We start from the raw sequence: 56,604 nt of genomic DNA, 5'->3' as shown, positions 1-56,604 counted from the left end.
CCAGCAGTTCGATGAAGCACCAGCGATAGAGAACCCGGCCGTGAAGCCCGCCGATCACTGCGTCGGTGGTTTCATCCCTGACAAAGAACGCGAACTTTTCCGACAGGCCATCCCCCGCTTTCGCCGCGTTGTAGGCCTTGAGGGGTTCGAGTATCTGCAGACGTTCGTCTTCGCTGGGGTTGCTCTTGAATTCGATTCGCACGCTCATGCGTCGCTTCCTGCTGACATGGAAAAGGAACGCAAGGGTGTTGGATTTGGCGGAATGAGTAAAGCGGCGGCAAACAGAGGGAGCCGCCGAATGGGGCTCCCGGGTGGACGGGATCAGTCTTTCTGATCGCGGAGGATGTTGCCGGAGGTGCCGTCGATGCGGAATTCGTACGTCAGGCTATCGGCCTTGCGGCCTTCACCTTCCCAGTACCCTTTGTCATCGGCCTCGATCTTGTAAATCTCCGTGTAACCGGACGACTTCGCCTTTTCGATGGCCTTCTCGATGGTGATCCAGCCTGGGCCAGGCTTGTCCGCGAGGGCGAACGGGGCAGTGGCCAGAGCGGCGGTGGCGAGGACGGCAGCGGTAAGTGTCTTGATCATTTTTGAACTCCATTTCCCTTTGCGGGCTATTGACGTGCAGGGGGTTGGAGTCGGTCGAAAGACGGATGGTTCAGGCGAGGTTTTGTAACGGGGTGCTGCACGGCGACCGGCGAACATCATCCTGGGATGACGACCGCCGGGAAGCCGGTGTTGCAGGAAGCCACATCAATCAGCGCTTGACCTTGCGACGCAGAATGCCGTTCAGCACCACGACCACCACGGCGACAAAAATGGCAATGTACTGGAATTTTTTCTCGTCGAGCACGCCAATGGTTTGCAGGTGCGACAGGCCGAGCATGATCACCAGCACACTCAAGGCGATGAGGATCGAATAAATCAGACGCTGTTTGTTGGTCATTACGGAGGTTCCTGAAAACGGGTCTAGATCGTTTGCACTGCCGCAAACGCGCCCGACATCTTACGCCGTCACAAAGGTGATAGCACCCTGGGCCTGCGCCTTTGATACTGCGGCGAAGCGTCTCGGTGACTGAACCCTGTCACTTTGCCGTGGTTTAATACCGGCAGTTTACGTTCCAGAGTGTGTAAAAACGTCACGAGCGAAGATGAGGCAAGGCAAAAACAGGCGAAAAAGCGGAGTCTAGGTGTTCTAAATGAGCATTTTTCGCCTGTTTTTAACGCAGCATCATCGAGCGCAGTAGTTTTTACACAGTCTGGTTCGCTGTTCGCATTTCCTCGTCGTTGAAAGGAGTCCCCAATGCCCCATGAAGGCAGCCTGTTGCAGGCCGCAGTCGTGTTTCTGCTCGCCGCCGTTCTGACCGTCCCCCTGGCCAAGCGCCTGCAACTGGGCGCGGTGATCGGTTACCTGATCGCTGGCGTGATCATCGGCCCGTCGGGTCTGGGCCTGATCGGCAACCCGCAGAGCGTGGCGCATATTTCCGAGCTGGGCGTGGTCCTGCTGCTGTTCATCATCGGCCTTGAGCTGTCGCCCAAACGGTTATGGGTGATGCGCAAATCAGTGTTCGGCGTGGGTCTGGCGCAAGTGCTGCTCACGGGTCTGGTGATCGGCACTGTGGCGCTGCTGGGATTCGGCCAGCCGCTGAACAGCGCCGTGGTCCTCGGCTTGGGTCTGGCCCTGTCGTCCACGGCCTTTGGCCTGCAGAGCCTGGCCGAACGCAAAGAGCTGAACGCGCCCCACGGCCGCCTGGCCTTCGCGATTCTGCTGTTCCAGGACATCGCGGCCATCCCGCTGATCGCATTGGTGCCGATGCTGGCGGGCGGCGATCACGAAGCGTCGTCCGGCGATTCCCTGCGTCATGGTTTGCAGGTGCTGGGCGGCATTGCCGTGGTCGTGGTCGGCGGGCGGTATTTGCTGCGGCCGGTGTTCCGCATTGTCGCCAAGACCAAGCTGCAGGAAGTGTCCACGGCCACCGCGTTGCTGGTGGTGATCGGCACGGCCTATTTGATGGACCTGGTCGGCGTCTCGATGGCGCTGGGCGCGTTTCTCGCCGGTCTGCTGCTGGCGGATTCGGAATACCGCCACGAGCTGGAATCGCAGATCGAGCCGTTCAAAGGCCTGTTGCTGGGCCTGTTCTTCATCAGCGTCGGCATGGGGGCCAACCTGGGTCTGTTGCTGAGTTCGCCAATCACCGTGCTGGCCCTGACCGTTCTGCTGATCGGGCTGAAGCTGCCGCTGCTGTTCTTCGTTGGCCGGTTCGCCGGGGGCCTCGGCAAACAGAGCGCCTTGCGCCTGGGGCTGGTGTTGGCGGCGGGCGGGGAATTCGCCTTCGTGGTGTTCAAGATTGGCCGCGACCAAGGCCTGTTCGATGCCACGCTGTACGACACGCTGGTGCTGACCATCACCCTCTCCATGGCCCTCACCCCGCCGCTATTGCTGGTGATGTCACGCTGGCTCAAACCCAAAGCGGTGGTCAAGGAAGTGCCTGATGAATACAGGGACATCGATTCGGACAACCCTCGCGTCGTGATCGCGGGCATGGGCCGGATGGGGCAGATCGTGGCGCGTATCCTGCGGGCGCAGAAAATCCCTTTCATTGCGCTGGACACTTCGGTGGAGACGATCGAGTTCACCCGCAGCTTCGGCAATGTCCCGGTGTTTTACGGCGACCCGCTGCGTCCGGAAATCCTCCGCGCGGCCAAAGTGGATCAGGCGGAATACTTCGTGATCGCCACCGACGACCCGGACACCAACATCAAGACCGCCGAGCTGGTGCGCAAGCTGTACCCGCACCTGAAAATCATCGCCCGGGCCCGTAACCGGCAGCACGTGCATCGCCTGTTGGACCTCGACGCGCAGGCGGTTCGGGAAACCTTCTATTCCAGTCTGGAGATGACTCGCCGCACCCTGATTGGCCTGGGCTTGACCGAGGCGCAGGCGGCGGCGCGCATCAATCGCTTCAAGCGTCATGACGAACAGGTGCTCAACCGTCAGCACCTGATCTACGACGATGCGGCGAAGGTCATGCAAAGCGCACTGGAAGCCCGAACCGAACTGGCCGAGCTGTTCGAGTCCGACCGCATGGACGAAGAAGCCGAACTGGCGGCCAGCAAACCCTGACTTCGTCCTGCGCTGAGTCGGCTAACGGCTCAGCGCGACGACGAACTCCAGAAAGGCGCGCACCTTGGCCGGTGGCAGATGGCGGGACGGGTACAACGCATACAGCGGGAAATACTCGTCCGGCCAGTCGGGAAACAGCTCCACCAGTCGCCCCTCCCGAAGCGCCGGTTCCACGCCCAACGCCAACACTTGCGCCACCGCCTGCCCTTCCTCGCAGATGCGATGCATCGTTCCCACGTCGTTGACCATCAACCGCCCACGCGTGTTGACGAACAATCGCTCATCACCCCGATGAAATTCCCACGGAAACGGACGCCCGGTGTGCGAGTCGCGAAAATCGATGCACACGTGTTCAGGGCTCTGCAGATCGATCGGGTGCTGCGGCGTGCCGTGCTTTTTCAGATACGCCGGGGAGGCGACGGTCAACACCCTCGTTTTCAGCAATTGGCGACCGATCAGCGATGACGAGGGCTGCTCCCCGAAACGCACGGCCAGGTCGACGCCGTCCGCGATCAGATCGCCCAGTTGCTCGCGGGTCACCAGGTCCAGTTCCAGCTCAGGATAGGTGGCCATGAAGTCGCCCAATGCCGGGGCCAGAATCAGCCGGGAGAAATACGGATCGACGTTGACCCGCAAACGCCCGCGCACGGCCGTGGCGCTCCCGGACGCCTGGGTGGCCGCCTCTTCGAGCCCGGCCAGCAGCGGCGCAATCTCTTCGTAAAGTCGGCGGCCCTCATCGGTCAGCTTGACCGAGCGCGTGGTGCGGTCGAACAGCCGAATCCCCAGCCGCGCTTCCAACCGGGCCACTGCGCGACTGACACCGGATTGGGTCATGTCCAGCGCTTCGGCGGCCTTGACGAAGCTGCCGCTGTCGACCACCGCCGACAGCACGCCCATGCCACCGGCCAAACGTCCGTCGAAACTCATTAATGATTCTCCAGCATGGATGCAATGACACCCATGCTATCGGAGAATCAAACCGCCCGACGCGATAATTCTCGCAACGGCGACATCAGGTCGCTCCGAATGAGGAAACAGATTCATGTACACGATCATGGGTGTGACCGGGCAAGTGGGCAGTGAAGTGGCGCGCAATCTCCTGGCAGCGGGCAAACCGGTGCGTGCGGTGGTGCGCAGCGCGGAGAAAGGTCAGGTGTGGGCGAATCAAGGATGCGAGGTTGCGGTCGCCGATGTGGACGACGTGTCGGCGTTGACCACTGCCTTTCAGAACAGCACCGCGGTGTTCATCCTGCTACCGCCGAACTTCTCGCCCACCGAAGGCTTTCCGGAAACCCGCAAGGTCATCGCCAACCTTCACGAAGCACTGACCATGGCGGCCCCCGGCAAAGTGGTGTGCATCTCCACCATCGGCGCTCAGGCGACGCAGCCCAATCTGCTGAATCAGCTGCAACTGCTGGAGAAAAGCCTGAGCACGCTCGAACTCCCGGTGACCTTCCTGCGTCCGGGCTGGTTCATGGAAAACTGCCTGTGGGACGTGGCGCCTGCGACAGAAACCGGTGTGATTCCCAGCTTTTTGCAGCCGCTGGACAAACCGGTGCCGATGATTGCCACGGCGGACGTCGGACGTGTTGCCGCCGAGCTGTTGCAGGAACAGTGGTTCGGCAAGCGCATCGTCGAGCTGGAAGCTGAAAGTCACGTCACGCCGAACCAGATCGCCGACACCTTTAGCGAACTGCTGGGCAAGCCGGTGTCGATGCAGGCGGTGCCCCGCGACACCTGGCATGACCTGTTTACCTCGCAAGGCATGAGCAATCCCCTGCCGCGCATGCAGATGCTCGACGGCTTCAACGAAGGCTGGATTCGCTTCGAAGGGCTGCCACGCAAGGGCCATGTGACGCTGAAAACCGTGCTGGCCGGGCTGTTGGCGCGCTAAGTGGCGATCAGGCCTCCCGCGAGTTTTTCACGTTTTCGATGAAGCGCGTGACCGCGGGTGCCTTTTCGTAGCGGCGGTGGATCAGCGACAGGTATGAGGTGGGCTGACAGTCTTCGATGCGTCGATACAGCACGTTCGGCAACTGGATGTGATCGACCACCGATTCCGGGACCACCGCCACGCCTTGCCCCAGGCTCACCAGCGCGACCACGGACACCAGACCGCCCGGTTGAGGCCCCAGGGTCGGCGCAAAGCCGCCTTGGGCCGCCACTTCCAATGTCCCGGAAATCTGCTCGGGCAGAATGAACGTCTCGTTTTGCAGGTGCATCGCGTTGATCAGCTTGAGCTTGCTGAGCCATGACCCGCTCGGCAGCGCCAGGGCAAACCCTTCGGTCAGAAGCTTCACAGCGCTGACCGACTCCGGCAGGTTCATGGGCGAACGAATGAAGCCCACGTCCAGCCGCCCTTCTTCAATCATCCTCGGCAACGCCGGCATCAGGTGTTCAGTGATCGCGAACTCGACGTCGGGATGCCCTTGGCGAAACGCCCCCACCTGACGCTGCAACACGCCCGAAAACACGGCCGAAGCGACGTACCCCAATTCGATCTTTCCCGCTTCGCCCCGTCCGGCCCGCTGCACGTTGTATTGCGCGGTCTCGAACTGACGCACTGCGAGTTCGGCCTCGATCTGCAAGGCGCGGCCTGCGTCGGTCAGACGAACCTCCCGCTGCTCGCGGACGAACAACCGTGTGCCCAAGGCGCTTTCGAGATCCTGAATCTGCCGCGTCAACGTCGGCGGCGCGATGCCCAGTTGCTCGGCGGCACGGGTGAAATGACGGTGCCGGGCAACAGCGAGGAAGTAGCGAAAATGACGGATTTCCATGGCACGTTACCTGGCAGGTAATTGATTCGTGGGAGGCAGGTAACGAAGCATACGCCTTTCGGCGATATTCTGAATGTCACCGCCCCCCGGCATCTGCGCTGCCGCTAGCAGGCCTCTCCGCTAGATGGGGGCGCGCTCAGTCAGAAACATACGGATCGTGCCCCGAATGTCGCTCACTGAGCATTAGTCAAAACCTAACACTGGAGCTGCCATGCCTCATCCCAGCCCCCGCATGACCCTGCTCACCGCTTCCGGCGTGTGCTCGCTGATCGTGCTCGATACCAACATCGTCGCCGTGACCCTGCCGAGCATCGCCCGAGACCTGGGCGCCGGGTTCGCCGACATTGAATGGGTGGTCAGCGCCTACATGCTGGCGTTCGCCGCGTTGCTGCTGCCTGCAGGCAGTCTGGCGGACCGCTTCGGACGCAAGAAAATGCTGCTCACCGGTTTGGTGCTGTTCATCCTCGCATCAGTCGGATGTGGCGCCGCGCCGAACATCGTCTTTCTCGACATCGCCCGGGCGGTCAAGGGCGTGGGGGCCGCGCTGCTGTTGACCTCGGCACTGGCCACCATCGGCCACGTGTTTCACGACGAAGTGGAACGGGCCAAGGCCTGGGCGTTCTGGGGCGCGTGCATGGGGGTGGCGATGACGGCTGCGCCCACCGTCGGCGGTTTGATCGCGGAGCTGGTGGGCTGGCGCTGGATTTTTTACCTCAACCTGCCGGTCGGTCTGCTGTTGCTGGCGATGGTGTTGCGCAACATCGGCGAGTCGCGTAATGAGCAGTCGGCCCGTCTGGACCCCATCGGCAGCCTGTTTTTCAGTGCCAGCCTGTTGAGCCTGATCTGGGGTTTGATCGAAGCCAACCGCATCGGTTGGGACAACCCGTTGACCTTCGCCCGCCTGACTGGGGGCGCATTGTTACTGGGCCTGTTTGTGGTCGCGGAGCGCTTGCAGCGTCGGCCCATGGTGGATTTGCAGTTGTTCAGACACCCGCGCTTCATCGGCGCGTTGCTGGGCATGTTCGCCTACGCCGGGTGCGCTCAGGTGATGATGACGCTGCTGCCGTTCTATCTGCAAAACGGCCTCGGTTTCAGCGCCATCAGCTCGGGCCTGGGCATGTTGCCGTTTGCGATCACCATGCTGCTGCTCCCTCGATTGGGGCCAAAACTGGCTCGGCACCTGTCGCCTGCCGCGATGATGGCGTTGGGGCTGACACTGGTCAGCACCGGCAACCTGCTGTGCGCCTGGGCCACCACGCTGGGGGGTTATCCGGCCTTCGCGCTGGCCATGGCGGTGACCGGCGCTGGCGCCGGACTGCTGAACGGTGACACCCAGAAAAACATCATGGCTTGCGTGCCTCGGGAGCGCACCGGCATGGCGTCGGGCATGAGCACCACCATGCGGTTCAGCGCGATCATGCTGGCGGTGGGCGTCTACGGCGCGCTGCTCGCCAGCCATACCTTGAAAACGTTGAACCCGAGCCTGCGCAACCTTGCGCCGGAATGGCTCGACCAGTCCGAATACATCGCGTCTCGCGTAGTGGCCGGTGACATGAGCGCCGCGTTGCAGGCTGTCGACACGGGCGCCCGCGCCGTGGTGCAACCCTTGGCGCAGCAGGCGTTCGTGACAGGCTTCGGCTCGGTGTTGTGGGTCGCCGGGTGCATCGGTCTGGTGGGCGCGGTGTTGGTGGGCACCCTGATGCGCAAACCCATCCCGGCCCTGCAACTCAATCCCGCCTGATCCGCTTCAGTCCTGCCGCTTGAGCCATTCACCAGGCGGCAGGCCCATTTCCTGAACGAACGCTTTGCTGAGCGCCGCTTGGGAGCTGTAGCCCACCGACGCGGCAATCACCTTGAGTTTCACGCCTTGCTTCATCAGGTCCCGCGCCAGCTTCATCCGCCACGCCGTGAGGTAGGCGATAGGTGACACGCCGACCACCTTGAGGAACTGCGCCGAGAATTTGCTGCGGGACATGCACGCCAGCTCGGCCAGTTGCTTGAGGTTCCAGTCCTGCTCCGGACTCAGGTGAATCGCGTTGATCGCAGCACCCAGATGCGGGTCAAGGATCGCGCTCAACCCGCCCCGCGCAATCATCCCGTCCTCCATCGCCCGCCGCACCAGCACGATGAAGATGTATTCGAAGAGCACGCTCAGGCCTTTCCGATGCCCTGCACCTTGGCCGCGAAATTCGGCCAACAGCGCCGTGATCACTGGCACCAGCGGCTCAATGTCCTTGAACGGAAACACCAGCGTGTCGGTGACGCCCAGCGGAAATGAGCGGCCCATGCTGACGCCGAACTCGAAGGTCGCGCAGAGGATATCGGCGCCCTGCTCGGTGGTCGGTTGTAGCGTGTAACGGCAGGTGCTGGGGCACAGGAGAACGGTGGGGCCGTCCAGCGCGATGCGCGGGTGGCCAGGACGAATCAACGCCAGGTCGCCGCGTTCGACGATGTGAATGAACGCCGTGCCGTCGGGCCTGTTGATGTCGAGGGTGTCGAACACCGTCCCGGCGTAGAACAGCCGTCCGTTCATGTGGATTCGGTCGAAAAACTCGGATAGCGCGTCCATTGAGTCACTTCAGGCAAAAAACGCGGACGTCGGGACAAAACCCCTCCGACGTAAAGAACGAGGATAACCCTCACTTGCGACGCCCCGGTCGGCGGCGACCGCAAGAGGTTATTCCAATCCGAGGAGCCTCACAATGAGCACTGATTCGAACGTCAATTCCCTCTACCGTGACCCCGAAAACGGTGTGTTGCCGAAGGTCGACTTTTCCCTGGACCTCACGCGTGCCGCGCTGGTGGTGATCGATCCGCAGGTGGATTTCTTGAGCGAAAAAGGCGTGACCTGGTCGTTGGTGGGCAACAGCGTCACCGAGAATGGCGTGGTTGGCCACCTGGAGCAGTTATTCGCGGCGTCCAAACAGGCCGGGATTGCGGTGGTCATTTCCCCTCATTATTACTACCCCTGTGACCACACTTGGGAGCATGGCGGACCGCTGGAAAAAATGATGCACGACGTTGGCATGTTCGACCGGACTTCGCCGCTGGACCTGACTGGCTTCGACGGCTCCGGCGCCGACTTCATGCCGCAGTACAAACCGTACATCCTCGACGGCAAAACCATCATCTGCTCGCCGCACAAAATCTACGGCCCGCAGACCAACGACCTGACCCTGCAACTGCGCAAACAAGGGGTCTCGCAGGTGATTCTGGCGGGGATGGCGGCCAATTTGTGCGTCGAATCGCACCTGCGTGATCTGGTGGAACAAGGGTTCGAAGTGGTCGTGGTGCGCGACGCGACGGCCGCGCCGCAGGTGCCGGAGGGTGACGGGTATCAGGCGGCGTTGATCAATTACCGGTTCATTGCGCATGGGTTGTGGACCACGGCGCAGGTGTTGGAGCAGTTGCAGGGTCGCTGATCGCACTGCGGCACGCTCCCACAGTTGAACAGCGTTTGGCCAATAACTTCGCAGCGACACTGGACTCCTGTAGGAGCGAATTTATTCGCGAAAAAGGTGCAGGCGACACATCGGCGTCGGTTGTCCCTACGTCTCGCGAATGAATTCGCTCCCACAGTTGAATCTGCGTCAAGCAAAGATATTTTCAAGCCTCCGGGAATAACCCTCCCCCGGCTTCGTCATACGGGCTCAAGAAGTTATTAACCCTGAAATGAGGAAGCCTCCCATGAAAACCACACTGATCGCCCTGACCCTGACCGTGTTGAGCAGCGTTGCCCTGACCGCCCACGCCGACATGAAGAACATGCCGCAGGTGCAGGAATACACCTACGGCACCAAGCTCGATATCGCCGAAGTCACCAAGACCCCGAACCTGAATTTCTGCGGCGTGCGCCCGGTGGACCTGGGCTACGTCGATCACATGGGCAAGGCCCACACCCTGCGTTATGAAACCAGCGGCAACACGTGCCTGGGCGACAACTGATCGCTCGATCACCGCGCGGCGAGGCGCCACATCCGCGCCAGATCTCGTGCCCGGTCGTGCAGCAGGGACGCGGCGTTGTCGCAGGCCTGCTCCAGCGTCATCGGCCCGCTGGCCAAGGCAAACGCCGCGCTGATGCCGTGTTCGTAAAGGTCCGCGTAGCCCTCGCCCAAGGTGCCCGCAAGCACGATCACCGGCACGCCATGACGCTGGGCGATTTTCGCGACACCGAACGGCGTCTTGCCGCGCAGGGTCTGGGCATCGAAGCGCCCTTCCCCGGTGATCACCAGATCGGCGCCCTGTAGAGCGGCGGCCAGACCGGTCAGGTCAGCGACCACTTCCACACCCGGACGGAACGAAGCATTGAGATAGGCTTTCGCAGCGAAACCCATTCCCCCTGCCGCGCCGGTGCCAGGGTACTCGCTGTCATCCTTGCCCAGCACGCGGGCAGAGACTTCGGCGAAGTGGCCCAACGCTGCGTCCAATGCCAGCACCTGCTCCGGCGAAGCGCCTTTCTGTGGCCCGAAAATATGTGAGGCGCCGTTGGGTCCGCAGAGTGGGTTGTTGACGTCGGCGGCGACTTCGAACTGCACGTCCTTGAGGCGGGCGTCCAGCCCATCCAGATCAATCTGTGCGACCTGGCTCAGTGCCAGGCCACCGGGGGGCAGCGGCTCGCCCTCTTGATCGAGAAAGCGCGCACCCAAGGCCGACAGCATGCCCGTGCCCGCATCATTGGTGGCACTGCCGCCGATGGCCAGAATGACCCGCTGCGCACCGGCGTCCAACGCGGCGGCGATCAATTCGCCGGTGCCGTACGTCGTCGTGACCGTGGCATCGCGCTGTTTCAGGGTCAGCATCTGCAAGCCGCTGGCCATCGCCATTTCGATGATCGCGGTACGGGTGTCAGGCAGCCATCCCCACTGCGCCTCGGTCGGCGCACCCAGGGGACCGGTCGCATCGGTGGTCATCCATTGGCCGCCACACGCCGCCAACACGGCTTCGATGGTGCCTTCGCCGCCATCGGCCATTGGGCATTCGACCAGCCGCGCGTCCGGCCACACCTCACGCAAGCCGCTGGCAATGGCCTGGGCGACACCTTGGGCGCTGAGGCTGTCCTTGAAGGAATCCGGGGCGATGACGATGTTCATGGTGTTCTCCTTATCGATGGTCGCGATCTTCGCACGGGTGCCGGGAAATTCCGCCTGCCCTTCGCACAACGCGGTCAGACGCTGTGTTGTTCATCTGAACAAAAGGCCCGGCGATATCGACGATAGGCGGGTCGTTCTCTATAACGTCTGCTGTATCGGAGACATTTCGGCCACACAAACCGGCGAATATGACACTATATAGCCACTATTTTTTTACGGGTTATCGCCACCTCATGGCCGATCTGCCCGTTTTGGTTTTTTCACGATGAAAGCCGCAGCCCTATGCTTCTGAACGATCCCGTCACCCTGCTGTTAATCATCATCCCGTTCGGACTCATGACCACGCTGATGCTGTGCCTGTCCTACGTCGGCACCAGCCGTCACCGCGCGCCGCTGCACTGGTGGATTGCCGGGGATCTGGTGCTGGCGGCCTATCGCGCGGTCGACCTGATGCAACCCGGCGTCATTCCCCAGAGCCCCGACTGGCTGGGCATTCTCACGCCCGAAACTGCCTTTATCGCCAACACTGCAGGGCTGTTGCTGGCCATCGGTTGCCACACCCTGGCGCTGCATCAACTGGCCGAACGTGCCCACGGTGTCGCGTGGCACCTGCGAATGCTGCTCACGCCCGTGTTGCTGTACGGCATCGGCGCCAGTGTGCTGCTGCACAACGATTACATGCTGTCGTGGTTTTTTCTGTTCTGCGTGCTGACCATCGCCGTGCAGTTCTGCGTGACTTGGCCGTTGAGAAAACGTTTTCGGGGTGCCTGGGCGTTGCTTGCCGGGCACGTCGCGCTGCTTATCTTTCATGCCCATTCCGCGATTACGCTGGCCGTCGATCCCCCGCCGCCCTTGGCCTTCGATGAACCGGATATGTTCTCGCTGCCTGCGCTGGCGATGGATTTCATGGTCTCGTTTCTGTTCACCCTCAGCTTCGCCCTGATGTTGCAGGAGCAATTGCGCCAGCAGGTCGTGCAATTGAGCATCACCGACACCCTGACCGGCGCCCTGAACCGACGCGGCGCGGTGGCGACGATTCTTCATCAGGAGCGTCGTCAGAACGGGCCGCAACGCTACCCGCTGGCCGTGGCGATGATCGACCTGGACAACTTCAAGCGCATCAACGACCAGTACGGGCATGCGATGGGGGATTCGGCCCTGCAACTGTTCGCCAACACTGTGACTCGGTTGATGCGCAAGGATGACGTGTTCGTGCGTTGGGGCGGCGAGGAATTTCTGTTGGTGTTCCCCGGCACCGACGTGCAACAGGCGCAGATGTTCATGAAACGCTTGTGCGAGGCGCTGGACCCGCCGAAGGCAGAAGCGAAGCTGCCGTTTCCGATTGGCTTCAGCGCCGGGCTGGCGCAAACCTCGACGTTGAACAGCCGGGAAGACTTCGAAGCCCTGTTGCGCTCGGTGGACAAGGCGCTGTATCGGGCCAAGCAGGTGCGCGGGCGGGTTGAGGTGGTCGAGGCGATGGATTTGTAAAGCGTGCCGGGTACCGGACTCGACCTGTGGGAGCGAATTCATTCGCGAGACATGGGCACTGCTCCTCATAGCCAGCGCCAGACACGCCGTCTCGCGAATGAATTCGCTCCTACAGAGGAGCCGGGATGCCATGGATTGCAGCGTCGGGGCCTGATGACTTAGCGCGGGATCATCTGCATTCCCAGGTACAACCTCAACAGCTCATCGGTCCGGTACGGGTCACACCCGCTCACCTCGGCAATTTTTTCCAGCCGATAGCGCAAGCTGTTGCGATGAATCCCCAAGGCATCGGCGCAGGCCTGGCTTTCGCCGCTGTAATCGAACCAGGCGCGCAGGGTGTCGAGCAGTTGGCCGTTACCCTGCAAACGCAGCACCGGTTCGGCGATTTCCTCAGCCAGCCAGTCATGGCGATTGCGCCAGAACAGCACCGACAGCCGATGACTCGCCAACCTCAACAGCCGGTGTTGCGGTTGAACGTGACGGGCGTAATCCAGCAGATCGCGGGCGGCCGTGCAGGCGTGGCGTAAAGAGGTCAGGTCTGACGACGGCTCGACCGTGGCCATGCGCGACACCGGCCAACCCTGCTCGTCGAACTGCTCCAGCAGCAAGGCATCATCGCGATCCTTGCCCGCCGCACGACACCAATACACCAGGCTCGGCTCGCACGACACACACCAACTGTTGGCGTAACGTCCGTTCAACCAGGCCGCCAACGGACCCGCATAGCCCGCACCGTCAGGCAGTTCGATCAACACCGCCTGACGCGGCAATTGCGGCTGCAAACCCAGCTGTTCGGCCTCATCGACCAGATGCTCGGCGCTGTCGCCCCACAACAGCCGCGCCAGCAAATCCTCACTGCGCTGATGCCGCCACTGCTGATCGGCCTGCTGACGACGGTGCTCCATGAGCATTTCCGCCGTCATCTTCACCAGCTCGGCATAGACCCGCACCTGATCCGGCTCCCCCGTGATGCCCAGCACCCCCACCAGCTTCTGGTCCAGCATCAACGGCAGGTTCACCCCCGGTCGCACCCCGTCCAGTTGCCTGGCCGTGTGCGCATCGATTTCCACCACCCGACGATTGGCCAGCACCAACTGCGCGCCCTCATGCCGCGTGTACAACCGCTCCGCCTCACCGCTGCCAATGATGATGCCGAGGTAATCCATCACATTGACGTTGCACGGCAAAATCGCCATCGCCCGATCAACAATGTCCTGGGCCAGCGCGTGATCAAGGGCGAACATGGGGCACTTCCGGGGAGCGGCGCGTTAAACGGGTCATACAGGTCACATCTTGTTTTTAGGGGTCTGCGGAGTCTGCCTGATTTTTGCCGCGAGTTCCCGCATGACAATCACCCGCCCCGGATACCCAAGGCATCGACAGCGTGTCAGAGTGCCAAGCATCGCCGATGCTTGTGAGGTCACACCACTTTGCCCCTATCCCGCCTCGCCCTGTTCTTTCTTCCCCTACTGACCCTCCCCGCCTGCGCGTCCACCGAGGTGCCGTTGGGTCAGTCGAGTTTTGCCGAGTATCGCCAACAGACCCTGGCCTGGCTTCAGCAGAACCGCACCTTTCAAACCGATGATCACGCTGCCGAGCTGGAGTGGAATGCGCCCCGCGAATGGCGGCCTGTGGGGGTGGCGAAGCGCGGGATTCTGTTGGTGCATGGGCTGGGGGATTCGCCGTGGTCGTTCAATGATGTGGGGCAGGCGCTGGCCGATCAGGGCTTTCTGGTGCGCACGGTGTTGTTGCCGGGGCATGGCAGCAAGCCCTCGGACATGCTTGATGTGACGCTCAAACAGTGGCAGCAGGTGGTGCGCGAACAGACGCTGATTCTGCGTCGCGAGGTGCCGACGGTGTATCTGGGGGGCTTTTCCACCGGGGCCAATCTCGTGCTGGATTATGCCTATGCGCATGCGGACGTTGCCGGACTGGTGCTGTTTTCTCCTGCGTTTCGCCCGGAAAATACTTACGCCTGGGTGACGCAGTACATCGGCTGGTTCCGGCCGTGGCTGGCGAAGCCCGACGATGGCGTCCGACCGATGCAGACCCCGGTTCGTTATCTGAATGTGCCCACCAATGGGTTCGCCCAGTTCTACCGCAGCGCTTTGCTGGCACAGGACCGTATTCAAGAGCGGCCTTACGACAAGCCGGTTTTCGTTGCGATCACGCAGCACGACTCGGTGCTCGACACGGCGTATGTGCTGGACACGTTCAGTGCGCGTTTCAGGCACCCGGGCAGCCGCCTGATCTGGTACGGGGATCAACCGGCGAACGCCGCCCAATCGCCGCGCGTGCTGGTGCGAACTGACTACCTGCCAGAGTTTCGCATTGCCCAGTTTTCCCATATGGGGCTGCTGTTCTCGCCGGAGAATCCGTTGTACGGGCAGGATGGGCGTCAGCGGATCTGCTGGAACGGGCAGGACGCGGCGGACATGCAGAAGTGTTTGAAGGGTGATGCGGTGTGGTACTCGGACTGGGGGCATCGTCAACCAGGCAAGGTGTTTGCGCGGTTGACGTTCAACCCGTATTTCCAGTGGCAGATGGGCGTGATGATGGGGGTGTTGGACTCAGCTCATTAGGGTCGGACGCGGCATTCCTGTGGGAGCGAATTCATTCGCGAAAGGGTTGGGCAGGCGACAGATACGTGTGGGATGTACCGACGTTTCGCGAATGAATTCGCTCCCACAGTTAAGCCTGCGTATTGCCGCACATTTCGTGGCGATATCGCTCCTACAGCCAAGTCCGCGTCAGACCGATTGCCTGACCAAGCCTTTCACTCCCCCGGCGCCAGCCGCTCTCGGCTGTTGCTCAAGTGGGTCAGCATCGCGGCGCGGGAGGCGTCGGGGTCTTGGCGGCGGATGGCGGCGAGGATGGCTTCGTGTTCGAGGTTCGCCAGATAGGCGTGGTTCGTCAGGCTGGTGCCAGCCCGTTCGCTGGTGGCGATGCGGCTGCGGGGGATGACGGCGTTGCCCAGGTTCTGCAGGATCTCGACGAAATACGGGTTACCCGTCGCTTCGGCAATCAGCAGGTGAAAGCGGCGGTCCGCCTCCACGCAGCTGTCTTCCTTGGCCAGCAGGTCCTGATAGTCATCCAGTGCCAAACGCATGGCCGACAGCTGTTCCTGGGATCGCCGCTGAGCCGCCAGCGCGACGGCCTGGGTTTCAAGGCCCAGCCGCAGTTCGATGATGTGGCGCACGCTGAACGCGGTTTCGACGTTCAAACGCATGCCGCTCTGCTCGGTGCGTTGCAGCACGAAGGTGCCTTTGCCTTGATGGGTTTCCACCAGCCCCGATGCCTGCAACTTGGAGATCGCCTCCCGCACCACGGTCCGGCTTACCCCGTGCTGACGCACGATTTCACTCTCGGACGGCAGCTTTTCCCCCGGCGCGATGCTGCCCATGAGAATCCGCTGACTGAGGTCTGTGACCAGGTCCGTGGCCAGGTTGTGCTGCCGCCGTTTGGGAAGCGTCCGAGAGGGTGTTTGCATGGAGGTTGTCCTGACAGTGGCCTCGAATGATGGAGTATCTGCCCTGATTGCACTTGTCTTTTTTCAACCCGACAGACCGAGACGAGTGATCGCCACGTACCTCGCACGCCTTGAGAAAATCCCGTGAGAATCCCCGTGGAACAGGCCACTCGACGGCTTGACCAGACTCGTCCAACTTGTCAGACAAGCAAGCCTATGACACCGAAATATTTCCCGCAAGCCCTTGGAAACCGCTTGCGGAGATAATGCGTACTTGTATGATGACTAACAACAGGGCGCACACACCTTGTCACACACATACGAAAGCCCCGCATAAAAATAATCAGTGGGAGTCAACAGAGTGAACACACCCTCATCACGAGTGGATGACGTCAATGATTCCGTCTTGCAATCGGCGGTTTCCAAAGTCAAACGTCATATCCTGCCGCTGTTCGTCATCATGTTCATCGTCAACTACATCGACCGGGTCAACATCGGTTTCGTCCGCAGTCACATGGAACACGACCTGGGCATCGGCGCAGCCGCCTACGGTTTTGGCGCTGGCCTGTTCTTCGTCGCCTACGCGCTGTTCGAAGTCCCCTCCAACATCCTCATGCAGAAAGTCGGCGCCCGCCTCTGGCTGACCCGCATCATGTTCACGTGGGGCCTGGTCGCGGCTGGCATGGCCTTCATTCAAAACGAAACCCACTTCTACATCCTGCGCTTCCTGCTGGGCGTGGCCGAAGCCGGTTTCTTTCCGGGGGTGATCTACTACTTCACCCGCTGGCTGCCGGGCGTCGAGCGCGGCAAGGCCATCGCCATCTTCCTCAGCGGCTCGGCGTTTGCCTCGCTGATCTCTGGCCCACTGTCCGGCATGCTCTTGCAAATCGAAGGCCTGGGCATGCACGGCTGGCAGTGGATGTACCTCATTGAAGGCCTGTTCTCGGTCGGTCTTTGCGTGTTCGTCTGGTTCTGGCTGGATTCGAAACCCCAGGACGCCAAGTGGATGACCCAAGCGGAAAAAGACGCGCTGACGGACACCATCGACGCTGAACAGCGCGCCCGTGAAGCCGCCAGCCCGGTGAAGCTGTCTATCGGCCAGTTGCTGAAAGACCCGCAAATCATCCTGTTCTGCCTGATGTACTTCTTCATTCAATTGACGATCTACGCAGCGACGTTTTGGCTGCCGAGCATCATCAAGAAGATGGGCAACATGAGCGACTTCCAGGTCGGTCTGTACAACTCGATCCCCTGGTTCATCGCCATCGTCTGCATGTACGGCTTCGCCAGCCTCTCGGCGAAGTGGAAGCACCAGCAGGCCTGGGTCGCCGCGGCGCTGCTGATCGCGGCTGCCGGGATGTTTATGTCCACCACGGGCGGTCCAGTGTTCGCCTTCGTTGCCATCTGCTTCGCGGCGATGGGTTTCAAATCGGCCTCGTCGCTGTTCTGGCCGATCCCGCAAGGCTATCTCGACGCCCGCATCGCCGCTGGCGTGATCGCCCTGATCAACTCCGTGGGCAACCTCGGCGGCTTCGTTGCACCGACCGCGTTCGGCATCCTCGAACAACAGACCGGCTCGATTCAGGGTGGGCTGTACGGCCTGACCGCCACGTCGATCATTGCCGCGATCCTGGTGTTCAGCGTGCGCACGACACCGAAACCCGGCGCGGCGCCCGTCACCGCAGGGTCAAAACCCGACGCCACGCCCAGCCATTCGTAACGACTTGAACCCCGATTCAACGGCGCCCGCGCGGCGCCCTGCACAACCAAGGATTTCGCCATGACGACACAGACTTCCGGCAGCACCCCCGTTATCACCGACATGCAGGTCATCCCGGTCGCGGGCCACGACGACATGCTGCTCAACCTGAGCGGCGCCCATGGTCCGTATTTCACGCGCAACATCGTGATCCTGAAAGACAACGCGGGTCACACCGGCGTCGGTGAAATCCCCGGCGGCGAGAAGATCCGTCAGACCCTGGAAGACGCTCGCGCCCTGGTCGTCGGCAGCACCATCGGTAACTACCAGAAGATTCTGAACGACGTGCGCCGCACCTTCGCCGAGCGCGATTCCGGCGGTCGTGGCCTGCAAACCTTCGACCTGCGCATCACCATTCACGCGGTCACCGGCATCGAAGCCGCTGTGCTCGACCTGCTCGGTCAACACCTGGAAGTGCCGGTCGCGGCCCTGCTCGGCGAAGGCCAGCAGCGTGACGAAGTGAAGATGCTTGGCTACCTGTTCTACGTCGGCGACCAGAAGAAAACCAACCTGCCCTACCGCACTGAAGAAGACGCCGACAACGACTGGTTCCGCGTGCGTCACGAAGAAGCCCTGACCCCGGAGCGCGTGGTGCGTCTGGCGGAAGCGGCGTTCGAGCGTTATGGCTTCGAAGACTTCAAACTCAAAGGCGGCGCGTTGAGCGGCGACGCGGAAATCGAGGCGGTCACTGCGCTGGCCGAGCGTTTCCCGAAAGCCCGCATCACCCTCGACCCGAACGGCGCCTGGTCGCTGAAAGAAGCCATCCGCCTGTGCCGCGATCAGCACAAGGTGCTGGCCTACGCCGAAGACCCGTGCGGTGCTGAAAATGGCTACTCGGGCCGTGAAGTGATGGCTGAGTTCCGCCGCGCCACCGGTCTGCGCACCGCCACCAACATGATCGCCACCGACTGGCGTGAAATGGGCCACGCGATCCAGCTGCAATCGGTGGACATCCCGCTGGCCGACCCGCACTTCTGGACCATGCAGGGTTCAGTGCGCGTGGCGCAGATGTGCAACGAGTGGGGCCTGACCTGGGGCTCGCATTCCAACAACCACTTCGACATTTCCCTGGCGATGTTCACCCACGCCGCCGCAGCGGCGCCGGGCAACATCACCGCCATTGACACCCACTGGATCTGGCAGGACGGCCAGCGCCTGACCAAAGCCCCGCTGCAGATCATCGGCGGCAACGTGCAGGTGCCGAAGAAACCGGGCCTCGGGGTCGAGATCGACATGGATCAGGTGGCCAAGGCCCACGAGCTGTACAAAGGCATGGGCCTCGGTGCGCGGGACGATAGCGTTGCGATGCAGTTCCTGATTCCGAACTGGACGTTCAACAATAAGCAGCCTTGCCTGGTCCGTTAACACGGGCTCGCAACGCTGCCTGAAACAGAACCACGTTAACTGCCATATGGCGACCGGCGCGTAACCCCTTGCGCGCCGTTTTTCTTCATCTGCTCCACTGTTCATGGCGTGCTAAGGTTCCAGCATCTCACTGCCGTGAAGCCGTCCATGTCCCATCTGACCCAGACCCACCCTCGCCTGACCATCGCCATCGCTTTCGGTGTCGTCGCGGGCATCGTTGCCGCCCTCGTCGCCCCCTCCATCACCCTCACCAGTAAATGCCTGATCGCCTGGAACGTCGCCGGTTGGGTGTACATGCTGCTGATCATGATCCGCACGTTTAAATCCAACGCCGAAGCCGTGCGACGCATCGCCGAAGTCGAGGATGAAAACGCTGGCTGGGTGCTGGTGATGGTCTGTGTGGCGGCGATTGCCAGCCTGGCCGCCATCGTGCTGGAACTGGCCGGGATCAAGGACATGTCTTCCAGCGACAAGGCGCTGCATTACGCGTTTACCGGGTTCACCATCGTCGGGTCGTGGCTGTTGATCGGGGTGATTTTCAGCCTGCATTACGCCCGGATGTTTTACACCTGGAACGGCGACGATGCGGCGTTGCGGTTTGCCGACGGTGAGCAGAATCCGGATTACTGGGACTTCCTGTACTTCTCGTTCACCATCAGTGTGGCGGTGCAGACCTCGGACGTGGGCGTGGCGACCCGAAAATTGCGCAAGGTGGTGCTGGCGCAGTCGTTGATCGGGTTTCTGTTCAACACGTCGATATTGGGGTTTTCGATCAACATCGCGGCGGGGTTGTTCAACTGATCCCAGAATCGACACCAATCCCCCTGTAGGAGCGAATTCATTCGCGAGACGTCGGTACAGCTGGCCGATTTTCGGGGTCTGAAAGGCCGCCTCGCGAATGAATTCGCTCCTACAGGTATGCATTCCAACGTATGGGGCAAGGTCAGCAACACCCGGCGCAGAGCGGCGATGGGGTTCCACTGACGGTTGGGCAGGCGTATGTTGGCCTCCACAAATCCAATGTGCTCTTGAACGAGGCTTAACCGAAATGACTCAGGGTTCCGCGCTGAGAATTGCCGTGCTCGATGACTGGCAGTCCGTTGCCCAGAACGTGGTGGACTGGACCGTACTCAACCCGATTGGCGAGGTCAGCTTCCTCCACGACTTCCCCGCCGATACCGCGACCATGGTCGCCCGCCTCAACGACTTCAACGTGATTTGCGTGATGCGCGAACGCACGATCTTCGACGATGCCCTGCTCAGCCAGTTGCCCAACCTCAAGTTGCTGGTCACCGGCGGCATGCGCAACGCGGCGCTGGACCTCAAGGCCGCCGCGCATCTTGGCATCACGGTGGTTGGCACCGAGAGCTACAAATACGCCGCCCCCGAGCTGACCTGGGCGTTGATCATGGGCGTCACCCGCAACATCGTCGACGAGGCCAACTCCCTGCGCGCGGGCAACTGGCAGATCGGCATTGGCAGCGACCTGTATGGCAAGACTCTGGGGATTGTCGGCCTCGGCAGCATTGGCCAGAAGATCGCCCGCTACGCGCTGGCCTTCGACATGAAGGTCATTGCCTGGAGCGAAAACCTCACCGCCGAACGGGCCGCCGAACATGGCGTGACCTACGTCAGCAAAGAGGCATTGTTCGAGCAGTCGGACATCATCTCGGTCAACCTGGTGCTGAGTGATCGCAGCCGCGGGCTGGTGGACGCCGCCTCGCTGAACCGCATGAAACCCACGGCGTATCTGGTCAACACCGCTCGCGGCCCGATCGTCGATGAAGACGCGCTGGTCGACGTGCTCAAGCAGAAGAAGATCGCCGGTGCGGCGCTGGATGTGTATGGCATCGAACCGCTGCCCGCCGATCACCCGTTCCGCAGCCTGCCGAACCTGCTGGCGACGCCGCACGTGGGCTATGTCACCGAAAACAACTACCGGATGTTCTTCAGCCAGATGATCGAAGACATACAGGCGTGGCACGCGGGTGTGCCGATTCGGGTGTTTGGCTGATGGCCGCCGCCCTCTCCCGGACGCCTTCAGACCCTCGTGCCGCGCTGTTGGTCATCGACATGCAGTACGACTTCATGCCCGGTGGCGCGCTCGCAGTGGCCGAGGGTGATCAACTGGTGCCGCTGATCAACCGCCTGGGCGCGCAGTTTCGCAACGTGGTGATCTCGCAAGACTGGCACCCGGCCGGGCACATTTCGTTCGCATCGAGTCATGCCGAGCGCGCGCCGTTCGACATCATTACCCTGCCCTACGGCCCGCAAACGCTGTGGCCGGATCATTGCGTTCAAGGGACTTACGGTTCGGCGCTGCATGCCGACCTTGATATTCCCCAAGCGCAGTTGATCCTGCGCAAAGGCTGCAACGCCGGGATCGACAGTTATTCGGCGTTCGTCGAAGCAGATCGCACGACCCAGACCGGGCTGGCGGGGTATTTGAACGAGCGCGGGGTCGACAGCGTGTTCGTGGTCGGCCTGGCGCTGGACTTCTGCGTGGCATGGTCGGCGCTGGATGCGCGGGCGGCGGGATTCAATACGTGGGTGATCGCTGACGCGTGCAAGGCGATCGACCTCGGCGGGTCGCTGGAAAAGGCGTGGCAGGACCTGACGGCGGCGGGTGTGGTGCGGATTGACAGTGCTGATCTGACGGGCTGAACCGGATACCCGTCGCCTAAGCGCCAGGCTGAGGCCTGGCGTGCGCTGACGATCCTCTGTGGGAGCGAATTCATTCGCGAATGGTTGTTACAGCCTGCACATCTCCATCGCCTGTCCCACCTTTCGCGAATGAATTCGCTCCCACAGTTAAACCTGCGTCAGGCCGCACATTTCGTGGCGATATCGAACCCCTGTGGGAGCGAATTCATTCGCGAAAAGACTTGGCAGGCGCTACATCTACGTCGGATGTACCGGACTCTCGTGGGAATACCGCCCAGAATGAATTCGCGCCTATAGGTCATCCACCGTGCCGGCCTACTCGTTACCCAACGCAAACCGCCTCAACCCTTCCCCTTCCATCCGATACCGCACCCACTCGTCCTGCGGCTCGGCGCCAATCGATTTATAGAAATCGATCGCGGGCTGGTTCCAGTCCAGCACGCTCCATTCGAAATGACCGCATCCGGTGTCATGGGCGATCTTCGCCAGATGCCGCAGCAGTTGCTTGCCCGCGCCAATCCCGCGCTGGCTGGCAGACACGAACAGGTCTTCCAGGTACAGCCCCTTGCGGCCCTGCCACGTCGAGTAGCTGAGGAAATACACCGCAAAACCGATGGGCTGGTCGTTGAGCAGGCAAATCAGCGCCTTGGCCGGTGACGGCTCGTCGAACAGGCTGCGCTCGATGTCGGCGACGCTGGCCTTGACCTCGTGCTCGGCTTTTTCGTAGATCGCAAGCTCGGTGATGAAGCCCAGAATCACGGCGGCATCGGCGCGGGTGGCGTCTCGAATATGAAGGGTCACGGTGGGGTCTCCCGAATCAATGAAAAGGCCGCCGCGCAGGGGCGAACGACGGGGAGCGGATTGTGTCTCAACCAACAGCACGGCGCAGCAGGTACACCGAAAAAAACTGACCGTCTCCCTCAGCAAACCGCCAGACTACCCAAGAGAAGCAGCATGGACACTGAACAAGACGGCAAGACCCCCGGCCTTACCCCCGAGGAAGAACGCGACATCGACGAGAACCAGCCACCCCGCGCCGCCGTGCTGCACGAGACGATCCGCATGCAGGGCGATCAGGAGCTGGAGCGCAACGTCGCCGCGCTGTTCTGGTCGGCATTGGCCGCGGGCCTGACCATGGGCCTGTCGCTGATGGCCATGGGGCTGCTCAACTCGCGGCTGCCGGAAGGCGAAGCGTTCAAGGTGATCGCCAGCGTTGGCTACAGCGCCGGGTTTCTTGCGGTGATCCTTGCCCGTCAGCAACTGTTCACTGAAAACACCCTGACGGCCGTGCTGCCGGTGATGAGCAAGCCGACGCTGAACAACTTCGGCCGTCTCCTGCGGCTCTGGAGTGTGGTGCTGGTGGGCAACTTGTGCGGCACGCTGCTGGTGGCGTACGTGATGCTGGAACTGCCGATTTTCGACAGCAAGACCGACGCCGCCTTTCTGGACATCGGCCGCAAGGTGATGGAAAACGGCACCACGCAGATGTTCGCCAAGGGCATCGTCTCCGGCTGGATGATCGCCACCATGGTCTGGATGATCCCCTCCATGGAAAACGCCAAGATGTGGATCATCCTGATGATCACCTACCTGATGGCGCTGGGGGATTTCACCCACATCGTGGTCGGCTCGGCGGAGGTCTCGTACCTGGTGTTCGCCGGGGAATTGTCGTGGAAAGAGTTCTGGCTGGTGTTCGCCGGGCCGACCCTCGCGGGGAATATCATCGGCGGGAGCTTTATCTTCGCACTGATCAGCCATGCGCAGATTCGAAGTGAGAGCGGGACGCCAAAGAAAGAACAGCGTTCGGATAAAAAGCGCGAGGGCAACCGCGCCCCCAAGACGGAATGAGTCATCTGTGGGAGCGAATTCATTCGCGATACTTCGGTACAGTCGATAGAGAGGTGTTGCCCGCACCGACGTATCGCGAGTGAATTCGCACCCACAGGTCATAGATCGTTTGCGAAATAAAGGCCGCAGTTCGTACTTAAATAATTTTTAAGAAATACCGGCTACGTTTAAAGGCAAAATGCGAGTCTCCAGTCGCAACGTGGTTCAGGCACTCCAATGACCCGAATTCTGACAATCGAAGACGATGCCGTCACCGCCAAGGAAATCGTCGCCGAGTTAAGCAGCCATGGCCTCCAGGTGGATTGGGTCGACAATGGCCGTGAGGGGTTGGTGCGCGCCGTCAGCGGCGATTACGACCTCATCACCCTCGACCGCATGCTGCCCGAAGTAGACGGTCTGGCGATTGTCACCACCATGCGCGCCCTCGGCATTGCCACGCCGATCCTGATGATCAGCGCCTTGTCCGACGTCGATGAACGCGTCCGTGGCCTGCGCGCCGGGGGCGACGATTACCTCTCCAAACCTTTCGCTTCCGACGAAATGGCCGCTCGGGTCGAGGTCCTGCTGCGCCGCAGCAACCCCGTAACCCAAGCCGAAACCATGCTCAAGGTCGGCGATCTGGAGCTGAACCTGATCACCCGCGAAGCCAGCCGCGCCGGGCAGCCGTTGAACCTGCTGCCCACCGAATACAAGCTGCTGGAATTCCTGATGCGCAACAACGGACAGATCATCACCCGCATGATGATCTTCGAGGAAGTCTGGGGTTACCACTTCGACCCTGGCACCAACCTCATCGACGTGCACATCGGTCGCTTGCGCAAGAAAATCGATCCCCCTACCCTGACGCCGCTGATACGTACCGTTCGAGGCTCAGGTTATGTCATTGCCGAACCCGTCTAAGGGCTGGCGCTCCTCCAGCAGCCGTCTGCTGGCGCTTTACAGTTTTCTGTTCGTGGCCTGGAGCAGCATCCTCATGGGGGTGCTGTACTGGGAAGTCACCAGTTACCTGAACAACCTTGCCCGCCACTCGTTGATGCAGCGCCAGCAACTGTTCTCGCGCTTCGAAGGCGTCCAACTGGACGACGCGCTGCACACCAGCGAGCGCTTCGACATCCGCACCGTCGACGCCTATGGCCTGTTCGACAAGGACCTTCAGCCCATCGCCGGGCCGATCCGCGAGATTCCTGAGGGCCTGAAGCTGACCGGTGAAATCCAGGAGCTGGACACCTGCATCGATTCCGACGACCCGAACCTGCCGCGCGCCAGTTGCGATGCCGTGGCCATTCACACGATGGACAACCGCTGGCTGGTGCTGGTCCGGGACAATGGTTCGCTGTTCGCCGTGGCCACGCTCATCCTGCGTGCGTTGCTCTGGGGCGTCTCGCTGACGATCATCCCTGGCGCCCTGGGTTGGCACCTGCTGCGCCGTCGACCCTTGCGGCGTATCGGCGCGATTCAGGCCAGCGCCGAAGCCATCGTCATCGGCGACCTGACCAAACGCCTGCCTGTGTCGGACCGTCGGGACGAAATCGACATGCTCGCCGACATCGTCAACGCCATGCTCGACCGCATCGAGCGGCTGATGAACGAGGTCAAGGGCGTCTGCGACAACATTGCCCACGACCTGCGCACCCCGCTGACCCGGCTGCGGGCGCAGCTGTACCGCATTCAACAGCAATCCCCGGAACATTCGCCCCAGGGCGAACAGATGGCGCAAGTGATTGCCGATGCGGACACCCTGATGGCCCGTTTCCGGGGCTTGCTGCGCATTTCCGAGCTGGAAGACCACCAGCGCCGCTCCGCCTTCGGCCAACTCGATCCCGTGCCGCTGCTGCATGAGCTGTTCGATTTCTATCTGCCATTGGCCGAAGAAGGTCGCGTCTCACTGCACCTGAAAGTCGCGGAACAGCTGCCGCCGCTGGTGGGCGACCGGGCGCTGTTGTTCGAAGCGTTATCGAACCTGCTCAGCAACTCGATCAAATTCACCCCGGCCGGTGGCCAGGTGCTGATGATCGCCCGGGCCGAGGGCGACACCACGTTCATCGAAGTCCAGGACACCGGCCCCGGCATCCCCGACGCCGAACGCGAAGCCGTGTTCAAACGCTTCTACCGCAGCGAAACCGGCAACAACCACAGCGGCTTCGGCCTCGGCCTCTCCATCGTCGCCGCCATCGTCAACCTCCACGGCTTCAAACTGCGCATCGGCAACAGCCCCTCCGGCGGCGCGAGCCTGGTGTTGGAGTGTCGGCAGGTGATGGCGCTGGGTTGAAACGACAAAGCCGCCTTGAGGGGCGGCTTTGATGGGCAAATTCAGGTTACAGGTTGCGGGCCTTCTCGATGATCCGCTCCTGACGCTCCCAGGCTTTCTTCATGACTTCCTGATAGACGCGTTCTTTTTCTTCAGAGCTGGCGTTACGGACGAAGTCTGAGAAGGGCGTCGATTTAACGGTTTTGAGTTTTTCAGGGGCTGACATTATGTGTACCTCAGGTGACTCAACATTCGCTCGAGCAAGGCCCGATCATAGGATTCGGGTATATGGGTGTCAATTCGCTGGATGTTCTCTTTGTACGCTCTGGTCGACCCGTCTGCGTTTTTGATAAAGATGTCGACTGTCACCGCGTGACCAAAATCGAATTTCAGCCGATTCACGACCTCTCGAGCGGCGAAGTACTGATGCACAAACCCGGAGAGCGGAATATTTCTGCCTTCGACTTTCTCCCGCGCCTGCACAAACTCCCAGGCCCGCTCCGGGTTTTGGTACACGTATAAAACCAGTACGAATCGACCTCGTTTCAGTGAGCGCTGAATGTTGCGCGAGACTGTCTCGTAATTCGATGACGTACCATCCAGCAGAAACGATTGCTGCAACCGCAACGCCTCATCGTGAACAGCTGAAACCAGGACTGACACTGCTCTCTGAAACAAAAAAGAATTGCTGCCTGTGTATCCCGGTAATTCCGAGCGATAAGTATCAGGATCTATTCGTAAGACAGTCCCGCCAAAGCGAGCGAGAAATTCGAGTGAGGCTTCAGTCTTGCCGGCACCTGGAGACCCTGCCATGAATACCGAAACCGGCGAGTCTTCAGACAGATAAATCGATGGATCTGTCAGCCTTCTCGCAATCTCCCGCCTGTTCGCCTTGGCAAATACCACCGCCTCATCCGCAATCTGTTGTTCGTCTGAATCCATTTCCCCTACGTCCTTTCAATGAGTTGACCCACTTGATTGGCACGCAGTATTGATAGGTCTGCGGACCCTGCCTATCCGACGCAACACGCAGAAACAGGATGCGCTGCCGAGCATTCACGGATATGGGATAGCAGGAGGCCGTAGCGTTCAGGCGATAGAGATGCTGTGGATGTACCGGCCCCTTCGCGAATGAATTCGCGCACACAGTGGAGGCCCGGACGGCTACAGGGGGTTGATGTCGATCGCGTAATCGTGTCGTGACGCGAAACCTGTGGGAGCGAATTCATTCGCGAAAGATGGTTCAGGCGATGGAGATACTGCGGATGTACCCACCCCTTCGCGAATGAATTCGCGCACACAGGAAAAGCCCGGAGCGCTGGCGTGCTACACCGGGATGCTGTTGATCACATCACCCCGGCATGCACGTAAAGTCCCGGCTACGACCAATCTGGTGCCCTTGGGAATCCTCAAGCTTCACCCGGTATTCCTCGCCCAGACTCGACTCCACCAGTTTGTAATGCTCGCCCGCCTTGAACCGGGTGAAGCTGATCCCCGCTTCGCAATTCATCTGCCCGTCGTCGCCATTGCCGTCGACGATCAAATCCACGTCCAGCTTATGTGCCCCCGGCTTCACATCGAAATAACGGCCATCGTTCAGGCGCTTCCCGTCCAGGTCCTCGGCCATCAACACGCCGGAAGGCTCTTCCTGCAACCCGATCCACGCCTCGGTGGGATCGGCTTTCGGCATCGGACCCGCACACGCAGACAGGACAGCCACCAGCCCCAGCATGGGCACGAGCAACAGTGATTTGGCGTTCATGACACAACCCTCATTGGAAAGAAAAAGTCCCTGCGGTGCAGGGTGAATTTCGACGATTCAAGGCTGCGCGCCGCCCGGATGAACCACAAATGAATCCCCCATGAAAGCTCCTTGTGCGCGGGACTAACGATTTGTTCATCTGGGCGAAAGCTGCCTGTTAGGTCCCGGCCCCAAGACTGCGCCCATTCGAATAGGAGGTTTCAGGCATGCTCGGGCTGGTCAGGACTGCATTGCTCAAGCCCTACACGTTTATCGTGTTGGCGATTTTCATCTGTATTGTCGGGCCGATGGCGGCGGTCAAGACGCCCACGGACGTGTTCCCCGACATCGGCATTCCGGTGGTGGCGGTGGTCTGGCAGTACGCCGGGCTGTCGCCGGACGCCATGGCGGGCCGGGTGATCTACACCTACGAGCGCTCGCTCAGCACCACGGTCAACGACATCGAGCACATCGAATCGCAATCCTTGCCCGGCATGGGCATCGTCAAGATTTTCTTCCAGCCCGGCGTGGACATCCGCACCGCCAACGCCCAGGTGACGGCGGTGTCACAAACCGTGCTGAAACAGATGCCCGCCGGGATCACCCCGCCGCTGATCCTCAACTACAGCGCCTCGACGGTGCCGATCCTGCAAATGGCCTTTTCCAGCCCGACCCTGTCGGAAGCGCGGATTCGCGACCTCGTGCAAAACAGCATTCGCCTGCCCCTCAGCGCTGTGCCCGGCCTGGCGATGCCAACGCCCATGGGCGGCAAGCAACGGCAGATCACCCTCGATCTTGACCCGCAGGCATTGGCTGCCAAGGGCCTGTCGGCGCAGGACGTCGGCAACGCGCTGGCCGCTGGCAACCAGATCATTCCGGTGGGCACGGCGAAGATGGGCACCGACGAATACACGGTCCTGTTGAACAACAGCCCGCAGGCGATCAACGAACTCAACGACCTGCCGATCAAGACCGTCGACGGCGCGCTGATCACCATTGGCCAGGTCGCTCACGTGCGGGACGGCTCACCGCCGCAGACCAACATCGTCCGGGTCGATGGCCGTCGTGCGGTGCTGATGCCCGCGTTGAAAAACGGCAACATCTCGACCCTGTCGATCGTCGACGACATCCGCAACATGCTGCCGCTGATCAACGAAACCCTGCCGCCCGAGTTGAAAACGTCGCTGCTCGGTGATGCCTCGGTGTTCGTCAAGGAATCGGTGGGCAGCGTGGCGCGGGAAGGCATCATCGCCGCCCTGCTGACCAGCGTGATGATCCTACTGTTCCTCGGCAGTTGGCGTTCGACGCTGATCATCGCCGCGTCGATTCCGCTGGCCGTGCTGTCGGCCATCGCCCTGCTCTCGCTCACCGGGCAAACCCTCAACGTCATGACCCTCGGCGGGCTGGCATTGGCAGTGGGGATTTTGGTGGACGACGCCACAGTGACCATCGAAAACATCAACTGGCACCTGGAACAAGGCAAGGCGGTGAAGGACGCGATCATGGACGGCGCGAAGCAGATCGTCGGCCCGGCGTTCGTCTCGCTGCTGTGCATCTGCATCGTGTTCGTGCCGATGTTCATGCTGCAGGGCATCGCCGGTTACCTGTTCCGGCCGATGGCGCTGGCAGTCATCTTCGCCATGGGCAGCTCGTTTCTGCTGTCCCGGACGTTGGTGCCGACGCTGGCGATGTTTCTGCTCAAGCCCCACGTGCTGGAATCCGGCCCTGGTCATCACCCGGAAGACGCCTTCATCAATCACCACGAGGGCGATCAGCACGGCCGTCAGCGCAACGTGATCCTGCGCGGCGCGCTGAGTTTTCAGCAGGGTTTCGAAAAGCGTTTCTCGGCGATTCGCGACGTCTATCACGGGCTGTTGGGGGTGGCACTGAAGCGTCGCAAGGCCTTCCTGTTGGGCTTTTTGGCCTGCGTGCTGGCCAGCTTTGCCTTGTTGCCAAGCCTGGGGGAAGACTTCTTCCCGGCCACCGATGCAGGCGCCTTGTCGATGCACGTGCGCCTGCCGCTGGGCACGCGGATCGAGGAAAGCGCGGCCGACTTCGACCGCATCGAGCAGCGCATCCGCGAGATCATTCCCGGCGATGAGCTGGACACCGTGATCGACAACATCGGCATCCCGCTCAGCGGCATCGACATGGCCTACAGCAGCAGCGGCACCATCGGTCCGCAGGACGGCGACATTCAGGTCACCCTGAAAGAAGGCCACGCGCCCACTGCCGACTACGTCAAACGCCTGCGCGAAGCCCTGCCCCAGAGTTTCCCCGGCAGCCAGTTCGCCTTCCTGCCCGCCGACATCAGCAGCCAGATTCTCAACTTCGGTAACCCGGCCCCGCTGGACCTGAAAATTTCCGGGCCCAACGGCGACGCCAACCGTGATTACGCGCTGGCGCTGCAACGCCGCCTGCAACAAATCCCCGGCATCGCCGACCTGCGCATCCAGCAATCCACGGGCTATCCGTCGCTGCAAGTGGATGTCAATCGGCTGCGCGCCAAGCAACTGGGCATCACCGAAAAAGACGTGACCACCAGCCTCGGCGCCTCATTGGCCGGAACCTCACAAGTGGCGCCGACCTACTGGCTGAACCCGAAAAACGGCGTGTCCTATTCCGTGGTCGCCGCGACCCCGCAATACCGGCTGGACAGCCTGCCGACGCTGGAAGCCCTGCCGATCACCGGCAGCGACGGGCAGTCACAGATCCTCGGCGGCCTGGCGACGATCAAACGCGTGGACAGCCCCGCCGTGGTCACCCACTACAACATTCAGCCGACGCTGGACCTGTTCGCCAACGTGCAGGGCCGTGATCTCGGCGGTGTGGCCAAGGACGTGCAAAAGGTCATCGACGACATGGCGCACCTGCGGCCCAAAGGTGCGGTGGTCAGTCTGCACGGCCAGATCGACGCGCTGCACGAAGCCTTCAGCGGCTTGAGTTTCGGCCTGCTCGGCGCGGTGGTGCTGATCTACCTGCTGATCGTGATCAATTTCCAGTCGTGGATCGACCCGTTTGTGATCATCACGGCGCTGCCGGCGGCACTGGCCGGGATCGTCTGGATGTTGTTCCTCAGCGGCACGTCGCTGTCGGTGCCCGCGCTGACCGGGGCGATCCTGTGCATGGGCGTGGCGACGGCCAACTCGATTCTGGTGGTGAGTTTCTGCCGCGAGCGGCTGGCCGAACACGGCGACGCGCTGCTCGCGGCGCTGGAAGGCGGCTACACCCGATTTCGCCCGGTGTGCATGACGGCCTTGGCAATGATCATCGGCATGCTGCCGCTGGCCATTTCTCAGGAGCAGAACGCACCGCTGGGCCGTGCCGTCATTGGCGGGTTGATTCTCGCTACCACTGCCACCCTGCTGTTCGTGCCCGTGGTGTTCAGCCTCGTGCACCGCCACTCGAAACCCACCCCTGCAATTACCCCCGCCAGCGCTACCGATGGAGAAACACCCCATGTCGTCTGAACACGCCCCTTCGCGCAAACGCCTGATGCTCACCGGCATCGGCGGCCTGACCCTGGCGGCACTTTTGGTCGCCAATGGCCTGGCCGCCCGCACCCGCCACGATCACGCTGTTGCGGACTGGACCGAAAGCCAGTCGGTGCCAGTGGTCACGGTGGTCTCGCCTTCGCAAAACGCCCAGGGCGACACGCTGCAATTGCCCGCACGCCTCGACGCCTGGAGCAAGGCCTCAATCAATGCCCGTGTCAGCGGTTATCTGAAAGACTGGGCCGCCGACATCGGCACCCAGGTCCAGGCTGGTCAGGTGCTGGCGCATATCGACAGCCCCGAGCTGGATCAACAACTGGCGCAAACCCACGCGCACCTTGCCCAGCAACAGGCCCAGGCGCGCATCGCCCAGACCACCGCCGAGCGCTGGCAACACTTGCTCGCCACGCATTCGGTGTCGCAACAGGAAGTGGACGAGAAAGTCTCCGCCGCCACCGCTGCGAAGGCCGATGTGCAAGCGGCGGAGGCGGACTACCAGCGCCTCACGGACCTGGCCGCGTACAAGACGATTCGTGCGCCGTTCAGCGGCACGATCACGGCGCGCAACACCGACATCGGCCAGTTGATCAAGGCCGACGATGGCGGCGGCACCCCGTTGTTCAGCATGGCCGACACCCATCGACTGCGCCTCTATGTGCCGATTCCGCAGAACTACGCCAGCGTCATCCATCCCGGCATGCAGGTGCAGCTCAGCGTTCCCGAACATCCCGCGCAAACCTACAAGGCGACCCTGCTCGGCGACTCCACCGCCGTCGATCCGCGCTCCGGCACGTTGCTGGCCCAGTTCGTGGCCGACAACCCCGATGGCGCGCTGCTGCCGGGTGATTACGCCGACGCGACCCTGCCCATTGCCGCAGGCAGCCATGGGATGAGCATCCCGGCGAGCGCACTGATTTTCCGCGCCAAAGGCACGCAGGTCGCGACGATGGACGGGGCGGGTCATGTGCACCTGCGCGACATCCACATCGCGATGGACCTTGGGGATCGGCTGGTGATTGACCAAGGCTTGCAAGCCTCCGACAAGGTCATCGACAACCCGCCCGATGCCCTCCGTGAAAACGACCCGGTGCAACTGGCCGACGCGGGAGGTACCCATGCGCCCAAGGCTTAAGGGTCTCGCCCTTGCACTGGCCGTCGCAGGCGCGCTGACCTTGCAGGGCTGCTCGCTGGCACCGACCTATCACGCGCCAGCGGTGCCGCTGCCTGAGCATTACAAGGAGGACGCAGGCCCCTGGCATCCGGCGCAGCCTGCCGATGAATTGCAGGCCCAGTGGTGGCAGGTGTTCGGCGACAAACAGCTTGACGACCTGCAACAGCAACTGCTCAACGCCAACCCGGACCTGGCGGCCGCCCTCGCCCACTACGACGCGTCGGTGGCCTTCGCCAGCCAGTTGCACGCCGGGCTGTTCCCGCAAATCAACGCCAGCGTGGCACCGGTGCGTCAGCGCCAGTCGGATCGAAGACCCTTGCGTGGCGACACCCAGCCCTCGGTCTATAACAGCGACACGGCCGGGTTGAGCCTGAGTTTCGACCCGGACCTGTGGGGCAAGATTCGCAATCAGGTCGCTGCCGGTGACGCGCAGGCCCAAGCCTCGGCGGACGACCTGGCCGTCGCCCGTCTCAGCCTGCAAAAGCAACTCGCGTCTCTTTACGTGCAAACCCGCGGACTGGACGCACAGAGCCGAATTCTCAAGGCGTCGCTGGACGACTACACCCAAGCCCTACAACTGACCCGCGACCGTTATGAAGGTAAGATCGCTTCGGAACTCGACCTGACCCGCGCCCAGAGCCAACTGGCAGAAGCCCAGGCGCAACTCGACGATGTGAAGGCGCAAAGTGACCTGAGCGAACACGCCATCGCCGAGCTGGTGGGCGTCTTGCCCAGCGACTTCGCCTTGGTTCACAACGCCGAATCGTTGAACCAGCCTGACATCCCCCACGTGTTGCCCGGCAGCCTGTTGCAGCAACGGCCTGACGTGGCGGCCGCAGAGCGTCGGGTGTTCGCGGCCAACGCCAACATCGGTGTCGCGAAAGCTGCGTGGTACCCGGATTTCAGCCTCACCGGCCTGCTCGGCGGGCAGACCCAGGGCAGCGGCAATCTGCTGGCAGCGGCCAATCGTTATTGGGCACTGGGGCCGCTGGTGAACCTGCCAATCTTCGACGGCGGACGCCGCAGCGCCAGCGAGCGTCAGGCCAAGGCCGAGTTCGAAGAAGCCGCCGCGCAGTACCACAGCCAAGTGCTCAAGGCGGTGCGCGAGGTGGAAGACAACTTGGGGCAATTGCGCGATTTGCAGCAGGAATCCCAAGACCAGCAAGCCGCCGTCGACGCCGCCCACAGCGCCGAACAGATCGCGACCAGCAGTTATGAAGCGGGGGCGGTGAATTATCTGGAGGTGGTCACCGCGCAAACCACGGCATTGCAGGCGCAGCGGCGGTTGCAGGAAGTGGACACCAGCCGGTTGCAGGCCAGTGTCGGATTGGCGGTGGCGTTGGGTGGGGGGTGGAAGTCCGAGTGATAGCGGCCCATCGACGTTACAGCAGCCAAATCGCAGTCTGACTGTAGCCGCACGGCTTGCCGGCGGTAGCGATTTCAAGGACGCCACCGCTGGCAAGCCGGACTGCTACAGGGGGATTGATGTCGGTCACGTAATCTCGGCGTACCACAAAACCTGTGGGAGCGAATTCATTCGCGAAAGATTTCAGGCGATAGAGATACTGCGGATGTACCGGCCCCTTCGCGAATGAATTCGCTCCCACAGTAGAGATCCTGCGCGCACCGGACGTTGTAGGCGGTGGCGTCCAAAAAATTGCCACCGCCGGCAAGCCGGACTGCTACAGGGTTGGTGTGGTGTTAAGTCACCGATCCGCCAACGCCTTGGGCACTTGCCACACCAACAGCGCACCCAAGGTCAGGAACGCCGCCACTGCGTACAAACCTGTGTCGGTGTGCCCGGTTGCGGTGTTCAGCCACCCCACCATGTACGGCGACACGAACCCGGCGAGGTTGCCCATGCAGTTGATCCCGGCAATCGCCGCCGCAGCCGAGACCCCGGCAAGAAACGCGGATGGAATGCCCCAGAACAGCGACAGCGCGGACAGCACCCCGGCGGTCGCGACGCACAGCGCCAGCACCACCAGCACCGGGTTGGCGCCCACCAACGGGCAGACGATGAACCCCAAGGCCCCGATCAACAACGCCCCGGAGAAATGCTGGCGGCGTTTAGCCGTGCGGTCGGCCGTCATGCCAGAAATGATGATCGCAGGCAGCGCCACCAGGTAGGGGATCGCTGAAATCCAGCCCACGTAGGCCACGTCCTGAATCCCGGATTGCTTGATCAGCGACGGCAGCCAGAAGCTGATGCCGTACAGCCCGATGATCTGGCAGAAATACACTGCCGTGAGCTTCCAGATGTTGCGGTCGCCCATGAAGCTGCGCACGCTGGCATGTTCGGTTTTCACCGCGTCTTCCCGCGCCAGGTCACTCTGTATTTCCTGCTTCTGCGCGTCGGTCAGCCATTTGGCCTTGGCGGGTTTATCGACCATCAGGAACAGCACGGCAATACCGGCGATGAACGACGGAATGGCTTCGAGCAGGAACAACCATTGCCAGTTGGCCATGACGGTCGAGTCTTTCAGCGTCGCCATGATGATCCCGGAAATCGGCCCGCCAATGACCCCGGCCAGCGGGATGGCGATGTAATACAGCCCGAGCGAAAGACCACGTTTCTTCGACGGAAACCAATACGTCAGGTACAGCATGATGCCTGGCGAAAACCCGGCTTCGGCCACGCCGAGCAGGAAACGTGCGATGTAGAAATGCATCGGCGTCTGCACGAAGAGCATGGCGGCGGAGATGATCGACCAGGTGATCATGATCCGCGCGATCCAGATGCGTGCGCCGACCCGGTGAAGGATCAGGTTGCTCGGCACTTCGAAGAAAAAGTAGCCGATGAAGAACACCCCGGCGCCGAAGCCGTAGATGGCGTCACTGAATTGCAGGTCTTGCATCATCTGCAATTTGGCGAAACCGACGTTGACCCGGTCGAGGTACGCGGTGAGGTAACAGAAGATAATGAACGGCATGATCCGCCAGGCGATCTTGCGATACACATCGACCTTGCTTGCGGCCTGCGCAGTCGTCTGGCTGGTCGTCTCGGCGACGACGGCTTCGGTGATATTCGACATACATTCCTCTTCTTTCTGAAGATCTTTTTATTGTTGGAAGACCCTGTGCGCCGACGGCCAGACAGAGTGCCTGACAGCCGACGCGGGCCTGAATGCAGTGCGCCCTCGGTTACCGCAACGTCGCTTGAAAGATTTCCTCCATTTCCTTGCGCACCCGCACCGCCTGAATCGACAGGTCCGCCGTGACGTCACTCCAGCGCACCGGTTGGCCCGCTGCCACTGGACGGTTCAGCACCACGCCGTGGGCCAGACCGATCGGCAGGCCGCCCATGGCCAGGGAATCCACCGCTGGCATGAGCTTGCCGTACACCCGATGCCCGCCCTCGCCGTCCAGTTTTTCGCCCGCTTGCAGGTCGCGTTTGGCCGTCGCCACCACATCGCCACGGAAGCCGTTGGTGGCCCCCGTCGCACGGCCCAGCAGCGCGGCCTGGGCCACGGAAATGCCCAGCTCCAGACCGATCATGTGGTATGGCCGGTACAGCGAGGCGTACTCGCCGGTCGGGTCGGTCCGTACGCCATATTGCGAGAAGCAGTCGCGCACATAATCGCTGTGCCCCTTGAACGTCACGTACACGCCCCAGCGCAGGTCGCGGTACACCGGGCGCTCGTCGCGCTCCAGCGAGGAAATCACCTCGACCGTCCCTGAGTGAGAAAGAATTCCGCCGATGTCCCGTGGCCGCAGCAGCGTCGGCAAATCGTCCACGCCACAGGGCGGAAACGCCAGGCCCGTGGCCGCCGGGGTCAGGCCCGTGGCGTTGGACACCGCCGCCATTTCCAGCGCCGACTTGGTGCCGTCGAGAAACGAGTTGAACATCTGTGCGTTGAAATCGCCGGAGCCGACCTGCTCTTCGGTAAAGCCGTAATAGCCCCAGACGGTGTCGGGGGTCGAGGTGTGGTAAGCCGGCAAGTATTTGGTGCCCTTGCCCGCGCAGACCACTTCGAAACCCGAGGTTCTGGCCCAGTCCACCAGCTCGACGATCAACGCCGGTTGATCGCCGTAGGCCATGGTATAGACGATCCCGGCCTCGGCTGCCTTCTGTGCCAGCAACGGACCGGCCAGCACGTCGGCTTCGACGTTGACCATGATGATGTGCTTGCGGTGTTCGCAGCAGAGCAAGGCGTGACGAATCCCCGCCGCCGGGCTGCCTGTGGCGTCGATGATCACATCGACCTGGCCATTGGAAATCAGCGCCTGGGCGTCGTCCTGAATGTAGGTGGTCTGGTTGCGAACGGCGTCGTCGAAGGAGCGCGCGGCGTATTGCTCGGGGCTCCAGCCCACCCGCGCCAAGGCGTTGCGGGCGCGTTCCGGCGACAGATCAGCGATGCCGATCAGGTGGATGCCCGGCGTGCGGCGGGCCTGGGAGAGGTACATCGAACCGAATTTGCCCGCGCCGATGAGACCGACACGAACCGGCTTGCCGTCGGCCTGACGTTGTTGCAGTTGATCAATCAGCATCATGAGGGGTACGTCCTCTTTTGTTGTTATGGACCGCTACGTAAACGGTGTGCGGGGCGGGTGTCGTCCTCGTCACCGTTTGTGGAGATTCGAATCTAGCATTAGTATTTCTGCGGATGAATGAGCCTTTTCCCACTACCGGATGTGCAAAAAACCACATGGACGCTTTCAACTGGAACGACTTGCAAACCTTCCTGGCGATTGCCCGCACAGGCCGTCTGACGGTCGCCGCGCAACGCCTGAACCTCGATCACTCGACCTTGAGCCGACGTCTGGCGAGCCTCGAAGAGGCGCTGGGGGTCAAGCTGTTCGACCGCCGCGCCACGGGCTACACCCTGACTCAGGAAGGTGAGGCGCTTATTCAGGAAGCGGAGTCCATCGAAAGCATCAGCCTGCGCCTGCAAACCCGGTTGCAGGATGCGCAGCACAGCGTGTCGGGGACCGTGCGCATCGGCACGCCCGAAGGTTTCGGCACTTGGTTCCTGGCGGAACGCTTGCCGTGCCTGATGGCCGACCACCCGCAACTCGAAGTGGAACTGGTGGCCAACCCGCGCCATTTCAGCCTGTCGAAACGCGAGGCGGATTTGTCGATTGCCATGGCGCGCCCGGATCACGGCCGGGTGCATGCGCGCAAGCTGGTGGATTACGAATTGGGGATTTATGGCGCGCCGTCGTACCTGACGCGGCATGACGCCATCGACTCAGTCGCGCAACTGACCCAGCACAAATGGGTGGGGTACGTGGAAGACCTGATGTGGACGCCGGAGCTGAATTATTTTCGCGGGCAGATCCCGGTGATTCATCCGGGGATTCGCATTTCCAACGTGATCAGCCAACTCGCGGCGGTGCGTGCGGGGGTGGGATTGGGCGTGTTGCCGTGTTTCATGGCCCGTGGCGAGGCGGGGCTGAGGCAGATTTTGCCCAGCCAGAAGATCAACCGCACGTACTGGATCATCACCCACGCCGACACGTGCGAGCTGGCGCGGGTGAAAGTGATGCAGCAGTTTCTGGAACGCGAAGTGGCGCGGGAACCGTTGTTCTGGCGGATTTGAACGACATCCGGGATCAGCACGTTCACCCTGTGGGAGCGAATTCATTCGCGAAAAATGGTCCCGACGATGGAGATGTGCCGGTTGTAAGGGCCTCTCGCGAATGAATTCGCTCCCACAGGGTTTTGCGTTGTTCGGGAGGTTTTATCTCACGCCTCAACCACCGAAAAATCGAACAACACCTGCGGCGCTTCGATCAACAGTGAGCGCATCACCTGTGGCGAACAACCCAACGCATGCAACTGCTCGACCACCGTGCCGTAGCTGATCTGCTTTTCATGCTGCGTATGCGGCCAGTCGCTGCCCCACACCAACCGCTGCGGGCCGAAGCTCTGCACCAGCAGCGGCAATGCGGCGCGGGCGAAGTCGAGGTTTTCCTGCTCAATACCTTCCAGCCGATAAATGCCTGAAACCTTCATCCACACCTGACCGCCGAGCCCCAGCTCCAGCATCTCGCGAAAGCCCGGTTGATCCAGCCCTAACCGCGCATCGGGCCGACCGAAATGGTCGACGACGACCTTGACCCCGAACGGCATCAGCGCACGAATCAGCCCCGGCAGGTCCGCCACATGGCGGTGCAGCTCCACGTGCCAGTCCAGCTCGGCCACATGCGCGAACAACACCTTCCACTGCGGCTCGGAAAAATCCGGCAGCGCCTTGCCCATCAGGTTCAGGCGGAGGCCGACCACGCCCAGCCGGTCCATGTCGTTCAGCTCGGCGCGAGAGATGTCGCGCTCGACCACCACCACGCCCCGTAACAGGCCCGGCGCCTGTTTCAGCGCATCGAGCAGGTAGCTATTGTCGGTGCCCAAAAAGCTCGGTTGCACCAGCACGCCGTGGCTCAGGCCATGGCTTTGCAGGTTCTGAAGATACAACGCCAGCGTGGCGTCGTAGTCGGGTGAATAGCGTCGTGCCGATGTCAGATCCAGCTCCCTGCTGAATACGTGTGCGTGGCCGTCGATGCCAGGAATCGACGCGGGAAAGGTCTCGGACATGGGTCTCATCTATCGAAGGAATACGCGGTGCCGGGGGGTTGAAATCCGGGCACCGCACTAAAGGAATCGTCAGGCGCTGGCCGCTTCGTTGCGCGGGGTCGAGCCCTGGGCAGCGGCGGCGGTGGCTTCGAGGCTGCGGCCACGGGTTTCCGGCAGGCACAGGGCGGCAATCACGGCGACGCCGTAGGCGATACCGGCGTCGATGCCGATAGCCGAACCCAGGGACATCGACTCGCTCATGTGGCCGACGAGGAACGGAAACACCGAAGACAGCACCCGGCCGAAGTTGTAGCAGAAGCCCACCCCTGCCCCGCGCACGTCGGCCGGGTACAGCTCGTTGAACAACGCGCCGAGACTGGCCGGAATGCCCGCCGCGAAGAAACCCAGCGGGAAGCCGAGGAACAGCATCTCGGTGTTGGTCAGCGGCAGGAACACGTAGCACTGCACGGTGATCACGCAGCACAGGGCGAACAGCACGATGTTCATGCGACGGCCGATGCGGTCGATCAGGAAACCGCTGGCCACGCAGCCGCACCAGAAGGCGACGATGATCACGGCGAGGTAGCCGCCGGAGTTGAGCACCGACAGGTTGCGTTCGGTTTTCAGGAACGTCGGCAGCCAGGTCATGACCGCGTGGTATCCACCGTGGGCACCGAGGCCCAGCAAGCCACCGAGCAGAGTCACGCGCAGCAGTTCAGGACGGAAAATGCCCGCCAGGGATTTGAAGAAGTTCTGCGGGATGGCGTTGTCTTTTTGCAGGCGCTGGAAACTGTCCGGTTCCTCGACGTTGCGACGCACCCAGATGATCAGCAGCGACGGCAGCAGACCCACCAGAAACATCACGCGCCAGGCCATGTCGGCCGGAACGAAGGTATAGATCAGCGCAAACACGCCCACCGCCAGGCCCCAACCCACCGCCCACGCGCTCTGCACGGTGCCCATGACCTTGCCACGGTATTTCGGGTTGATGGTTTCGGCCATCAGCACCGCGCCCGCCGCCCACTCGCCACCGATGCCGAAACCTTGCAGGGCCTTGACCACCAGCAGCGAGCTGAAGCCGGTGACAAACGCCGACAGGAAGGTGAAGAACGAGAACCAGAGGATCATCCATTGCAGGGTGCGCACGCGACCGTAACGGTCCGACAGCGTGCCGCCGACCCAGCCGCCCAGCGCCGAGGTGATCAGGGTCACGCCGCTGATCAGACCGGCGTCGCCCTTGCTCATGGCGAAAGCCGCGATCAGCGCAGGAATGGCCAGGCCGAACATCTGGACTTCAAGGGCGTCCAGCGACCATCCGCCGAAACAGGCCCAGAACGTTTTGCGCTCCCGAGGAGTGACTTGGCGATACCAGTTGAACATGGTTCTTGTCCTTATAAGTGTGTGACGCGGCAGTGGTTGTAAAGCCTGCTCTCGTGGCAGGCTTGTCGATCTATCAATGACGGACCCGATCCCCTGTAGGAGCGAATTCATTCGCGAGCGGCCAGTGCAATCGATACACATCGGTCGGATGTAACACCGCTTCGCGAATGAATTCGCTCCCACAGTAAGTGCAGCAGTGGGCCATGAAAACGGTGTCGGGTTATCTGATATCCACGCTGTACCGAAAATGGCTGGCGTGCCCTCGCGAGCGGCGCCATTCCAAGGGTTGTCCGGCGTAGTTGCGGGCCAGGCGTTCGATCACCACCACCGGGCTACCGGCCGGCACCTGCAACAGTCGGGCATGGACATCGCCGATGGCCTCGGCAGTCAAGGTTTCTTCGGCGTAGGCGACCACCTGCCCGCACAGTTCTTCGTAGATGGGATAGAGCAAGGGGCCGTGGCGGCTGATGTCGGTATCGAGCAACACCTGAAACTGCACCTGCGGCAGCCAGATCTCTTCGGCCAGCACCGGCTGGGCGTCGAGCAAACGCAGACGGATCATGCGAATCACCGGCGCCTCCAGCGGCAGCCCCAGCGCCTGGGACACGGCAGAAGGCGCGTTGACCGGTTCGATGGAAAGAATGCGGCTCTCCGGCACCTGACGTTCGCCGGACACGCTCTGGAAACGAAAGAAACGGAACAGTGACGACTGGAACTGCGGACGACGAATGAAGGTCCCACGCCCCTGTTGGCGTTCGAGAATGTTTTCGCTGACCAGCATGTCGATGGCCTTGCGCACCGTGCCAGTGGACAGACAGTACTCGCTCGACAAGGCAGCTTCGGTGGGAATGGCCTCACCCGGACGCCAGCGGTTATTGGCGATCTGCTCAGCCAATTGATCACGCAAACGTTGGTAAAGCGGCAGGCGGACATCACTGGAAAGACGGTTCATGGCGGCGCTTCGCTGTTGTAGTTATCTAGTCATCTATATGAATCTGCGCAAAGTATTGTTCTGTTACAGCTGATCGTCAAGGTGGGCGCATTGCCGTTCGGCGCTTCGCTCTTTTCGCCGGACCTGCGAAAACGCCTACGCCCACCTGTCATCCCGGCATCGCCCTTGTCGAATGTTCCTACGCCTGTGAGTCCTGACGTCCTCTAGCGAACAGCTCCGCCACCCGCTTACGTGAGGGTTTTCCAACGCAGGCATTTTTGACTCATGAATCTGTATTACACGCAACATCCCCACGGCATTCTCTGCGGCTCACAGCTGATCGGCGAGGCCTCTGATCAGGGTTGCCGGATGGCGGAACACAAGGGCGCGCTGTATGCCGCGTACCTCGGGGAAGGTGACGTGATCAAGCTGATCACCCGGCAGGCCGCCTCGGAGCGGGAATGGACAACGCTCGAAACAGCCAGGCGCAGCAGCGGCGTGCCGGCGCTTTTTTCGTTCAACGACACGCTCTACATGGCCTACAGGAACGCGCAGAACCTGACCGTGCTCTGCCGTTACGTCGAGCCTTCGAACACCTTGGTCACCGTGTCGCAGATGAGTGATCGGTTATCGCAGACACCCGCCTTCGCCGTTCTCAATGGCACGCTGCACATGTTTTACAAGGCTCACGACAGCGCCAACCTCTTCCACAAGACCACCACCAACCTCAGTAGTTGGCGCAGACGCCCCGTGATCAAAAGCGACGGCCAGGCCACGGCGCTGTCCCACCTGAGCCCGGTGGCCGCGACCTACCAGAACCTCATTCATTTGATCTACAGCGACAGGGAGTCGGGTCACTGCTTCTTGCTGAAAAGCGACGGCACAAACTGGACGAGCCGCATCCCGCTGATCAATCAGAGCTACCCGCATTCGCCGGGGCTGACCGTGCATGACGGATTGCTCACCCTGGCGTTCGCCGGGCAGGACAACGCGCTGCACCAGTACACCTATGACGGTCACTGCGTGAGTGCGCCCGTCGCCAGCACGCTGCTGACGTGCGCCCCGGTCAGCCCGACGCTGGCGGTTCAGGACGGGCAGCTCACAGCGGTTTTTTCCCAGTGAGCGCGCTCCAGTCCCCTCTCCCGCCAACAGACTTCGTGAGCGTTTGCCATGCCCGTCAACCCCACCATCCGTGATTACATCAGCCGCGAACTGCTCTCCGTTTCCCGCCTGCAAGACTTCGAAACGCAATTCGAAGTGGTGGTCACGGACATCGCCACGTTACTGTCTTCCGCGCCCGCCGATGCCGGACACACGTCGGCGTGGCTGGCGTATGCACTGTCCCAGCGTTACATGCGCAGCGCGAATGAAGCCGCGCAACGGGATTACGCAGAGCGGCTGACCTCGGTGTTCCGGCGGCTCTACAACGATGCCCGGTTCATCGCGCTCATCGCGGCGGCACCGGCCCGTGTCAGCTACCCAATGCTGCTGAATTTCTATCACCTGCATCACGCCTTCATCATGAACGGGCTGCGCGCAGCACAGGGCCCCGAAACCCTGGACCACGGGGACGCCCTGAGAATGTTGCAGATCATTGTCGGGGCGGCCCACGGCCCTTGGCTGTCGCGCATTCGCCTGCACGGGGGCATCCGGGATTATCACCACGCACGGATGATCGACGATGCACAAGGCACGCGGATCGAACTGGGTCGGGCACCGTCCAGCGTTCATCGTTCCTTGTCGGTGGCCACCTGGAACATGCAAGGCACGTCAGAAGCGAGCGATGCAAAATGGCGCACGTTCGTATTGCCACTGGCCCGTGAGAACACCCTCATTGCCCTCCAGGAAGCAGGGGTTCGTCCAGCCTCGGCCCGGCACGTGACCGACCTGGCGGTGGCTGATCAATTCGGTGCGGTGTTCCGGGTTGAGCAGTATCTGTGGGAAGCGGGCAGCGTCTCGCGCCCGGAGCAATATCAGCTGTTTTTTCTCGACGTCCAGCGCTTGCGGGTCAACCTGGCAGTGGTCGTCGCCAGCCGGGGTGACATTGAAGTGGTGACACCGGTGGTGATTTCCGATGGCCTGCCCCCGCGCGATGGCGCCCCGCCGAATCGCCCGGCACTGGGCGTGGTGATACGCAGGCGCCATTCGCGCGCGGAGTCGATCACCGTCTACAGCTTCCACGCGATTTCCGGCGGTGGACCCAATGCTCCGCGTGTGCTCAGAGAAGTGAGTTGGCACACGCCGACACCCGTCGCCTTGTTGGGTGATTTCAACCGGGACCCTCGAGAAGACCCTACTGGCAGCCAGCCCGCTCGGGGCCCATGGATTTCCCCTCCGGAAATCGGGCAATTGGTGCTGCCCGGCGCGGCGACTCACCCCAGCACACAACCTCAGTCGATACTGGATTACGCCGTGGTGAATGGCACGAGCATCGATCCCGCCCCCGGGCAGGTCAGCGCCGCCGGCCCGTCGGACCATCGAGCGGCCAGTTTCACGCTGGCGTTTCCCGAGTGAGCCAGTGAGCGCGTCCGCCGAGGGTGGCGTACGCGCTCACGTGAGTGGCTAAGCCACCTTGTGCTTGGCACGCACCCGTGCGATGTGCTCAACCAGGTACTCGGCATCCCGCGCCACGCCGGAGAATCGGCCCGACCCCCAGGTGTACAACCATGGCAGCCCGAGGAAATACAACCCCGGTTGCGCCGTCACGCCGCGCACATGGCCGGGATGACCACGACCGCTGAACACCGGCGCATCGACCCAGCTGAAATCCGGCGTAAAGCCGATGCACCAGATGATGCAGGTGATGCCCTGCTCCAGCAGATTCAGCTCGCGACGCTCCTGTTCTGGCGTCCACACCGGCTCGTAACCCTCACCCGCTGGCGCGTCGATCCCCTGCTCGGCGATGTACTTGTCGATAGACGCGTTGATCCGGTTGTACACCGCATCGGCGCTGTTCAGGCTGTCCGTGAGGTTGTCGCTGAACTGCATCACCTCGCCTTGCAAGCCGTCGAGGCGACCGAACAGCTCCATGCCTTCCAGGGCAAATTTGCGCAGGTCGATGTCCCGACCGCCGTCGCGCCCGGTGACGTAATGGTTGGTGTTGTCGCGCACGCCTTCACGCAGTGGATGGGTATCAACGCCGATCCGGTAATACCCCATTTCCGCGAGCCAATCGACCACGTCCTTGCCCCGGTAAAACCGCGCGCAGCGAGGCGCATCACCCACCGCCAGATAGACGTTGCGCCCGGCCAGATGCAGGTCTTCGGCGATCTGCGCACCGGACTGCCCGGAGCCGACCACCAGCACATTGCCTTCGGGCAGGGCCTGGGGGTTGCGGTATTGCTCGGAGTGAATCTGGGTGATGCTCGAAGGCAGGCGCTCGGCCAGGCGCGGGATGATCGGCGTGTGATAACCGCCCGAGGCGCAGATCACTTGATCGGCGGTAAAGTCGCCTTGGGATGTGTGCACGTCGAACCCGCCCGAAGCACGAGGCGCCACGCGCTTGACCGTCACGCCTTCGCGCACCGGGGCGTTGACCGCTGTGACGAAACCCGCCAGGTAGGCGTTGATTTCGTCCTTTTTCATGAAGCCGTGGGGGTCCGTGCCGCCGTGCTCTTCGCTGTAGCGATACCCTGGCAGCGCGCATTGCCAGTTGGGCGTGACCAGACTGAACGCGTCCCAGCGCTGGTGGCGCCAGGTGTGAGTCAAGCTGTGCTTTTCCAGCACCAGATGATCGACGCCCTGCTGTTGCAGGTAGTAGCTGGCCGACAGACCGGCCTGCCCGCCGCCGACGATGATCACGCTGTGGTGCGGAGTTTTGATGGGGGTGATTGAGCTGGGCATGGTGGTTCTCTCCAAAAATCTGTCTCTGAAATGAAGGCCCCTGTAGGAGCGTGGCTTGTCCCGCGATCGGCTGCGCAGCAGTCGTAAACCTGTGATCGCGGTGCTTCCGACAAACCGTATTGATCGGTTCTACTGCCGCTTCGCGCCAGATCGCGGGACAAGCCGCGCTCCTACAGGCGAATTGCATTGATCAAAACGAACTCCAGCCCGCACCCGTCACCCGGCCACCGCCTTCGGTGCGCATGCTCAGCACTTCGACTTCCCCTTCGGACTGCCCGAAGGCCTGTCCCTTGAGCATGCCGAGGGTGTCCATCGCCGAGCTGCAGTAGAAGCCCTTGACCTGCTTCACCCGCTCGGAGGCGTTGTTCAACCCGCCGTCGACTCGCTGGAGAAAATCCGCCAGCGGGTAGCTCGCGCCCTCCTGCAAATGTTCGTAGATCACGGTCGAGGGCGAGTAGCAGGCGGCCTCTTTGCCGTTGGGCCAGCGGATGCGGAAATTGACGGCGGGCATGTCAGTGCTCCTTATGTGCGGACAGAGGTGAAAGGTCGAGGTGCGGGTAACTGAACCCGGTGAATGGCTGCTCGTTGAGGTTCCAGAAGGTGCGGCGTTGCAGCCCGTGCTGAACGGTGAGTTCGGCGCTGTCAGTCACCCGGCCGATGCGTTCGCAGCGCAGGCCTTCGAACGCGAATGCCGCCTGAACGTTGGGCCAGTCGGCGTCGTCCAGGGTCATGAGAAATCCATAGCTGGGGAAGACTTGCAGCCAGCGCAAGAGGTCGGCGGCGTCCGGACACGGCAGCCGTTGCAAGTCGATGTCGCCCCCGCAGCCAGTGGTTTCCAGCAGCATCAACAGACTGCCCAGAACCCCGGCGTTGCTGATGTCCTTGGCCGCATGCAGCAGTTTCGCTTCGGCCAGACGCGGCAGCACTTCGAGCTTGCTGCGCAGGCGCTCGGCGGGCACGCCTTCGAAGGCTTTCCAATAGGTGCTGTCGGCGTGCCAATAGCCTTCCAGATCCACCGCCATGGCGATGATTTGCCCCGGCTTCACGTGCAGGGTCGAGAGCAAGCGGCTGGCAATGCCGGTGATCGCCACGGCCAAGGCTGTGGGATTGTGCGCGGCGAGGCTGGTGTGCCCGCCCGCCAGCATCAGGCCATAGGCGTCGCAGGCGGCACGAATACCCGCGAGGATTTCCTGCGCGGCGGCATCGTCGTGGTGCCAATAAGCGTTGACCACGGCGGTGGCGCGCCCGCCCATCGCGGTGATGTCGCTGACATTGGCCATCACCGCTGACCAGCCCGCGAACCACGGCGCCGCTTTCACGAAACCCGGCAACATGCCTTCGATGGCCAGCAACTGAAAGTGATCGCCACAGGCAATGGCGGCGGTGTCGTCGCCGGGCAGCGCGTAGAGCTCGGCGCGGGTCAGCGGCTTGTCGCTGATGCCGATGATTTTCGCCGGTTGCTGGATCGCCTGTTTGGACAGCATCGCCGGTGTCATGCGCAGGGTGTCGAGCAGCGCGTTCAGATCGATGGATTCAGCCATGACGAGCCCCCTTCAACGGGTGCAACGAGACCTGACGCGGCATCAATGGATAGCAGGCCAGATCAGCCTGCATCAGGCAGTGGGGCTGGCCCAGCAGTTCGAGGTGTTCGAGGGTCTGCCACTGCAAGCCATGGAAATACGCTTCGTTGGGCGCCTGAACCGTGGCGCGAAACGTCTCGCAACCCAGTTCCTTGGCCCGTGAGACCGCCTCGTTGACCAGCGCCTTGCCGATCATGCTGTGGCGGCGATAAGCCTGGGCCACGCACAAACGCCCGCCGAACCACAGGCCCGGCTCAGGTTGATAGATGCGCACAGCCCCAATCACCTGATCCGCCATGCCGCAGTTGCCGGCCAGTGCGACAATGGCGATGGCCTGAAAGTCGTGACTGTCCTTGTCCTGGGGCAGCAGCTGTTGTTCATCGGAAAACACCGAGCGACGCAGCGCGAAGTACGCCTGTTTCTCCCAAGGTTCCGAAGCGGGTTTGACCACCAGCTCACCGGCGCGAAACGGTTCGAAGGTGCTGTCGACGAGGGCAAAGGCCAGGTTCTGCATGATCCGTCTCCCGTGAAATGAAATAGCGCCCTTGCAGGAGTGAGCTTGCTCGCGAGAGGCCAGTACTTCCGACGCATCTTTTGTGCGACGACCATCGCATCGCGAGCAAGCTCACTCCTACAGAAGATGTTCCTCAGCAAGCCATCCCATTTCGTCATTCATGATTCTTCAACGCCGAACACGCGCCGCATTTCGCGCAGCCCGCATTGATATTTTCCGAGTGCAGGCCGTGACGACGCAGGCTGGCGCCAATCTGCGGGTAGAGCCGGGCCATCATGGCGCTGTCGGGTTTGGGGTGATGAGCCAGCGGCGTGCCGTCGATGGGCACGAACGGCACGACGAAGGGGTACACGCCTATCGCACTCAAACGCTCGCTCATGTCGGTGATCGCCCGTTCGCTGTCGCCCAGCCCGGCGAGGATGTAGGTGCTGACCTGACCGCGCCCGAACACCTTCACCGCCGCTTCGAAGGCTTCGAAATAACGGTTCAACGGCACCTCGGCCTTGCCCGGCATGATCCGCTGACGCACCTCGTCCGTGACCGCTTCCAGGTGCATGCCGAGCGAGACCACACCGCTGTCGGCCAGTCGTTCGAACCAGACGTCGTCGTCCGGCGGCTCGCATTGGGCCTGGATCGGCAGGTCCACGGCGGCGGTGACGGCAGCGGCGGACTCACACAGAATCGCGGCGCCGCGATCCGGCGTCTGGGGCGTGCCGGTGGTCATTACCATGTGCTTCACGCCGTCCAGCTCGACGGCGGCTTTCGCCACTTCCGCCAACTGTTGCGGACGTTTGCGGGCGATGGTCTTGCCCGCCGCCAGCGACTGCCCGATGGCGCAGAACTGGCAGGACGTGCTGCGATCATTGAAACGAATGCAGTGCTGCAACACCGTGGTGGCCAATACGTCAGCACTGTGCAGCGTGGCGATCTTCCAGTACGGGATGCCGTCGGCGGTGCTGCGGCTGTAGAAATTTGGCACGCCGGGCATCTTCACCTGACCGACCTGCAAGCCTTCACGAAAGATCAGCGCCAGGCTGCCGTCTTCACTGGGTTGCGCTTGGTACGGCGAGGTCTGCGAAGCCTGGTTGAGGATCGGCACCATCATGGTCCGACCGCCCACGGTCAGCGCCTTATGGTCCGATGGCCCCGCGCCGCCCTTGCGTGACAGGCCGTTTTGCGCGGCCGGCCAGCGCACGCCGTGGCATTGCAATTCGGCGAGCAGTTCATTGGTCTGCATGGCTCAGCTCCTCGCGGACAGGGGTCATCGGGTGCGGGCTGCGTTCGTGCAGCTGGGCGGTGGGCGTGCGGTCGATCAGCAGGCTCAGCAGTTCCGGACGGCTGTAGTGGCCGACGGAATCCATCATGCGTTTGCGTTTGTCGATGAGCTTCAGGTCGAGGTCGGCGATCACCCAGCCTTCGCCCTTGCGCAGCGGCTCGCCGAGCAACTTGCCTTCCGGCGTGACGATGGCGCTGAAGCAACCCCCGGATATCGGCCCCAGAGCGCAGCCGGTGTCCTGCATGATCTGCCCCTGTTGATCGGCGTCGAGCCAGGCCGTGGCGTTGACCACGAAGCAGCCGGATTCCAGGGCGTGATGACGGATGGTGACTTCGATCTGCTCGGCAAAAATATCGCCCACCAGCGAGCCGGGAAACATCGCCACGTGAATCTGTTCGCCATCGGCCATCAGCGCGTAACGGGCCAGCGGGTTGTAATGTTCCCAGCAGGCCAGCGAGCCGATGCGGCCCACGGCGCTGTCCACGGCACGCAGGCCCGAACCGTCGCCCTGCCCCCACACCATGCGCTCGTGGTAGGTCGGGGTGATCTTGCGTCGGTGTTGAATCAGCGTGCCGTCGGCGTCGAACAGCAATTGCGCGTTGTAGATCGTGCCGCCGTCGCGCTCGTTGACGCCGATGGAGGCGACGATGCCCGCTTCGCGGCAGGCCTCGCCGATTTGCCGAGTGACGTCGGAGGGCACGGTGACCGACTCTTCCAGCAGTCGCAGGTGTTCCTTGCCCATGGCGAATGGCGGCTGGACGAAGGAGAAATAGGGGTAATACGGCACCACGGTTTCCGGAAAAACCGCGAACTGCACCCCCTCGCGACCCAATTCAAGCAAGGTGCGGCACAGCTTGGCGACGGTGGCTTCGCGGGAGTACAGCACGGGGCTGAACTGAACGGCGGCGGCGCGGATGGTGGTCATGTCGGGGTGTCCTGGTCGTGCATTGATCGTGCGGATCACGAGGCATCGGTTGATCTGTCGCCGGCCGCGATCTCTGTGAGAGCGAATTCATTCGCGAAGGCGATCGTTCAGCCAACGCATCGGCGTCGCCTGAAAACCTATCGCGAATACATTCGCTCCCACAGGGATTGGCGTCAGCCTGCCCAATTGGCGGCGTCGGGCGTTACGCCGTCCAGGTATCAATAATCATCGCGCCCTCACGGCGCATCAGCAGGCGCAGGTCCATCACGTCCAGCGGGTTGATCGGGCGGATGCCTTCGATCAGCGCCTTTTCGGTCTGGCCGTACAACGCCTGCAGGGCAAAGCGGCAGGCGTAGACTTCGCCACCCTCGGCCATGAACGCCTTGATCTGGTTATTCACCGCCAAGTGCCCCGGAAACGCTTCGGCGCCCAACGTCGGGAAGCCGCGCTGCACACCCAGTTGCACGCCCGGTCCGTACAGCAGGACTTTGGTTTCGAAGCCTTTACGCAACAGGCGCTTGGCCTGAAGCATGTTGACCAGGCCGATCGACCCTTCGAACGCGATGGTGTGGAAGGTCAGCAGGGCTTTTTCGCCCGGCTCGGCTTTGACGTCCTCGAAGACCTTCTCTTCGTAATTGACCAGGAAGTCGCCGTCTTGATAGTGATTGATGTCTACGCTTGGCATGTCGTCGCTCCGTTCATTCGGGTGTTGTCGGTGTCCGGATCGTTCACCGGGTGACAACCTGATAGAGCGAAGGCCGTGCCAAAAAAAATCGAGGGTCTCGTGAAAGGCGTAAACGTTTGATTTCAAGGAAGATCCCCATCTGATCCGTCTTTTTACCTACCATCTGATGCTTTCAGGGCATTACGCATTCCCGTAGAAGTACGAATCTTCGTAGTGGAAAGCCACGAGATTTCGTAATCATGAACGAACCCGATTCGTTGATTGGCTGGGCCGACCTGGCCTATTCCTCGCGGCACATGGTGTTCGAGCACTGCGCCGAAGCCATCGCCCTCCTCGACCCGTTCGCCGATCACTTCGGCGACCTCAACATCGCCGCCTGCAAGCTGCTCGGTTACCCGCGCCAGGAGTTGCTGGCCCTGCCCGTGAGCAAACTGTTCGGGCACCAGTTGGCGGACCTGATCGTGTTCACCCAGGCGGTGATGGACAAAGGCCGTGGCTGGACCGACGACTTGAGTTGCAACATCAAGACCGGCGAGCGCATCGAACTGGAAATCTCCGCCACCACCCTGCAAATCAAGGGCAGCCCGCAGTTGATCCTGGTGCTGCGCGAGGCCAGCCAGCAGAAGTACCAGCAGGATCAGGCCCACACCGAGCGCACCATGCGCGGCGGGCTGATCGAGTGGCGCAACATCCTCAATCTGTTTCAGGAGTCCGAGCGGGACAATCAGCTGCTGCTCAGTTCGGTGGGTGACGGCATCTACGCCATCGACAGCGAAGGCCTGGCCACCTTCGTCAACCCGGCGGGCGCGCGGATGCTCGGCTGGGACGCCAAGGACATGCTCGGCAAGAACATCCACCGCATTCATCACCACAGCCACGAAGACGGCAGCCACTACCCGGTCGAGGATTGCCCGATCTACAAGGCCGTGCACGACGGTGTGGTACACGAAGGTCGGCAGGAGGTGTTCTGGCGTCGTGACGGCAGCTTTTTTCCGGTGGAATTCACCAGCACGCCGGTGATCTCGGATGGGCGTATTGCGGGGGCCGTGGTGGTGTTTCGCGACATCACCGAACGGCGCAGCACCGAGACTCAGCTGCAAACGGCGCTGGACGAACTGAAGGTGCTGAAGCAGCGGCTCGAAGACCAGAACGCTTACTTACAGGAAGAGATTCACATCGAACACAACTTCCGCGAGATCGTCGGCCAGAGCGCGCCGATCCTGAAAATCATCAAGCAGATCGACGTGGTCGCGCCGACCGATGCCAGCGTGTTGATCAATGGAGAATCCGGCACCGGCAAGGAATTGATCGCCCGCGCCATTCACCAGGCCAGTCGCCGCAGCGCGCACCCGCTGATTCGGGTCAACTGCGCGGCGATTCCGACGGAGCTGTTTGAGAGTGAGTTCTTTGGCCACATTCGCGGCGCGTTCACCGGGGCGGTTCGGGACCGGGTCGGACGCTTCGAACTGGCCGACGGCGGCACGCTGTTTCTTGACGAAATCGGTGAGATTCCACTGGAGCTGCAAAGCAAATTGCTGCGCGTGTTGCAGGAGGGGCAATTCGAACGGGTGGGCGAAGAACGCACCCGCAAAGTCGATGTGCGGATCATCGCGGCGACCAATCGCGACCTGAGGCAGGAAGTCGGGGCGAAGCATTTTCGCGAGGATTTGTACTTCCGTCTTAACGTCTTCCCGATCCAGTCCCCCGCCTTGCGCGACCGTCCGATGGACATTGCGCCGCTCGCCGCGCACTTCCTCAAACAAGTCGGCAAACGCCTGAACATGCCCGGTCGCCGCTTGCGTAACAGCGACATCGAACGACTGCAGAACTACTCCTGGCCGGGGAACATTCGCGAATTGCAGAACGTGATCGAACGGGCACTGATCACCTCGACGGGCGCGGATTTGAATATGGATTTGCCTGATGAACCGAAGGCCTCAGACAGTGCGAGTGTCGGCGTTTCTGCGCAGCCCGCCTTCCTCACCGAAGACCAGATGCGCGACCTCGAACGCAACAACATGCACGCCGCCTTGAAGGCCGCGAATGGCAAGTTGTTTGGCAAAGGCGGTGCGGCGGAATTGTTGGGGGTGAAACCGACGACGCTGGCATCGCGGTTGAAGCGGCTGGATATTGAGGTGGATTGAGTGACCTGCATGCGCCGCAGGGATCTGAACAATAAGGTTGTCAGGTTCTACTGCTGCTTGGCAGCAAACCCTGACGCTTCAGACTTGGCAGGCACACTCAGTACTCCATGACTCACTGCATTTAACCGCCGCACTGAGCATCCGGAAAAACACTCGGCTGCACTGGGGGTATCGCCTCTCGATCCGCCTCGGTGTCGTTCGGTTCGACATGAAATTCGCGAGACGGGTGATGCTCGCCCCGAACAATCTCGCCCATCTCCATCATGCTCTCGACCAGACGCTTGAACAGTTCTTTTTTCATGCTCCCTCCTGAAACCTTCGCACTGTAACTCAAGGGCGAGCACTGGCAATCCTATAAACCGCATTCGCAAAAAAAGAGCGCGCGAAGGCGCTCTTGGTTACACGGTATGACTTGCCCTCAAAACCCCACACTCGCCTGCACAAAGAATGTCCGTGGCTGCCCCAGGTAGATCCCCGAGTTGTTGTCGCTGGAGCGGGTGAAGTATTGGTGGTCGAAGAGGTTCTTTACGCCCGCCCCCACTTTGAGGTTCGACATCTGCTTGCCGAAATCGTAAGCGCCGCGCACGTTCCAAGTGACGTAGCCAGGGATGTCGCCGTACTGACCGTCAGCCGAGGGCGTGGTGATGTAGTTGCCGTTGAAGCTGCCATCGGCGTTGGTCCCGGTGCCGGGTGCGCGTTGTTTCGATTGGGCGTAGCCGTCGACGTTGTAGGTCCAGCGATCGACCTCATAACGCAGACCGACCGTGGCCACCTGACGCGAATAGAGCGGCAGGTCGCGGCCTTTGAAGCCGGGGATGTCGCCTTCGGAGGTGGCGCGGGTGTAGGTGAAGCCAGCGTTGGCCGTCAGCCCAGCCAAGTGCGCGTCGAGGGCGCTGAGGTCGTAGTGGGCCGAGGCCTCGATGCCCTGGTGCTTGGTGGCGCCGAGGTTGGTCCAGCCCACGTCGTTGCTGACGTATTGCAGTTCGTCGTCGAAGTCGATGTAGAACGCCGTCAGCTCGCCGCCCCACGTGCCGTTGTCGTAACGGGTGCCCAGCTCGTAGGTCTTGGCCTTTTCCGGTTGCAAGCCACTGGCCGTGTCGTTGCCGGTACCACCCTGAGCGACCTGGAAGTATTGCAGACTGCCAAAGGACGTCTCGTAGTTGGCGAACAGTTTCCATTCGTCCGACAGGTGATACATCACGCTCAGCGCCGGGAGCGGTTCGTTGTTGTTGACGCTGCGGTCCTTCTCTTGCACCCGCACGCCGTTGGTGCCGAGCACCGGGCGGTCGTGCCAATCGGTGCTGATCCGCTCGAAGCGAATGCCAGGGGTAATGGTCCATTTGCCCACATCGATCTTGTCGTCGATGTAGAACGCGGTCGCTTCAGTGCCACCCGTGCGATCCTGATAGACGTGGCCGTCGGAACCCGGAATCACCACGGGAGTGTTGTTCACCAGCCCCAGGCGAGACGCCTGCTCATGCATGGCCTCTTTCAGGTAGCGGGCACCCACGCTGACTTCCTGGGTGGTCGGCCCCAGGTCCAGCACGTGCGAAACGCGCGGCTCGATGCCAAACGTGTGGTAGCTGCGCGGGAAGGAGCCGAGGGTTTTCTGGTCGCGGGCGGCAATGTTGCTGCCGCGAAAACTGTCGGTGTAATACGTCAGCAGTTCGGCCTGGGTCGAGTCGTCGATCTGACGCTTGTACTTGATCGACACGTCCTTGCGACGACCGCTGAAGTTGTCGTAGTCGCGGTCAGACTGATACGGATTGGCGTCGAACTGCTTCTGCGTCAGACCGCCTGGCATGTCGGCCTTGGCGTCGTAATAGTGGAAGTTCACCGACAGGTCATCCTGCTCGGTGAGCGCCCAATGGGTCTTGAGTAGCAGGTCGTCGATGTCATTGTCATTGTTGCTGGAGCGATAGCCCGAACCGTTGACGGTGGAGTACAGCAAGGCTGCGCCCAGGCCGTTGTCTGCCGTGCCGCCGATGAACATCGTCTCCATGTTTTTGTAACCGCCGTGGCGGCTGGTCTCGATGGTGCTGCTGACATCACCGCTGAGCTTTTCCGGGATGGCGCGGGTGACGAAATTGATCACACCGCCGACGTTCTGCGGCCCGTAACGCACCGAACCTGCGCCGCGCACCACGTCGATGCTGTCGAGGTTGCCCGAGGAAATCGGCGCCATCGACAACTGTGGCTGGCCATAGGGCGCGAACGCCGCAGGTACGCCGTCGATCAGCACGGTCGAGCGTGGCGACAGGCGCGAGGTCAGGCCACGCACGCCCACGTTCAGGGAAATGTCGCTGCCGCCCGTGCCGTTGGATTCCTGCACTTGCACGCCGGGAATGCGCCGCAGCACATCGCCGACGTTTTGCGCGCCCTGCTCGACCATGGTCTGACGGCGCACCACCGTCCGCGCACCGGGGTGGTTCTGCACCACGGCGGCGTCGGCATCACCGAGCCAGTCCCCCACCACTTTCACTTCCATCGGCGCGATTTCAAGGCTGCCCGGCGTGGCGGACGCGCTTTGTCCGGCAGGTTTGAGCACCACGGTGTCGGCGGACATTTCATAGTCCAGACCACTGCCCTTGAGCAGCGAACGCAGCGCCTGTTCCGGTGACAGATTGCCGTCCACCGCGGGCGCCTGCTTCCCGGCGACCAGGTCCGGGCTGAAAAACAGTTGCAGGGAAGTCTGCTGACCCAGTTGACTCAACGCGGCGCTCAGGGGTTGGGCCTGAATGTGAATCGCCGTCGGCGCGCCCTCGGCATAGCAGTGACCCGCGCCGGTGCCGACCGCCAGGGCCAACGCCCACGGCAGCCAGCGAGAGGATTGCGGTGCAGGCAGGGTGCGGCGGACGGCCAGTTGAAGCGCGTTGAGTCTATTGTTTTTCACGTCGGGTCTTGTCCTGAAGTTTCAGAATGCGAAGCACATCTGCGTTGTTCTGAATGCTAAGCAATCGCAGTTGGACAAGAAGACGAAGGGCCGCGAAAAAACCTGAATCTATTTTGAAAATATTTCCTGACTGCCATCGGCGAGGGTTCGAACGGCCACCGGCAAAATGCTCGGCAAGGCCCGGAGCAGAGCGTCCGTGTCGTCGGATTTGAACACGCTGGTCAGGCGCAAATTCGCGGCCTTTCCATCGCTGACCCGCAGCGGTTTGGCGCGATAGCGGGAGACTTCCTGCACCACGTCCCTCAAGGACGCGTCGTTGAACACCAGCTTGCCGGTACGCCACGCCGTGATCGCCGCCGTGTTGACGGCCGATGCCGGCATGACGTTGCCACTGGCATCGATGCTCGAACCCAGTCCCGCTGTGAGCGTGACCTGATTCCCTTGCTCGCCCGCCGTGCCCTTGACCTTGACCGTGCCAGACTCCACCGCCACCAGCGTGCGGGTCGGGTCGCGACGAACGTCGAAGCGCGTGCCGGTGACGGTCACCGAGCCATTGCCGGTCTGCACCACAAACGGTCGGGAGGTGTCGTGTTCGACGCTGAACATCGCTTCGCCCTCGGTCAGTTCGACCTGACGCGTGGCGCTGAAGAAGTGCACCTTCAGACGGGTGCGACCATTGAGGTCCAGCACCGAGCCATCCGGCAATGCCACCTGACGCCGTTCGCCCACCGCCGTGGCGAAGTCCGCGCTGTAATCCGGCTGCGGGTCCAGGCCGAAGTAAAGGCTCGTTCCCACCACCATCGCCACCAGACTGGCCGCCACCGCATAGCGGGCGAATGTTCGACGAGCGGGAGAAGATGGCGCAGGCAACGGCGTCGGCGCATCCGGTTCACACAGGGCTTCGAGCCGTGCCCTGGGCAGCAGATCGGCGGCGCCCCACAGGTTTTGCAGCAGGCGGTATTCATGGGCGTGCGGGTCGTGGGCGCTCAGCCAGGCCTCAAACTCAGCGTGCTCCTCCGACGACAGCTCGCCATCGCGAGCACGGGCAAACCACCACGCCGCCTGATCGCGTACGGCGTCTGGGCCACAAGGGCAATCACGGTCCGTCGTCATGGTGTTTCCTGAGCAAATGAAAGGCGGGCCAGTTCCCGGTGACGATGCATCATGGCGCCGGGGCATCCAGCCGGTCGCGCAAATGGCGCAGCGTGCGAATCATATACTTTTCCACCATGTTCTTGCTCAGGCCCAGGCGATCGGCGATCTCCAGCTGCGACAACCCTTCGAGCTTTTGCCAGACGAACACCTTGCGACAGTTGAGCGGCAACTCCGCCAGGGCACGTTCGATGGAGTCTGCCAGCTGGATGGCATGCATGAACGCCTCCGGGTCATCCGTGTGACCGGCTGATGTGTCGAGAGATTCCCGTTCGAGTTCACTGCGCCGGTCTTCACGCCGCCAGGTGTCGACCGCGATGTTGCGGGCCGTTTGATGCAGATACGCCCGAGGCTGCTCGACGCTCGCCCCGCCGGTCGATTCCAGCACGCGCACGAACGCGTCATGGGTCAGGTCTTCGGCCTGATGACGGTTCTTCAGACGGCGGGTCCAGGTGCCCACGAGCTCTTCGTAATGATCGAGAAAGCCTTTGCTTCGTGGCAGCTTGAGGGTCATGAGGGGGTGGGAATG

At 61.9% G+C, this 56,604-nt stretch carries 51 protein-coding genes (1 of these 51 only partly in view); 22 read left to right on the top strand and 29 right to left on the bottom strand.

All coding sequences use genetic code 11. The features are described 5' to 3' along the window. From GVN17_RS19270 to GVN17_RS19260, 3 genes are all read right to left on the bottom strand, one after another. Positions 1 to 208, bottom strand: the 5' portion of a protein-coding gene (locus GVN17_RS19270) for an N-acetyltransferase (RefSeq protein ID WP_166596852.1). Its footprint begins 218 nt before the window's first position; the window shows 208 of its 426 coding nt (coding positions 1–208); it begins with the start codon at positions 206 to 208; its stop codon lies beyond the left edge, outside the window. 113 nt (positions 209 to 321) lie between these two features. Further along, entirely contained in the window at positions 322 to 588 is a 267-nt protein-coding gene (locus tag GVN17_RS19265) for a PepSY domain-containing protein (protein WP_166596851.1), read from the bottom strand. A gap of 169 nt (positions 589 to 757) precedes the next feature. Then, positions 758 to 946, bottom strand: coding sequence for a hypothetical protein (locus GVN17_RS19260; protein ID WP_166596850.1), 189 nt, complete (start codon positions 944 to 946; stop codon positions 758 to 760). Between the two features lie 357 nt (positions 947 to 1,303). Between GVN17_RS19260 and GVN17_RS19255 the strand changes: the two genes are divergently transcribed. Next, positions 1,304 to 3,124: a monovalent cation:proton antiporter-2 (CPA2) family protein gene (locus tag GVN17_RS19255; protein WP_166596849.1), complete on the top strand. Its 1,821-nt coding sequence runs from the start codon at positions 1,304 to 1,306 to the stop codon at positions 3,122 to 3,124. A 21-nt stretch (positions 3,125 to 3,145) separates the two neighbouring features. On the opposite strand, the gene GVN17_RS19250 is transcribed toward GVN17_RS19255, so the two are convergent. Next, a complete protein-coding gene (locus GVN17_RS19250; RefSeq protein ID WP_166596848.1) occupies positions 3,146 to 4,051 on the bottom strand; it encodes a LysR family transcriptional regulator in 906 nt (301 codons plus the stop codon). A gap of 115 nt (positions 4,052 to 4,166) precedes the next feature. On the opposite strand from GVN17_RS19250, the gene GVN17_RS19245 reads away from it, so the two are divergent. Beyond that, positions 4,167 to 5,018 carry an NmrA family NAD(P)-binding protein gene (locus GVN17_RS19245; protein WP_166596847.1) on the top strand — a complete coding sequence of 284 codons (852 nt, stop codon included), beginning with the start codon at positions 4,167 to 4,169 and terminating at the stop codon, positions 5,016 to 5,018. 7 nt (positions 5,019 to 5,025) lie between these two features. Here GVN17_RS19245 and GVN17_RS19240 read toward each other — a convergent pair whose 3' ends face one another. After that, positions 5,026 to 5,901: a LysR family transcriptional regulator gene (locus GVN17_RS19240; protein ID WP_166596846.1), complete on the bottom strand. Its 876-nt coding sequence runs from the start codon at positions 5,899 to 5,901 to the stop codon at positions 5,026 to 5,028. Between the two features lie 211 nt (positions 5,902 to 6,112). On the opposite strand from GVN17_RS19240, the gene GVN17_RS19235 reads away from it, so the two are divergent. Further along, complete coding sequence (locus GVN17_RS19235; protein WP_166596845.1) at positions 6,113 to 7,642, top strand: MFS transporter; 1,530 nt, start codon at positions 6,113 to 6,115, stop codon at positions 7,640 to 7,642. A 6-nt stretch (positions 7,643 to 7,648) separates the two neighbouring features. Here the strand turns inward: GVN17_RS19235 and GVN17_RS19230 are convergent, their stop codons facing one another. After that, positions 7,649 to 8,470, bottom strand: coding sequence for an AraC family transcriptional regulator (locus GVN17_RS19230; RefSeq protein ID WP_166596844.1), 822 nt, complete (start codon positions 8,468 to 8,470; stop codon positions 7,649 to 7,651). 133 nt (positions 8,471 to 8,603) lie between these two features. Here GVN17_RS19230 and GVN17_RS19225 point away from each other — a divergent pair, with 133 nt between their 5' ends. Next, positions 8,604 to 9,323 carry a cysteine hydrolase gene (locus tag GVN17_RS19225; RefSeq protein WP_166596843.1) on the top strand — a complete coding sequence of 240 codons (720 nt, stop codon included), beginning with the start codon at positions 8,604 to 8,606 and terminating at the stop codon, positions 9,321 to 9,323. A gap of 265 nt (positions 9,324 to 9,588) precedes the next feature. Then, the gene (locus tag GVN17_RS19220) at positions 9,589 to 9,846 is read left to right on the top strand and encodes a DUF2790 domain-containing protein (RefSeq protein ID WP_166596842.1); all 258 of its coding nucleotides are present in this window, start codon (positions 9,589 to 9,591) and stop codon (positions 9,844 to 9,846) included. Positions 9,847 to 9,854: 8 nt separating this feature from the next. On the opposite strand, the gene GVN17_RS19215 is transcribed toward GVN17_RS19220, so the two are convergent. Continuing rightward, on the bottom strand, positions 9,855 to 10,991 hold the full coding sequence (locus GVN17_RS19215; protein WP_166596841.1) for a glycerate kinase: 1,137 nt from the start codon (positions 10,989 to 10,991) through the stop codon (positions 9,855 to 9,857). A gap of 282 nt (positions 10,992 to 11,273) precedes the next feature. Here GVN17_RS19215 and GVN17_RS19210 point away from each other — a divergent pair, with 282 nt between their 5' ends. Next, complete coding sequence (locus GVN17_RS19210; RefSeq protein ID WP_166596840.1) at positions 11,274 to 12,479, top strand: diguanylate cyclase; 1,206 nt, start codon at positions 11,274 to 11,276, stop codon at positions 12,477 to 12,479. Positions 12,480 to 12,637: 158 nt separating this feature from the next. Here GVN17_RS19210 and GVN17_RS19205 read toward each other — a convergent pair whose 3' ends face one another. Further along, a complete protein-coding gene (locus GVN17_RS19205; RefSeq protein WP_166596839.1) occupies positions 12,638 to 13,723 on the bottom strand; it encodes a sugar diacid recognition domain-containing protein in 1,086 nt (361 codons plus the stop codon). Between the two features lie 186 nt (positions 13,724 to 13,909). Between GVN17_RS19205 and GVN17_RS19200 the strand changes: the two genes are divergently transcribed. Beyond that, positions 13,910 to 15,061 carry a carboxylesterase gene (locus GVN17_RS19200; RefSeq protein ID WP_166596838.1) on the top strand — a complete coding sequence of 384 codons (1,152 nt, stop codon included), beginning with the start codon at positions 13,910 to 13,912 and terminating at the stop codon, positions 15,059 to 15,061. 194 nt (positions 15,062 to 15,255) lie between these two features. Here the strand turns inward: GVN17_RS19200 and GVN17_RS19195 are convergent, their stop codons facing one another. Continuing rightward, entirely contained in the window at positions 15,256 to 15,969 is a 714-nt protein-coding gene (locus tag GVN17_RS19195) for a FadR/GntR family transcriptional regulator (RefSeq protein WP_166596837.1), read from the bottom strand. 340 nt (positions 15,970 to 16,309) lie between these two features. Here GVN17_RS19195 and GVN17_RS19190 point away from each other — a divergent pair, with 340 nt between their 5' ends. The 5 genes from GVN17_RS19190 to pncA all read left to right on the top strand — a co-directional run bounded on the left by GVN17_RS19190 (position 16,310) and on the right by pncA (position 21,736). Further along, positions 16,310 to 17,668 carry an MFS transporter gene (locus GVN17_RS19190; protein ID WP_166596836.1) on the top strand — a complete coding sequence of 453 codons (1,359 nt, stop codon included), beginning with the start codon at positions 16,310 to 16,312 and terminating at the stop codon, positions 17,666 to 17,668. A 60-nt stretch (positions 17,669 to 17,728) separates the two neighbouring features. Continuing rightward, positions 17,729 to 19,072: a glucarate dehydratase gene (gudD, locus tag GVN17_RS19185; RefSeq protein WP_166596835.1), complete on the top strand. Its 1,344-nt coding sequence runs from the start codon at positions 17,729 to 17,731 to the stop codon at positions 19,070 to 19,072. 147 nt (positions 19,073 to 19,219) lie between these two features. Continuing rightward, positions 19,220 to 19,873, top strand: a complete 654-nt coding sequence (locus GVN17_RS19180; RefSeq protein ID WP_166596834.1) for a DUF1345 domain-containing protein — start codon at positions 19,220 to 19,222, stop codon at positions 19,871 to 19,873. A gap of 247 nt (positions 19,874 to 20,120) precedes the next feature. Beyond that, complete coding sequence (locus GVN17_RS19175; RefSeq protein WP_166596833.1) at positions 20,121 to 21,086, top strand: D-2-hydroxyacid dehydrogenase family protein; 966 nt, start codon at positions 20,121 to 20,123, stop codon at positions 21,084 to 21,086. Next, positions 21,086 to 21,736: a bifunctional nicotinamidase/pyrazinamidase gene (gene pncA / locus GVN17_RS19170; RefSeq protein ID WP_166596832.1), complete on the top strand. Its 651-nt coding sequence runs from the start codon at positions 21,086 to 21,088 to the stop codon at positions 21,734 to 21,736. Before GVN17_RS19175 ends, pncA begins: the two co-directional genes overlap by 1 nt. Before the next feature lie 315 nt (positions 21,737 to 22,051). Here the strand turns inward: pncA and GVN17_RS19165 are convergent, their stop codons facing one another. After that, a complete protein-coding gene (locus GVN17_RS19165; RefSeq protein WP_166596831.1) occupies positions 22,052 to 22,537 on the bottom strand; it encodes a GNAT family N-acetyltransferase in 486 nt (161 codons plus the stop codon). A 153-nt stretch (positions 22,538 to 22,690) separates the two neighbouring features. Here GVN17_RS19165 and GVN17_RS19160 point away from each other — a divergent pair, with 153 nt between their 5' ends. The 3 genes from GVN17_RS19160 to GVN17_RS19150 all read left to right on the top strand — a co-directional run bounded on the left by GVN17_RS19160 (position 22,691) and on the right by GVN17_RS19150 (position 25,853). After that, complete coding sequence (locus tag GVN17_RS19160; protein ID WP_166596830.1) at positions 22,691 to 23,584, top strand: formate/nitrite transporter family protein; 894 nt, start codon at positions 22,691 to 22,693, stop codon at positions 23,582 to 23,584. 216 nt (positions 23,585 to 23,800) lie between these two features. Then, positions 23,801 to 24,484 carry a response regulator transcription factor gene (locus GVN17_RS19155; RefSeq protein WP_166596829.1) on the top strand — a complete coding sequence of 228 codons (684 nt, stop codon included), beginning with the start codon at positions 23,801 to 23,803 and terminating at the stop codon, positions 24,482 to 24,484. Further along, on the top strand, positions 24,462 to 25,853 hold the full coding sequence (locus tag GVN17_RS19150; protein WP_166596828.1) for a HAMP domain-containing sensor histidine kinase: 1,392 nt from the start codon (positions 24,462 to 24,464) through the stop codon (positions 25,851 to 25,853). The genes GVN17_RS19155 and GVN17_RS19150 overlap by 23 nt, the downstream gene beginning before the upstream one ends. Positions 25,854 to 25,899: 46 nt before the next feature. Here the strand turns inward: GVN17_RS19150 and GVN17_RS19145 are convergent, their stop codons facing one another. The 3 genes from GVN17_RS19145 to GVN17_RS19135 form a co-directional block, all read right to left on the bottom strand. Next, entirely contained in the window at positions 25,900 to 26,058 is a 159-nt protein-coding gene (locus GVN17_RS19145; RefSeq protein ID WP_166596827.1) for a hypothetical protein, read from the bottom strand. Then, a complete protein-coding gene (locus GVN17_RS19140) occupies positions 26,058 to 26,774 on the bottom strand; it encodes a zeta toxin family protein (RefSeq protein WP_166596826.1) in 717 nt (238 codons plus the stop codon). Before GVN17_RS19140 ends, GVN17_RS19145 begins: the two co-directional genes overlap by 1 nt. A 409-nt stretch (positions 26,775 to 27,183) precedes the next feature. After that, the gene (locus GVN17_RS19135; protein WP_166596825.1) at positions 27,184 to 27,594 is read right to left on the bottom strand and encodes a hypothetical protein; all 411 of its coding nucleotides are present in this window, start codon (positions 27,592 to 27,594) and stop codon (positions 27,184 to 27,186) included. A 206-nt stretch (positions 27,595 to 27,800) separates the two neighbouring features. Between GVN17_RS19135 and GVN17_RS19130 the strand changes: the two genes are divergently transcribed. Genes GVN17_RS19130 through GVN17_RS19120 form a run of 3 tightly spaced genes read left to right on the top strand, consistent with a single transcriptional unit; the run spans position 27,801 to position 33,604 of the window. Further along, positions 27,801 to 31,043, top strand: a complete 3,243-nt coding sequence (locus GVN17_RS19130) for an efflux RND transporter permease subunit (RefSeq protein WP_166596824.1) — start codon at positions 27,801 to 27,803, stop codon at positions 31,041 to 31,043. Continuing rightward, a complete protein-coding gene (locus GVN17_RS19125; RefSeq protein WP_166596823.1) occupies positions 31,033 to 32,199 on the top strand; it encodes an efflux RND transporter periplasmic adaptor subunit in 1,167 nt (388 codons plus the stop codon). Before GVN17_RS19130 ends, GVN17_RS19125 begins: the two co-directional genes overlap by 11 nt. Further along, positions 32,183 to 33,604, top strand: a complete 1,422-nt coding sequence (locus GVN17_RS19120) for an efflux transporter outer membrane subunit (protein WP_166596822.1) — start codon at positions 32,183 to 32,185, stop codon at positions 33,602 to 33,604. Before GVN17_RS19125 ends, GVN17_RS19120 begins: the two co-directional genes overlap by 17 nt. Before the next feature lie 340 nt (positions 33,605 to 33,944). Here the strand turns inward: GVN17_RS19120 and GVN17_RS19115 are convergent, their stop codons facing one another. After that, on the bottom strand, positions 33,945 to 35,273 hold the full coding sequence (locus tag GVN17_RS19115) for an MFS transporter (protein WP_166596821.1): 1,329 nt from the start codon (positions 35,271 to 35,273) through the stop codon (positions 33,945 to 33,947). Between the two features lie 109 nt (positions 35,274 to 35,382). Then, positions 35,383 to 36,732 (bottom strand): NAD(P)H-dependent oxidoreductase, encoded by a 1,350-nt coding sequence (locus tag GVN17_RS19110; protein WP_166596820.1) that lies wholly within the window; start codon positions 36,730 to 36,732, stop codon positions 35,383 to 35,385. Positions 36,733 to 36,887: 155 nt separating this feature from the next. On the opposite strand from GVN17_RS19110, the gene GVN17_RS19105 reads away from it, so the two are divergent. Next, positions 36,888 to 37,781 (top strand): LysR family transcriptional regulator, encoded by an 894-nt coding sequence (locus tag GVN17_RS19105; protein ID WP_166596819.1) that lies wholly within the window; start codon positions 36,888 to 36,890, stop codon positions 37,779 to 37,781. A 146-nt stretch (positions 37,782 to 37,927) separates the two neighbouring features. Here the strand turns inward: GVN17_RS19105 and GVN17_RS19100 are convergent, their stop codons facing one another. From GVN17_RS19100 to GVN17_RS19090, 3 genes are all read right to left on the bottom strand, one after another. Then, positions 37,928 to 38,773, bottom strand: a complete 846-nt coding sequence (locus GVN17_RS19100) for an amidohydrolase (protein ID WP_166596818.1) — start codon at positions 38,771 to 38,773, stop codon at positions 37,928 to 37,930. Positions 38,774 to 38,842: 69 nt separating this feature from the next. Further along, positions 38,843 to 40,132 (bottom strand): MFS transporter, encoded by a 1,290-nt coding sequence (locus tag GVN17_RS19095; RefSeq protein WP_166596817.1) that lies wholly within the window; start codon positions 40,130 to 40,132, stop codon positions 38,843 to 38,845. 220 nt (positions 40,133 to 40,352) lie between these two features. Continuing rightward, positions 40,353 to 41,084 (bottom strand): GntR family transcriptional regulator, encoded by a 732-nt coding sequence (locus GVN17_RS19090; RefSeq protein ID WP_166596816.1) that lies wholly within the window; start codon positions 41,082 to 41,084, stop codon positions 40,353 to 40,355. Positions 41,085 to 41,348: 264 nt separating this feature from the next. Here GVN17_RS19090 and GVN17_RS19085 point away from each other — a divergent pair, with 264 nt between their 5' ends. Next, entirely contained in the window at positions 41,349 to 42,185 is an 837-nt protein-coding gene (locus GVN17_RS19085) for a hypothetical protein (protein WP_166596815.1), read from the top strand. Positions 42,186 to 42,233: 48 nt separating this feature from the next. Then, positions 42,234 to 43,577, top strand: coding sequence for an endonuclease/exonuclease/phosphatase family protein (locus tag GVN17_RS19080; RefSeq protein ID WP_166596814.1), 1,344 nt, complete (start codon positions 42,234 to 42,236; stop codon positions 43,575 to 43,577). Between the two features lie 48 nt (positions 43,578 to 43,625). On the opposite strand, the gene GVN17_RS19075 is transcribed toward GVN17_RS19080, so the two are convergent. The 7 genes from GVN17_RS19075 to GVN17_RS19045 form a co-directional block, all read right to left on the bottom strand. Continuing rightward, positions 43,626 to 44,906: an MSMEG_0569 family flavin-dependent oxidoreductase gene (locus GVN17_RS19075; RefSeq protein WP_166596813.1), complete on the bottom strand. Its 1,281-nt coding sequence runs from the start codon at positions 44,904 to 44,906 to the stop codon at positions 43,626 to 43,628. Positions 44,907 to 45,096: 190 nt separating this feature from the next. Beyond that, entirely contained in the window at positions 45,097 to 45,417 is a 321-nt protein-coding gene (locus GVN17_RS19070) for an MSMEG_0570 family nitrogen starvation response protein (RefSeq protein WP_166596812.1), read from the bottom strand. Between the two features lies 1 nt (position 45,418). Further along, positions 45,419 to 46,447 (bottom strand): sll0787 family AIR synthase-like protein, encoded by a 1,029-nt coding sequence (locus tag GVN17_RS19065; RefSeq protein WP_166596811.1) that lies wholly within the window; start codon positions 46,445 to 46,447, stop codon positions 45,419 to 45,421. After that, positions 46,440 to 47,000: an MSMEG_0567/Sll0786 family nitrogen starvation N-acetyltransferase gene (locus tag GVN17_RS19060; protein ID WP_166596810.1), complete on the bottom strand. Its 561-nt coding sequence runs from the start codon at positions 46,998 to 47,000 to the stop codon at positions 46,440 to 46,442. The genes GVN17_RS19065 and GVN17_RS19060 overlap by 8 nt, the downstream gene beginning before the upstream one ends. 154 nt (positions 47,001 to 47,154) lie before the next feature. Beyond that, on the bottom strand, positions 47,155 to 48,237 hold the full coding sequence (locus GVN17_RS19055; RefSeq protein ID WP_166596809.1) for an MSMEG_0568 family radical SAM protein: 1,083 nt from the start codon (positions 48,235 to 48,237) through the stop codon (positions 47,155 to 47,157). Further along, positions 48,224 to 49,201: a Nit6803 family nitrilase gene (locus GVN17_RS19050; RefSeq protein ID WP_166596808.1), complete on the bottom strand. Its 978-nt coding sequence runs from the start codon at positions 49,199 to 49,201 to the stop codon at positions 48,224 to 48,226. The genes GVN17_RS19055 and GVN17_RS19050 overlap by 14 nt, the downstream gene beginning before the upstream one ends. Before the next feature lie 202 nt (positions 49,202 to 49,403). Next, a complete protein-coding gene (locus tag GVN17_RS19045) occupies positions 49,404 to 49,886 on the bottom strand; it encodes an MSMEG_0572/Sll0783 family nitrogen starvation response protein (protein ID WP_062387355.1) in 483 nt (160 codons plus the stop codon). A 239-nt stretch (positions 49,887 to 50,125) separates the two neighbouring features. On the opposite strand from GVN17_RS19045, the gene GVN17_RS19040 reads away from it, so the two are divergent. Next, entirely contained in the window at positions 50,126 to 52,030 is a 1,905-nt protein-coding gene (locus GVN17_RS19040) for a sigma 54-interacting transcriptional regulator (RefSeq protein ID WP_166596807.1), read from the top strand. Positions 52,031 to 52,151: 121 nt separating this feature from the next. Here the strand turns inward: GVN17_RS19040 and GVN17_RS19035 are convergent, their stop codons facing one another. From GVN17_RS19035 to GVN17_RS19020, 4 genes are all read right to left on the bottom strand, one after another. After that, on the bottom strand, positions 52,152 to 52,331 hold the full coding sequence (locus tag GVN17_RS19035; protein ID WP_166596806.1) for a hypothetical protein: 180 nt from the start codon (positions 52,329 to 52,331) through the stop codon (positions 52,152 to 52,154). Between the two features lie 117 nt (positions 52,332 to 52,448). After that, positions 52,449 to 54,875, bottom strand: coding sequence for a TonB-dependent receptor (locus tag GVN17_RS19030; RefSeq protein WP_166597003.1), 2,427 nt, complete (start codon positions 54,873 to 54,875; stop codon positions 52,449 to 52,451). Positions 54,876 to 55,031: 156 nt separating this feature from the next. After that, a complete protein-coding gene (locus tag GVN17_RS19025; protein WP_166596805.1) occupies positions 55,032 to 56,036 on the bottom strand; it encodes a FecR family protein in 1,005 nt (334 codons plus the stop codon). A gap of 49 nt (positions 56,037 to 56,085) precedes the next feature. Next, positions 56,086 to 56,589 carry a sigma-70 family RNA polymerase sigma factor gene (locus tag GVN17_RS19020; RefSeq protein WP_166597002.1) on the bottom strand — a complete coding sequence of 168 codons (504 nt, stop codon included), beginning with the start codon at positions 56,587 to 56,589 and terminating at the stop codon, positions 56,086 to 56,088. Positions 56,590 to 56,604 lie beyond the last annotated feature (15 nt).

The sequence above is a fragment of the Pseudomonas sp. SLFW genome (assembly GCF_009905615.1).
GTDB lineage: Bacteria > Pseudomonadota > Gammaproteobacteria > Pseudomonadales > Pseudomonadaceae > Aquipseudomonas > Aquipseudomonas bambusae.
Note: the sequence above shows the minus strand (reverse complement) of the source record. Positions and strands in the feature narration are given on the sequence as shown.

What these genes read in the sequence shown, in the direction of transcription:
- GVN17_RS19045 (WP_062387355.1), bottom strand. Translation starts at nt 49,886, where the DNA reads ATGCCAAGCGTAGACATCAATCACTATCAAGACGGCGACTTCCTGGTC.
- GVN17_RS19065 (WP_166596811.1), bottom strand. Translation starts at nt 46,447, where the DNA reads ATGGCTGAATCCATCGATCTGAACGCGCTGCTCGACACCCTGCGCATG.
- GVN17_RS19115 (WP_166596821.1), bottom strand. Translation starts at nt 35,273, where the DNA reads ATGTCGAATATCACCGAAGCCGTCGTCGCCGAGACGACCAGCCAGACG.
- GVN17_RS19220 (WP_166596842.1), top strand. Translation starts at nt 9,589, where the DNA reads ATGAAAACCACACTGATCGCCCTGACCCTGACCGTGTTGAGCAGCGTT.
- GVN17_RS19260 (WP_166596850.1), bottom strand. Translation starts at nt 946, where the DNA reads ATGACCAACAAACAGCGTCTGATTTATTCGATCCTCATCGCCTTGAGT.
- GVN17_RS19055 (WP_166596809.1), bottom strand. Translation starts at nt 48,237, where the DNA reads ATGCAGACCAATGAACTGCTCGCCGAATTGCAATGCCACGGCGTGCGC.
- GVN17_RS19120 (WP_166596822.1), top strand. Translation starts at nt 32,183, where the DNA reads ATGCGCCCAAGGCTTAAGGGTCTCGCCCTTGCACTGGCCGTCGCAGGC.
- GVN17_RS19050 (WP_166596808.1), bottom strand. Translation starts at nt 49,201, where the DNA reads ATGACCACCATCCGCGCCGCCGCCGTTCAGTTCAGCCCCGTGCTGTAC.
- GVN17_RS19205 (WP_166596839.1), bottom strand. Translation starts at nt 13,723, where the DNA reads ATGTTCGCCCTTGATCACGCGCTGGCCCAGGACATTGTTGATCGGGCG.
- GVN17_RS19040 (WP_166596807.1), top strand. Translation starts at nt 50,126, where the DNA reads ATGAACGAACCCGATTCGTTGATTGGCTGGGCCGACCTGGCCTATTCC.
- GVN17_RS19135 (WP_166596825.1), bottom strand. Translation starts at nt 27,594, where the DNA reads ATGAACGCCAAATCACTGTTGCTCGTGCCCATGCTGGGGCTGGTGGCT.
- GVN17_RS19035 (WP_166596806.1), bottom strand. Translation starts at nt 52,331, where the DNA reads ATGAAAAAAGAACTGTTCAAGCGTCTGGTCGAGAGCATGATGGAGATG.
- GVN17_RS19070 (WP_166596812.1), bottom strand. Translation starts at nt 45,417, where the DNA reads ATGCCCGCCGTCAATTTCCGCATCCGCTGGCCCAACGGCAAAGAGGCC.
- GVN17_RS19125 (WP_166596823.1), top strand. Translation starts at nt 31,033, where the DNA reads ATGTCGTCTGAACACGCCCCTTCGCGCAAACGCCTGATGCTCACCGGC.
- GVN17_RS19025 (WP_166596805.1), bottom strand. Translation starts at nt 56,036, where the DNA reads ATGACGACGGACCGTGATTGCCCTTGTGGCCCAGACGCCGTACGCGAT.
- GVN17_RS19180 (WP_166596834.1), top strand. Translation starts at nt 19,220, where the DNA reads ATGTCCCATCTGACCCAGACCCACCCTCGCCTGACCATCGCCATCGCT.
- GVN17_RS19265 (WP_166596851.1), bottom strand. Translation starts at nt 588, where the DNA reads ATGATCAAGACACTTACCGCTGCCGTCCTCGCCACCGCCGCTCTGGCC.
- GVN17_RS19250 (WP_166596848.1), bottom strand. Translation starts at nt 4,051, where the DNA reads ATGAGTTTCGACGGACGTTTGGCCGGTGGCATGGGCGTGCTGTCGGCG.
- GVN17_RS19245 (WP_166596847.1), top strand. Translation starts at nt 4,167, where the DNA reads ATGTACACGATCATGGGTGTGACCGGGCAAGTGGGCAGTGAAGTGGCG.
- GVN17_RS19155 (WP_166596829.1), top strand. Translation starts at nt 23,801, where the DNA reads ATGACCCGAATTCTGACAATCGAAGACGATGCCGTCACCGCCAAGGAA.
- GVN17_RS19240 (WP_166596846.1), bottom strand. Translation starts at nt 5,901, where the DNA reads ATGGAAATCCGTCATTTTCGCTACTTCCTCGCTGTTGCCCGGCACCGT.
- GVN17_RS19210 (WP_166596840.1), top strand. Translation starts at nt 11,274, where the DNA reads ATGCTTCTGAACGATCCCGTCACCCTGCTGTTAATCATCATCCCGTTC.
- GVN17_RS19090 (WP_166596816.1), bottom strand. Translation starts at nt 41,084, where the DNA reads ATGAACCGTCTTTCCAGTGATGTCCGCCTGCCGCTTTACCAACGTTTG.
- GVN17_RS19130 (WP_166596824.1), top strand. Translation starts at nt 27,801, where the DNA reads ATGCTCGGGCTGGTCAGGACTGCATTGCTCAAGCCCTACACGTTTATC.
- GVN17_RS19080 (WP_166596814.1), top strand. Translation starts at nt 42,234, where the DNA reads ATGCCCGTCAACCCCACCATCCGTGATTACATCAGCCGCGAACTGCTC.
- GVN17_RS19215 (WP_166596841.1), bottom strand. Translation starts at nt 10,991, where the DNA reads ATGAACATCGTCATCGCCCCGGATTCCTTCAAGGACAGCCTCAGCGCC.
- GVN17_RS19020 (WP_166597002.1), bottom strand. Translation starts at nt 56,589, where the DNA reads ATGACCCTCAAGCTGCCACGAAGCAAAGGCTTTCTCGATCATTACGAA.
- GVN17_RS19140 (WP_166596826.1), bottom strand. Translation starts at nt 26,774, where the DNA reads ATGGATTCAGACGAACAACAGATTGCGGATGAGGCGGTGGTATTTGCC.
- GVN17_RS19175 (WP_166596833.1), top strand. Translation starts at nt 20,121, where the DNA reads ATGACTCAGGGTTCCGCGCTGAGAATTGCCGTGCTCGATGACTGGCAG.
- gudD (WP_166596835.1), top strand. Translation starts at nt 17,729, where the DNA reads ATGACGACACAGACTTCCGGCAGCACCCCCGTTATCACCGACATGCAG.
- GVN17_RS19230 (WP_166596844.1), bottom strand. Translation starts at nt 8,470, where the DNA reads ATGGACGCGCTATCCGAGTTTTTCGACCGAATCCACATGAACGGACGG.
- GVN17_RS19100 (WP_166596818.1), bottom strand. Translation starts at nt 38,773, where the DNA reads ATGTCCGAGACCTTTCCCGCGTCGATTCCTGGCATCGACGGCCACGCA.
- GVN17_RS19195 (WP_166596837.1), bottom strand. Translation starts at nt 15,969, where the DNA reads ATGCAAACACCCTCTCGGACGCTTCCCAAACGGCGGCAGCACAACCTG.
- GVN17_RS19095 (WP_166596817.1), bottom strand. Translation starts at nt 40,132, where the DNA reads ATGTTCAACTGGTATCGCCAAGTCACTCCTCGGGAGCGCAAAACGTTC.
- GVN17_RS19075 (WP_166596813.1), bottom strand. Translation starts at nt 44,906, where the DNA reads ATGCCCAGCTCAATCACCCCCATCAAAACTCCGCACCACAGCGTGATC.
- GVN17_RS19255 (WP_166596849.1), top strand. Translation starts at nt 1,304, where the DNA reads ATGCCCCATGAAGGCAGCCTGTTGCAGGCCGCAGTCGTGTTTCTGCTC.
- GVN17_RS19150 (WP_166596828.1), top strand. Translation starts at nt 24,462, where the DNA reads ATGTCATTGCCGAACCCGTCTAAGGGCTGGCGCTCCTCCAGCAGCCGT.
- GVN17_RS19105 (WP_166596819.1), top strand. Translation starts at nt 36,888, where the DNA reads ATGGACGCTTTCAACTGGAACGACTTGCAAACCTTCCTGGCGATTGCC.
- GVN17_RS19110 (WP_166596820.1), bottom strand. Translation starts at nt 36,732, where the DNA reads ATGATGCTGATTGATCAACTGCAACAACGTCAGGCCGACGGCAAGCCG.
- GVN17_RS19235 (WP_166596845.1), top strand. Translation starts at nt 6,113, where the DNA reads ATGCCTCATCCCAGCCCCCGCATGACCCTGCTCACCGCTTCCGGCGTG.
- pncA (WP_166596832.1), top strand. Translation starts at nt 21,086, where the DNA reads ATGGCCGCCGCCCTCTCCCGGACGCCTTCAGACCCTCGTGCCGCGCTG.
- GVN17_RS19060 (WP_166596810.1), bottom strand. Translation starts at nt 47,000, where the DNA reads ATGCAGAACCTGGCCTTTGCCCTCGTCGACAGCACCTTCGAACCGTTT.
- GVN17_RS19225 (WP_166596843.1), top strand. Translation starts at nt 8,604, where the DNA reads ATGAGCACTGATTCGAACGTCAATTCCCTCTACCGTGACCCCGAAAAC.
- GVN17_RS19145 (WP_166596827.1), bottom strand. Translation starts at nt 26,058, where the DNA reads ATGTCAGCCCCTGAAAAACTCAAAACCGTTAAATCGACGCCCTTCTCA.
- GVN17_RS19085 (WP_166596815.1), top strand. Translation starts at nt 41,349, where the DNA reads ATGAATCTGTATTACACGCAACATCCCCACGGCATTCTCTGCGGCTCA.
- GVN17_RS19160 (WP_166596830.1), top strand. Translation starts at nt 22,691, where the DNA reads ATGGACACTGAACAAGACGGCAAGACCCCCGGCCTTACCCCCGAGGAA.